Below are 56,336 nucleotides of genomic sequence, written 5' to 3'. Positions count from 1 at the left end.
CGTCGACCGCCTCGTCGAGCGCCGCAACATAGGTATCGAGCCCCCAGTCGCGATGTGCCGCCGTCGGGTTGCGCCAGCTCACCGCAAAGACCTGGAAGCCGCTCTCGAGCAGGAAGCGGACCATGCTCTTGTCCGGCGACAGATCGAGCGCGTAATACTTGTTGATCTGCGGCGGCGTGATCAAAAGCGGCCGCTTCCTGACTTTCGGCGTCGTCGGGGTGTACTGGATCAGCTCGATCAGCTCGTTGCGGAAGATCACCGCGCCCGGCGTGGTCGCGAGGTTCTCACCGACCTTGAACGCGCTCATGTCCACCATCGACGGCATGCCGCGATTCTGCGTCAGATCGCCGATATAGTTCTTCAGGCCGCTCCACAGGCTCTGCCCGCCGGTGTCGATGAACTTGCGGACCGCCGCCGGGTTGGTGAGCATGGTGTTGGTCGGCGCGACCGCATCGATCAGGATATCCGTGATCAGATGCGCGCGCTGCTTGTCGATGTCGCTGAGGCTGGTCTTGTCGACCAGACCGTTGACCGCCTCGCCCCACGCCAGATAGGCCTTAAGCAGGCCGGAGTGCAGCGAGCTCTCTTTCCAGGTCGGATCGGCAAACCGCTTGTCGCCGGCCTTCGGCGCGCGCTCGGACTTGCCGGCGGCGATCGAGCCGAGCTCACCGACGAAGGACAGCCACTGCTCGGTCGCGACCTTCGGCTCGTTGATGACGGCCTTGAACAGGATGCCGGCGCCCTCGATGAGGTCCTGGCCCTGAATGCCGACCAGTGGATTGAGCGCCAGCGTATTCCTGGACGCCGCCTCGGACATGTCGGACGCCGAGGAATCCGGAGTGCGATTTTCCGTGCTCATGGCTTTGCTCCCGCCGCGGGGATCAGAAGGGCCAGCGTTTCGGCGATCAGCGCCGGCTTTTCGGAGCCCTCGACCTCCAGCGTGTTCAGGGTTTTCATGATCACCTGGCCGCCGTCCCTCGGCTCGATGCCGGACAGCACGACCCGCAGCCGCACCCGCGCGCCTGATGGCACCGGCGCCAGGAAGCGCACCTTGTCGACCCCGTAGTTCAGCCCGGCGGCGGCATCGCGCGGGATGATGCCGACCTGCATCGCCAGCGGCGCCACCATCGCGAGCGTCAGATAGCCATGCGCGATCGGACCGCGGAACGGGCTCTCCCGTTTCGCGCGTTCGACGTCGACATGAATCCATTGGTGATCGCCGGTGCAGGCCGCAAAATTGTCGATGCGCTGCTGATCGATCATGACCCAGTCGGAAAGTCCGAGCTCCTTGCCAACATGTTCGCCGAGGCCGGCCAAAGTGAGGTTGCTCATGATGTCGTGCTCCTCGATCCGCTCTTGGCTGTGTTGAGCCGTCACATGTCGCCGTACTGCTCGCGCAGCTCCTTCTTGTTGATCTTGCCGACGCTGGTCTTGGGAATGCTGTCGATGAACAGGATCTTGCCGGGGATGCCGTATTTCGAGATGACGCCCTTGTCGGCGAACACCTTGAGATGGTCCTTGATGGCTTCGTCGCTGAGGCCGTCGGCACCGGACGGCTTCTTGACCACCAGCGCGAGCGGCCGCTCGCCCCATTTCTCGTCCTTGACGCCGATCACCGCGGCCTCGGCCACGCCGGCGCATTGCGAGATCAGATCCTCGATCTGCAGCGAGGACACCCATTCGCCGCCGGTCTTGATCACATCCTTGATCCGGTCGGTGATCTGGACATAGCCGCCCGGGCTGACCACGGCGATATCGCTGGTGTGCAGATAGCCGCCTTCCCAGAGCTGCTCCGAGCCTTCGGGATTGTTGAAGTAGCCCTGCGTGAGCCACGGCGCCCGCAGCACGATCTCTCCGGCGGACTTGCCGTCATGCGGCACGTCCTTCATGTCGGGATCGACGATGCGCAGATCGACCAGCGGGCCGGCCATGCCGGCGCGGGTGCGAAATTCGACCTCGCCGTCGGGATCGCCGCTGAGATCCCTGGATTGGACATGGGAGACCGCGGCAAGCGGACCGGTCTCCGACATGCCGTAACCGGCGAAGATGTCGATGCCGGCCTCCATCGCCTGCTTGGCCAGCGCCTTCGGCAACGCGGAGCCGCCGATCACCATCTTGAGGCCGTTGAGATCGACCTTGGCGGCAGCGGCTGCGTTGAGCAGCATCTGCAGGATGGTCGGCACGCCGTGGGTGAAGGTGACGCCCTCGCTCTTGATCAACTTGACCAGCATCGCCGGCTCGTAGCGGCCGGGATAGACCTGCTTGGTGCCGGCCAAAGTCGCCGACCACGGGAAGCCCCAGGCATGAACGTGGAACATCGGCGTGATCGGCATGTAGACGTCGTCGCGCGAGAAGCGCCCCTGCGACCCGGCCATGCCGAACAGCGCAAGCCCGGCGATCGTGTGCAGCACGAGCTGGCGGTGGCTGTAATAGACCCCCTTGGGCAGACCGGTGGTGCCGGTCGTGTAGAAGGTGGTGGCCTGGGTGTTCTCGTCGAAATCGGGAAAGTCGTAGTCCGGCGAGGCGGCCGCAAGCAGGCCCTCATACTCGCCGATGAAGGACAGGCTGCCGGTCTGCGGCGACGGCTTGTCCGAGATCACGATCATCCGCTTGACCTTGGGCAATTGCGCCTTGATGCCTTCAAGCAGTCCGACGAACTCGTCATTGACCAGCAGTGTCGACGCGCCGGCGTGATCGATCGTGTAGGCGATCTGCTCCGGCGACAGGCGGACGTTCACCGTCTGCAGCACGGCCCCCATCATTGGGATCGCGAAGAAGGCTTCGAGGAAGCGATGGCTGTCCCATTCGAGCACGCCGACGGTGTCGCCGGGCTCGACGCCGGCCTTGCTGAGCGCCGAGGCGAGGCGGCCGATCCGCTCTCTGGTCTGTCGATAGGTCTGACGCTTGAGATCGCGATAGACGATCTCCTGGTCCGGCGCCTGCACGCTCGGCGTATGCCATAGCTGCTTGAAGATGAGCGGATAGTGATAGGCGGATTGGGCAGTCTGAATCAGCCTTCCGACCATGGAAGCCTCCCTCGACCTGGCATGTCCTCCGACCGTTGCGTCCGCAGTTCTAAGCGAGCGGATCGCGTGGCCTGCCGTCCTATGTCGCAACGGCCTGACCGTGTGACATTAGGACGAAGCCTCGCGTGATGCCCGAGGTTTGTGAAGGTCCGAAACGGACATCGGCCGGGTCTCAACCGGACAGGATGCTCTCATCAATGGCGGCGGTCTTGTTGCTGCGCAGCAAGAAGGACCCATTGATAAGTCTCGATAACTCTTGGGTTATGACGCGAACCGGCTATGTTCCAGGAGCTCGCGAACGGCAATCCACTCGGGCCAGGTTTGCGGCGCACTGCTTTCCGACCGAAGGAAAGGCTGGTTCACTTTGCAACCAACCACGCGACTGAGGAGGCCTGTGGGCTCCCGCAACGATATCCTGACCGTCGGCACCAGCGACAAGGTCTATGAGACGACCAAGCTTGGCGCGGTCTTCGACATGCTGGCCGGCGCCGGCGTCCCGGCCGACGCCATCCTGCGCGACACCCGCATTCCGCTGGCCGACGTCCACTCACCGCAGGCGCGGATTTCGCTGACGCAGCTGATGACGGTCTGTCAAAACGCGCTGCGCCTGTCGACCGACCGTCACCTGCCCTATCGCATCGGCGCATCGATCCACATCTCGACCTACGGGATGTATGGCTATGCGTTGCTGTGCTGCCCGGACTTTCGCAAGGCAATGGAATTTGCGATGCGCTACCACGCACTCGCCGCGCCGCTGGCGACGATCGAATTCAGCGAGGACAAGGCCTGTGCGAAATGGACCATCGAGCCCAATCTGCACGCACTTGCCGATTCCGCGCTTTACCGGTTCGTCGCCGAGATGCAGATCGGCATCCACATTTCGCTGATGCGCGACATCATGGGGCCGGGCTTCGCTCCCCATGAAATCACGCTCGCCTATCCGCAGGCAGAGGACTTCGAGCTTCCGCTCGATCATGTCGGGTGCCCGGTGCGCTTCGATCAGCCGGCCAACCAGATCGTCTTCAAGGCGCAATTGCTGGACCGGAGAGCGGATCTCGGCAACAAGACGACGTATCCGACCATCGTCGCCCTCTGCGACGACTTGCTTGGTGACTTGAGATTGCGGACCGGCGTGGCCGGAAAGATCCGCGCCATCCTGCTTCGCGACATCGCCAATCCCCCGACTTTCGAAGCCATCGCGAAGCTGCTCGGCGTGAACGATCGATCGCTGCGGCGCCAGCTTCGTCAGCAGGGCTTTTCCTTTCGGGGGCTGCACGACGAGCTGCGGACCCAGATCGCGCTGAAATATCTCCGCAACACGACGCTGGCCAATGACGACATCGCATTGGCGCTCGGCTTCAGCGATGCGGCAAACTTCAGGCGCGCGTTCCACCGCTGGACCAACAAGGCCCCGAGCGATATCCGCGGCGAATGATCGCGGGCCACAATCGCTTATCGCCTCGCTCGTGCGGACGCCCGCGCTAATACGCGTAGGACGTCTTGCCCGGCTGCACGGTCAGCCGAAAAGCGACATCAGTCGAACCGTCCATCAGCTCGATCAACTGGTCACACACCAGACATCGAAACTCACCGGCGATGCCGCCCTTCGACGTCAATTCGATCCGGCGATAGCCGGCCTGGCAATGGGGGCACGTCACGTCAGATTTTCGCATGGAATCAGCAAACCGTTGCTCTCTCTATTTTCCATATGCCCATCGTCAGAAATGTGACGGCGTCACGATCTGTGCGAAACAGAGGTCACTTCGCGTACATTATCGATGACTGTAAACGGGCGCTGGTGGGCGATAGGGAAACGCCGAGACCCCGAAGTTGCGGCCATATTGCTGCTGCACCGCCGGGACGTTGACCACGCCCACCTTGAGATCCTGCGATTTCGCATCGATCGGCGGCGTGTTGGTTACGGGCGGATTGACCTGATCGACCTGCTTTTTCAACCGCTCATTGATACAGCCAAGCGAGGCCGCATCGCCGCAGCCGCCGCTGCCTCTTGCCGCAGCCCGGCCGGTGCCGCCACCGGTATCGCGGTTGAGGTTGAGCGTCGGCGGCGGTGTGCCGCCACTGGTGTCGCGGTTGAGGTTGAGCGCCGGCGGCGGTGTGCCGACGACAATTTCCGGCAGCGGCGTGCGCTGCTGCGTCTGCGCCTCCGCCTGCATCGCCGACAATCCGGCAACGGCGACCGCCAACATGATCACTTTCATCGGCACTGCTCCTTGCAGAACCAGAATTGTTTCAAACGATAGGAAGCCAGAGGAGGATATCAAGGCAACGATATGAATTAGGGCGGCGCGGCTCTTACTATTTCCCTCCCCGGGCCTGGATCACAAGCGCATTGAGCCGCGTGTTGAGTGCGACGAGATCGACGCGACCGATGCGTCCGCCGCCGCCGAGGCATTTGCGGCCGCATCCACCGCCGCCACCGCCGGCACGGCCCGGTTCGCCGAAGGTCGCGACCGGCACGGTTCCCGTCACCCGAAAGCCGCGGGCAAACAGCCGGCTGCGCACCGCCACGCAATAATTCACCGACAGATAGGAGAAACGGGTCTCGCCGTGGCCTGCGCGGTACTTCATGACTGCGGTGCACAGGTCGCCACCGGCAAGGCGCCACGCCTGCGCAAGATACATGACGCCGAAGTGAATGTTGTTTTCGGGAATCGCGAGCTCGGCAAGCGAGCCGGAGAAGCCGAGCATGCGTGCGGTCGACGGCAGCAGCTGCATCAGCCCGATTTCGCCGACGCCGCCGATCACGTCGGGATTGTAGCCGCTCTCCACGCCCATCACCGCCTCGGCGATCTCGGGCGCGAGCCCGCTTCCCGCCGCCTCCTTCTCGATCAGCGCGCGATAGCGCATGCGCGCGTCCGACACCGCGGGCTGGCTTGCGGGCGGAAGCGGGAGCGTTTTCCCGCCACCGTCCTTCGGCGCATCCTTCACCGCATCTTTGGCCGGCGCGGCCGGCTTCGTCGTCGCCTCGGCCGGCGGCTTTGCCGTGGCGTCGGCTGAAGGGTCTGCCGACTCGACGGCGGCAAAGCGCGTGCTGAATGACGATGCCGGCGTCGCCTGCTCCGCGTGAGCGGGCTGCGCAAGACAAAACGCGAGCACAAGACCGCCGGCTGCGATGCGGCTGCCCCGGCGACGAGCAGGATCAAGCAGCTTCCGCCATCGGCTGAAGCTGCCCGCCTTCGTCGTTGAGGCACCGTCATTCATGGATCGGTTGCGGTCCTGATGTTCGCCCGTGCGCGCGGGCTACTGGATGGTGGGAACCGATCCCGCTTCCGCGGCGTGCTCATGCGCCGGCTGCTGGGCCGGCGCACTCGGCTGCGGGGCAGCCGCCGCGCCATTCCGGGCCACGATCTTCGGCAGCTCCTCGCGCAGATAGGCGATCAGCTCCTGAACCAGGCGGTCCCAGACCTCGATCTGCGCCCGCACGAAGTTCGGCGCCACGCCGCCGGCCACGGAGACATCGAGGCAGAACAGCAGGAACGGTTGGCTGAACTGCAGCCGCCCGAACCGCCGCGTCGTATTCCAGCGATTGACGAGGTCGAGCGGCAGCTCGCCCTGCACCTGGAGCGTGGTGACCAGCGTGGCGTCGACAAAACTCTGCTCCTCGCCGACGAGCTGGTTTCCCGGCCGGATCTCGAACCCGAGCCCCGCCGTCGCCGAGCGCAGATAGGTCGTATTGGCGACCGGATCGGTCAGCGTTTCGACGCGATAGCCGACATTCTGGAAGCTGTCGCGCAATCCTTCGATGGTGAGCTTGGTGATGATCTCGGGCATCTTTATCTCCGTATTACTTCTTCGACGCGTCGAGCAGGCTCGACAGTGCAAGCTCATTGAGGACGGGCGGATGCTGCTTCAGCAGCTCGGCGAGATACGCCCGCCGCATCATGTTCGACCGCTCGGAGCGGATCTGCAGCACCAGCTGGTCGCGCACTTCGGGCAAGGTGCGGGTATAGGACGCCTTGGTGTCGATCAGCTTGATGATGTGCCAGCCGTCGTCGAGCTTGATCGGCTCGGACACGCTGTTCTTGGCGAGCCCCAACACCTGGTTGCGGATCTCCGGACGGATCTGGTTCTCGGCTACCCAGCCGAGGTCGCCGGCATCCTTGGCGGCGTTGTTGTCGCCGCGCGCGATCGCCGCGAAGTCGGCTCCCGGCGCCTTCAGCTTGCGCTGCACGTCGTCGAGCTCCTGCTTCGCCTTGTCCTCGGCGGCCTTGTCGCCTTCCTTCGGAGCGGCGACGAAGATCTGCGAGAGCTGGAATTGCCGCGGCATCAGGAATGCGGCGCGATTGGCCTCATAGACCTTCTGCAAATCGTCTTCGCTCGGAAAGTTCGCCGGCGGCGTCGACACCGATTGCAGGTAGAGCTCGACCACCGCGCCCTCGCGCGCCCGGTCGAGCTGCGCGGCGACGCTGGGTTGCTGATCCCACTTCTTCGCCACCGCTTCCTGCAGCACGAGGCGGTTGGCGAGCAGCAGCCGGACCGCCTGGCTCAGCATGGCCGGATCCTTGGCCAGCGCAGCCTGTTCGCGCGGGGCAAGGGCTGCGACATAGCTGCGAAGATCATCGGCGGAGATGTTGGTGTCGCCGACCCGCGCGATGACGTTCTCGGGCGCGGTGACGGGCTTCGGCGCCGCCGCGACCGGGGCCGGCGCCGGCGTGGCGGCGGCTTGCGCCTGCGCCGCGGGCTGTGGCTGCGGCTTCCTGACCGGGGCCTGCACCGTCCGTGGCGCGGGAGCCTGTGTCTGAGCCTGCGCCGAGGCATCGAGCGGCGCAACGAAAGCCGCGACGGCGGCGGCGAGACCGATCGACCGGAGCGGCTTCACGATAGTGGCGGTCGTCATGGATTCACCTTCTGATCGAGGAACTTGTCCTGGCTTTCCTGCAGCTGATTCTGGATTTCGACGCGGCGCTGCTGAATCATCGGCTCTCGCGAGACCACGATCTCGCCGATGGTCAGGTCCTTGTAGCGCTGCACCATCTCCTTGCCGGCCTTGATCAGCTGGGTGTTCTTGGCGACGCAGCTCTTGGTGCTGGCCTTGTAGGCGGTGGCCTCACCTTCGAACTTGGCGCGCTCGGCGTCCTTTGTGCGGGCAACGGTGGCCGCCTCCTCATAGGCCGACTTCCACTTCTCCAGCGTCTCGTCACGTTCGGCGAGCCGTTGATTGAACTCGTCGACAGCGTCGCGATGTTCCTTGTCGGCCTTCTTCAGCTGTGCCTTGAGGTCGTCGACCTCCTTCTTGGCCGCCGCCTTTTCGCGATCGGCGTCGGCGACTTTGGCCTGCAACGCCGTGCGCTGGTCTTCCAGCGCACGGGTCTGTGCCGTCGCGCTACGCAAGGCGTCGCGCAGGCGGTCGGTCTCGGACTGGGCGAATGCGGTGCCGGAGCTCAACGCTCCGACCACCATCATCAGGACAAAGAGTGCGATGCGCATGGTCAGAACTTCGCGTTGAGGTCGACTTGCAGCACGTCGACGGCATAGGGATTGCCGGCGATGCTGTTGGCGCTCATCCAGCGCAAGGTCGCCCAGACATTCTCGCCGAGACCGATATTGCCGCCGACGAAATAGCCCTTGAGGTTGGTGCCGCCGAGACCGAAGTCGGAATCTGCGAAGGCATCGATGGTGGCGTCGGATTCCAGGTACTTGTAGCCGGCGTGGACGTTCCAATCCCAGAGATGCTTGATCTCCCTGTCGCCGACAGTGACGCGGCCGAGCCAACCCTGATTGCCGCCGTTGAACGGGCCGGGCGTGTTGCCACCGTCCGGGCTCGGCCCGCGATTGTTCATGTTGACGCCGTAGATTGCCGCGGCCGCATTCATGAGGGAGCGGCTGAAGGCGGTGTTGTTGACGTACTCGCCGTCGAGCACGATGTGGGTCGGATGGAAATGTCCGAGATCGAGCTGTCCGCTGACCACGACCGGGCGGTACTGGCTGACCAGTCCGAAATACTGGTACTGAAAGGCTGTACCGTTATTGTTACCGAAGCCGGGGGCATCGGGAATGATGTTGCGCAGCGGGAAGTAGGTGTTTCCTTTCTGCGCAAAGGACGGCCGGGTGATGTCGGTATTGCAAACGTCGGACGCCAGCTCGACGATGCATCGGCTGGAGCGCTGGCCCTGCACATTGTCGAAGTCGTAGTAGGCGACGCCGAACCGGAACGCATATTCCGGACTGAAGCGGGCGTTGAAGCCGACCTGGCCTCCGAACAGCCACTTGTCGTGGCTGGCGAACTTGGTTGGCGCCCCGGTGGCCGGATCCGCCAGATTGATTCCGGCGTTGAAGTCGGTGTTGTAGATCGGGAATGCGCCGGCCACGGCGAATGGCGTGAATCCTTCCCATACCTCGTGCTTGGCCTGAACGGCGAAGCCGTCGAAGCCGAGTTCCTTGTACCAGACGAGATCGGTCGGCGACCAGAACGGGTTGTCGAAACGGCCCGCAGACAGGCTCAAATCGCCGTTCCAACCCTGCCAGTTGATGTAACCGCGATCCAGCCAGAGCGAATATTTAGAGAAGTTGCCTCCGCTCGCACCAAACGTCTGGTTGGTCGACACCGGCGAGTTATTTTCGCCGGTCGCGATGCGCAGACCGGCCGTGAACCCGTAGAGCAGGTCCGCTTCCATCCCGAGCCGGCCGCGAAGCCGGAACTGGTTGCGGTCCTGTGTGGCGTTATAGGTTGGCCCAAAGTACGGGTTCGAGTTCGATACGTCGAACGGCGATCCGGTATTGATCGCATTAAAGTTGGCGGCGCCGGCCTGGTCGTTGCCGGCCGGGAAGTAATTGCCCTGATAGCGCACGCGCGCATCGCCGTAGAAACGGATGCGTTGCGCCCATTCCGGGTAGGTTCCGGGCGACGCCCAGTTTTCTTTCTGCGCCTTGGCCATCACCTCCTGCTTAATCTCTTCCCGTAACTGTCTCTTGACGACTTCGGGAACGTAGGTGACGTGCCGCGTGCCGGGCGGCTGTGCCGCCGCGGCGGCAGCCGTTGCCGCCTTGGTGGCGTCGTCGGCCTTGGTCGTGGCGTCCTTGGCGGCCTGCCGGGAGACATAGGCCTCGTCCTCGGCCTGCTTGATCAGCGCCTGGGCCTGCTCTTCCTTGAGAACGCCCTGCTGCACCAGCAGATTGACGAGGTTGACGGTGGCGTTGGACGATGTCGGCTTGGTGCTCGACACCTTCGGCTTCTTGGCATCGGTCCGCTTCGCCGCGGCGGCGGGACCCTGCTCGGCAGCCTGGTCCGCGGTCTGGCCCACGGCCGGCGTTGCGCAGGCGAGCGCGCTCAGCGACACCGCAAGCGGCAACGCGCGCCATTCTGCGTGAGCTCGTTTCTTAAACATCAGTCCCCCAGTTCTCACTCGCACATTGAATTCGAAGGTTGGTCGTTCGTCAGTCGTCTCGTCAGCTCGGCCGTCGCGCGGTGACGCGCGTGACCACAGGCATCGGCATGTCCTTGGGCGGTGGCTCGCGCAGCGTCAGGCTGCCGATCACCTCGTTGCGAAGCGCCGCATCGATCTCCGGATTGCCGGAGGACGGCGTCAGGACGACGCGGGTGACGTGGCCGGAGCCATCCACCCACAGCCGCACCTGGATCTGCGTCGCCATGTTGCGGGTCTTCGGATTGGCGCGGATTGCCGCCTCGACCTGCGAGGTGATGATCGTGGTGTACCAACCCCAGCGGCTGCCACCGCCGCCGCCTCCGCCATACGGGTTGCCGCCGGGCTTGCCGCCGAGATTGAACAGATCACCGGGTCCGGTCGGCTTGGCATCGAGCGACAGCGGACCGGGCGGCTCGTCGTTCTTGGCGTCCTTGGCCGGCTCGTCCTTCGGCTTGTCGACCGGCTTCTCTTCCTTGAACTCGGGCTCCGCCATCTTGGGCTGCTCGATCATCTTCTGTTCGGGCTGCGGCTGTGGCGGCGGAGGCGGAGGTGGCGGCGGCAGCGTCACATTGACAATGGTGAGATCGCGCACCTGACGCGGCGGCGGCAGATCGTCGTGACCGAGAAAGAAGTAGACGATCCCGCCAAGGAACAGCGCGACCACCGCCACCACAGCACCGTAACGCAGCACTGCACTGCGCTCGGCCTTCCGAGCGGCCGTGTTGCGGGCGGCCGTCGGCGGCGCCGCGGCCGTTGCGGGCGCGACGGCAACATCGTGATCGTCGGCTGACGGCGCGGCACGCGCGTTCTGGTCTCGCATCGGCGCGTTCATGGCGCGGCCTCCACCGAGGCGCGATCGAGCAGCCTGTCATTGACATATTGCATGACGAAGCTGGCGAGCGCGTCGAAGTCCGTGGTCTTCAGGATGACCTTGGTGTCGGGGCCTGCTTCGATCGCTGCGTGAAAGGTCTCAACCTCGCTCAAAAAGTCGACATAGGCCATCGCGTCGATCGACAGGCGGGCCCACGGACATCGCGAGATCGTCAGCCGCAGCGGGTTGTCAGCGGGCTCGCGGCCTGCGACGTGCCGGCGCAGCACATCCGCGAGCTTGACCAGCAGGGCCTCGCCATGAACGGGAAATGCCACCACCTCGCCGCGCGGCTCTTCGCGCCCCACCGGGGCGACCGGCAACGCGGGGAGCTCCGCGCCAATACCGGCGCGGATCGACACCTGCGACAGGGTGTCGGCGCGCGTGACGTCCGCGGCACCGCAGCCGTGATCGAATGATCGCATCATGCCGCTCAGCCATGACCGCAGCGTCCTGCGCTCGGTATGTGGGAAAGGTGCTGGCTGCGTGATCATGGCGTCGCTTCCCGGCTGGCTCACTTCACGAGCGGCTTGGTGGCGAGCCCGACCTGGCTCAGGCCGATACGGCTGAGCAGATCGAACACGTCCATCACGCTCTGGTACTGCGCCTGCGCATCGCCGCGCAGCACCACGGGAAATTCCGGCGTCAGCGCCTTCTGCTGGATCAACCGCTGCTCGAGCTCGGCCAGGGTCACCGGAATCGTGTCGAGGAAGATCTTGCCGTCATTGGCGACAGTGATCGCTTTGGTGGTCTGGGTCGCAAGGCTCGGCGCCGCCGAGGCCTTCGGCAGATTGACCTTCTGACCCTGCACGGTCGCCGTCGTCATGATGATGAAGATCACCAGCAGCACGTAGGCGAGGTCCAACATCGGCGTGATGTTGATGTCGTCATAGGGCTTGGAGTCGGCCTGGATCTGCATCGCAATTACTCCGCGGCGATGCGGCGTTCGATCGGGTCCGGCCGGTCGGCGGAATAGAATTCCGCCATCTTGGTCACGAACTCGTCGACGAAGACCTGAATGTCGTTGGTCAGGTCCTTGATCCGGGAGATCAGGTAGTTGTAGCCGAACAACGCCGGGATCGCGACGCCGAGACCGGCGACGGTTGCGACCAGCGCCGCAGCGATGCCGGGCGCGATCGCGTTGACGTTGACGTCACCGCTCGCCGCGATCGCCGCAAAGGTGATCATGACGCCGACCACGGTGCCGAGCAGGCCGAGGAACGGTCCGCCGGAGATCGCGATGGTCAGCACCACCATCAGGCGGTTGAGGCGCTGCATCTCCTTGACGACGCCGCTATCGAGCGCGGCGCGGATCGCCGCGATCGAGACCGCCGACAGCACCGGAGCGCGCTGCGAGTTGTTGAAGCGGTGGCGGATTTCCGCAGCGCCGATGTGGTAGATGCGGTAGAGCGAGGACGAGCGCATCATCTTGGCGTCGGCTTCGGTGAGGCGTCCGCCCAGCGTCGAGATATCGTCCGCATCGCCGCGATCCAGCATGGTGAGATCGGCCGCGATCTCGCGGAACCCCTTCATGAACTGGGCATTCGCCTTGGCCTGCTTGCTGAGATACGAGGCTCTGTCGAACATCACCACCCAGCTGATCGCGGCCATGATCAGCAGAATGCCGATCACCACCCAGCCGTCGAGCGTCACCGACTTCAGGATCACCGCGAAGTAGCCGGACAGCCAGCTTGCGGTCTCCTCATCAACGCTGAATGCCATCAACTTGGCCTGGTCGGGACCCTGCCCGATCGCCATCACCTTGATGAGTCCGGCGGGGCGCGCGACCTTGCTGATCTGCAGCTCGTCAATGTCGCCGACGAAGCCGGCCATCGCGGCGGCTACAGGCGCAGGCGCGGGTGCCGGCGTTGCCGCCGCATCCGGCGTCGCCGCGGGCGCGGCGCCACCGTCCGCAGCCGACGCATCAGGGGGCACTGATGGTGTTGCTGCGGACGGGGCCGTCGCAGGCGCGATCGGAGACGCACTGGAGGTCGACGAGTCTCCTCCGATCAGGCCAACGGTGTTGAGGGCCGGCAGGCTCGCGCTGAGCGCGGCGTAGGATACGCCGTCGAGATAGAGCGTGACCTGTCCGTTTCCGGCAACGACGGCGACATGATGCCAGCTGCCGGCCGCCACCGGTGCTCCGGCACTCGAGCGCTGCACGGAGCCCGCATTGGTGACTTCGACGAACGGGCTGCCATTGTCGACACCGACCACCAGTGCGTTGGCGCCGTCACGCCGGCTGAACAGCGCAGCGTTGGGCTGCAAGGCGGCCGGTTTGATCCAGGCCGACCACGTCAGCGCGGCACCATCCGGCGATGCCAGCGACGGCGAGGCCGGCACGGTTACCGGCGTGCGGCCGTCGAGCCGCAAGCCGGTCCCGATCAGCGAACCGTCCGCCGGCTGGCCGACGCTTTGGGCGTTGTTGGCCCACACCGAGGAATCGATCGCCGGCGTGCCGCGCTCGTTGAAGTGATAGACCGTCAACGTATCCGGATCGTAGGTGCCCTTGGGATCGTTGGTCGCGAGCGCTTTCTTGTTGCCGTAATAGAGCCAGATATCGGTCCGCGCGCCCGGTGCGATATTCGGCACTGCGACCCAGACCAGGCCTTCGCCGAGCAGCGAATCGAACTTCTCGATGTGATGCTTCAGCGGCGTCTTGTCGTCACCGGCGACGAACCGCAGATCGCTGCCGTCGTCCTTCGCCGCGCTGAAGCGGAAGTTGCCGACATGCAGCCGCACCAGCACCGCCGTTGCACCGATCGGATCGGTGACGTTGGCACCCGACGCGCTGACGTCGACCGTGATCTTCTTGCGCAGCGACCATTCGTCGTTCCACCACGCATTGGCCGGCGCGAGCGTCGTCAGCAGGGCGACGAGCCCGAACAACAATGCCGTCGCGATGTTCGCAACGCCTCGGCGCAGCGCCGGCCGGCGCGTGCGACGCTCGAGAGTAAGACCCATCCCCATCAGAATTCACCCCAGATTCGGAAGTTCACGCGCGGACTGTTTGCGTGCGTGTATGCTTGAGTAACCCCCGGCACGGAGAACGCGACCATGCCGTTGAAGTAATCGAAGGTTTTGAATCGCGTGCCGACGCCGTAGCTCCATGCGACGAATGACGACTCCTGGCCGGGCAGCGGCTGCTGAATGGCCGTGTATCCGCCATCGAAGAACGTGAAGAAGCGCCAATCGTTGAAAGTGACGAAGCGCGGCTTGCCGTCGCCGGTTTCGCTCTTGAGCTCGCCTTGCAGCATGCCGCCGACATTGGGCGTGCGCAGCTCGAGATTGGCGACCGCGCCGTTGTCGCCGAGCACCTCGGACTCGAGGTAGCCGCGAACGGTATCGAGACCGCCGAGGCTGAACTGCTCGCTCGAGACCAGCGGGCCGTCGGCAATCTGCCCCTGCACCTTGCCGTAGAGCTGGAAGCCTTCCGGCAGCTCCTGGGTATGCGAGACGTCGAGGTTGAGGTGGGTGAAGCTCGGCGAAGCCTTGAAGCGCTTCGCGTCGAACTCGTCCCACGGGCTGCTCAGCGTCCGGATGTTGTAGGTGACGCCGGCATTGAACTGCGTCGTGAACTTCTCTTCCTGGAACGTCGCCCCATAGGTCGCGACAACGGGATAATAAGTGACAGGCGACGAGAACCCGTCGGTGCCGAGCTTCACGGTCTGGTCGAAATGCTTGTAGTCCATGCCGACCGACAGCGTGTGGAACAGGCCCTCGCGCGTCGGCAGCGTGATCACGGCGCGCTCGCCGATGATCGTGCCGGGACCGACCACGTTGGTGCCGCCGATCGTCGCGACATTGCTGTTCGACTTGACGCTGTAGAACAGCAAATTGAGCCAATCGGCGTTCGGTATCCGCGCCATATACGAGCCGGAGAACACCTCGGCATCGCTCGGGCGCTCCGGCGCGACCTGATAGGTGAAGCTCAGGGAATGGCCGAGCTGCCACAGATTGTCGTAATGCACGGTGGCGGAGACGCGGCTCGCCGTGGTGGACGGCGACTGCCGGTTGTTGGCTTCGAGGCTGGCGTGGAACGGCGCCTTGTCCTCGACATTGAGATCGACGTCGACGGTGCCCGGCGCCACGCCGGCGCGCAGCGCCGGAGTCACACGGCGATCCGGCCACTGATTGAGCGACACGATGTCCTTGGTGACGTCACCGAAATTGGGAACGGTGCCTTCCTTCAGCGAAGGCGCGCTGTCCTTGATCCGGTCGAGATCGAAATAACGCGAGTTCTTCACCCGCAGCCGCCCGACCTTCAGCTCGGTCACCTTGAGGGTGACCACGCCGCCCGTCACGTTCTGCTGCGGGACCGCGACGCTGACGGTCTGGAAGCCCTTGTCGTGATACGTCTTCTCCAGCGCGGCGCGCGCCTTCTCGACATCCTCCGAGGTCTTGTTCGGACCAAGGAAGGGATAGATCGCCTCCTCGATCTCGACCTGAGGCAGCCTGTCGGCACCCTGCACGGCAAAGTCGTCGATGTCGAAGCGCTGCAGCGGCGCCGACGGCTTTTGCGCCGGCGCATTCGCCTGCTGCTTGTCCGCCGCCGGCGCTGCGGCCGCAGCCGCATCTTTCGCTGCTTCCTTCGCCGCGCGCGCCGGAACGATGGCTGCTACGGAGCCAACCACGGTGAGTGCCGCAGCTGACACGCGCAACCCGATCCGGCATCGCTGACGATGCCCAATAGCCCAATGATCTCTTCGACTACGCACAGACGTCCCACTTACTTCGCGCAGACGCGCGCCATCGCGACAGGAAGCCCGCGATGACGACGCCTTACTCAGAAGACGTCTGGGCGGATGCAAACCCGCAAAAGAATCTGCGGCAGCGCAAAAGAAATTTTTGGTTTGTTAGGAAATCGAGCGCGCGGCGTCGATTCGTTCGATGAGAGCCCCCGCTACGATCGAAGCGGAACGGGGCTCCAGATCTTTTTGACGCGTTTCCTTCACGCGAACCGGTATCCATCCCGCATCAAGTGCGGGACAGGCTTCGCGCGAAAACGCTCCAGGTCAGCTCATCAGCACCACGCCGCCAGGCAACGACGTGATCCGCGCGCCGAACAGTTGCTCGACCTGGGCGACGAAATTGTCGAGCTTGTCGACCTGGAATGTGCCGTTGACGAGCCGGCGTTTCAGTTCCGCGTTGGTAATGATGATCTTTCCGGCGCGATACCGGTTCACTTCGTCGACGACGCTCGCCAGCGGCCGGTCGCGGAAGATCAACAATCCGGTCTGCCACGCCGCAACCTGCCTGGCGTCGACCGGAAGCGATGCCTGCAGGCCCGCGGGCGAGTAGGTGACCTGCTCCGCCTTGCGAAGCTGCACGGAACGGCCGTCCTGCTCGACGGTGACGATGCCGTCGAGGCATGTCACCGAGACGACGCCATCGAGGCAGCGCGCGTTGAAATCGGCCTGCAGCGCGCTGATGCGCCCATCGCGCGCCAGCATCACCAGCGGCGTCGACGACGACCTGCGGGCGATCACCGAGGCCTCGCCCGAAATCAACTCGACCCGAGTTTCGTTCGGGGTGGGCCGCAGCGCCAGGCTGGTCTGGGTGTTCAATTCAACCGAGATGTCGGGCGCCAGCATCACCTTGCGCTGCTCGCCCTTTCCGGTTCGGTAGTCGGCCGAGAGCTCTTCGATCGACGGCCACATGTCGAGTGGCGGGCGGATCATCACGTAGCCGGCCGCGGCTGCGATCGCACCGCCGAGCACGATGCGACGCGTCAAGAGGCGTGATGGCCGGGGCGGCAACACCACCACGGAGGCCGTTGCCGCCTGCTCATCGGCGAGTTCCTTTGCCGCAGCGCTGGCGCTGCGGAGCAGCCGGGCAGCCGCCCTGAAGGCATCCTCGTGGTCGGGACTTTGCGCGCGCCAGCGTTGCAATGCGTCGACGTCGGCGCGCGTCGGCGCGCCGGCTTTCAGCCGAACAACCCAGTCAAGCGCCTCATCCAGCAACGGATCGGGCCCGGAAGTGCGGGTCGGCTCGGTCACGACAGATTGCTCATCACCCTGCTCGCCAAACCTCAACCTCCCGATCGCGTCGAGCACATAGCGAAGGTCGCTATATAGACGATTCCGACGGCAGCAGGGCACCGCAATCGGCCGTTGCGCACAACGCAAGCAGAAACATCCGGCAACCGCAGCTTGCGCCGCATCGCACGCCGGAAGGCGGCGCGATGATCGCATGCCGGGCCGATCAGGTCTGAACGTGTTTTCAAGCTGCTCAACACTTCCAGCGAACCTTTCCCAGGCACCCAAACGGTCCTTATGAGATCGCTCTCTACCCTATAGACGACGGAAAGCCCGCTATCCCGCAGAACAGAGGTTGAAAATCCTGCAGCTTGTGCCCCCTTATTTCAGGTCAAGCGCCTGCAGTTGTTGGAAATAATTCCTGCAACAAATTTCGACGGCCCGCTGCGCGTGACGGCGCGCGTCGCGGCCACGGCGAATTCGATCACGAACGGGGACGAGGACCGCCGAGACGACGGATCAGAGTATAATCGAGGCAATCGGCACAATGGCTCAGAGCCAACTTCAAATCGCTTTCCACCGTTCGCACGCTGACACCGAGGCGGGTCGCCACATCGCTCGGCGTCCGTCCCTCGATCGTAATGCTATAAAGAACATCGCGCGGCCGCTGCGGCAATTCGGCCAAGGCACGCTTGAAAGCATCGATATCGGAGCGCGCCTCGACGATTCGCGCCGGGCTCGGTCCGTCGTCGCTGACGTCGAGCAATGAATCGATTTCGGCCGCGCTGACGCGGAGATTCTGCGCCTTCTGGCGATCCCTGGCGATGTTGATCGCGATACGAAAGATATAGTCGGCGGGGCTGCGGATCGGCACCGCGTCAGTGACCCGCTCCAGCCGCAGGAACGTCTCGTGCAGGGCTTCGTAGGCGAAGTCCGACGATCCCAGACGGCGGGTCAATTTCTTGACGAGGCCGTCGTAATTATCTGCAAGCTGGCCCCGCAGCCGCACTCGATTGATTTCAGCCACGTTCCGCGGCCTCCCAGACACCAGCCCGATATCCAGATTGAATTGTTCTTGAAGCTGCCCATCTCGTAACGGCCACGCACAACACATTTATGACGGCAACAAGTCGACACCGAACGACACGGAAGCTGGTGCATCGCGGTCACATCCAAGCAATGAACTGCCGCTCGCGCCTGCGAAGCCGAACGGGACCACGCATCGGAATCAGGCTGGGTCGAAGACCAGGGTGATCTGAATATTGAGCCGGTCGGGCAGCGCCGACGGGATCGACGGCAGCGGCTGCGCCCGCCGGATCGCGTCCACCGCAGCCTTGTCGAGCACGGCCTGCCCGGAGCTGGTCTTGACCCAGACCTCGAGCAGGGTGCCGTCCCGCTGCATGGAGAACAGCGTCTCGACCGCCCCGTGCAGCCGACCGAGCCGCGCCGCGTTCGGATAGCGCTGGTAGCGTGCCACATGACGAAGCAGCGCCTGCTGAAATTTCACGGCGGCACTGTTGGGCGGCGCATCGGCGGGCGACGGCGTCGGACGCAAGCTCGGCACGGCCGGCTCCGCCGGCATCGGCTCCCGCGCCGCGGCCGCGGTCAGATTGTCGAGCGGCGGTTCGGAGTTCTCCGGTGACACGTCGGTCCGGCTGGCGACGGTCGCGGTTTGCGGCTGCGACACCGGCGCAACCGGAATCGGCGCAGGCGACGGGCTCGGCAGCAACCGAACCTGGACGATCGAGCTCTGCTCCCGGCTTGCCGGTCCAGCCGGCGGCTGCAGCCGGATCCAGTAGATTCCCCCGACGAACAACAGGGCTGCGATCGCCGGCACCAGGAGCAGACGCAGCACCTCGCCCGAGGTCCACGCGCCCGGATCCTCGGGATGAAACAGCAGCGTCATCGGACTTGCGTCGCGCACCCCATCCGCTCCGCTGGTGTCGTTGGCACTCATTGGAACGACTTCACCCGGATCGCGATCCGCACCGGCTGCGACGCATTCGCGGGCGTCGTTCGGCTGACGGTCAATCCTTGCAGCGCCGCGGTGACGGCGGCATCGCGCTTCTGATCGCCGGTCGAGCGCAACAGCTGGGTTCGCTGGATCGTGCGCGAGGGGTCGATCCACAGATCGACAATGAGCTGATAGCTGCCGCCGCGAGACCCGATATTCTTCTGCAGCGCCTTTTGAAGGTCGAGTTGCAGGCTTTCGCTGTAGTCGCGCAGCGCGCCGGTGTCGTTGCCGTCACTGCTCGCCCGCACCTGCAACGTGCCGAGCGACAGATCCGCGGTCGCAAGCGGGCTCGCCGGCGGATGGTCGGCGCGCACGGCGCGCGAAGCAAGCGTGATGGCATCCGGACGAATGTACTGGACCTTCAGGTCGGTTCCCGTCAGCAGCAGATTCAATGCATCCTCGGGCGTGAGGCTGCCTTCGACCGACGTCGACTTCCGTCCCGTCGCAGAATTGCTCTCATAGAGCACCTGAACGCCGGTTCGTTCGCCATAAGCCTGCAGTGCGCTCGCAAGCTGCTGGGCCGGGATGTTGAATTCGATCGCTGCGGATGCCGCGACGGTGTCGCGCTGCTGCGCGGCAACCGCGCAGATGCTGCCGATCAGGAGCGCAGCACAAATCCCGAACAGATACCGCAACGTTGCGGAGGCTCCCGGAGCGTCAGCGCCGATCGCAGCGCCCGCGCGTGCACCATGTGATCCAACTGCCGTCATAACCTTGCTTCGGCCCAAAGTGACCGTGGGTGAAATTCGGCCAGCATGTCTATGTCTGTGCGGGTTGGCCTTCCAGCCAGCGAGCCTGCGTTCTTATATCTGGAATGTGACGGCCGTCTAACCGGCAACCTGGTCGGCCGGAGTGCCCGGAATTTGTGCTGACCTTTCAGCGCGAAAAGTTCCCGAACCGCGCCGGAGCGGCACCGGGCGCAGGGCAAGCAGAACGGCGCGGGTCAAAAAACGAGCGAGCGCTCTCTCAGAAAAATTGATCATCCCCCTTTTCCGAACGGCAGTTCGTGGGCTAGGAATTAAGCAAGGGCGCAAAGCCCGGCCCGGACCGGCAACCAGATGAAGCGGTCCGGGGACATAGCCAGGGAGGCAACGTGGGTCTCGCGCGTCAGCGGCCGGGGACGAATGCGTTCGCGATGGACGTGCTTTGCGCACGCATCCTCGAACGTCATCGGGATTCCGTCCGGGTCCAGAAGCCGCATCTCGCCGTTCCGAACCTCACGCGCATCATCGGCGCCACGCTCACGCTTTCCAACAAGCACGGCTTTCACGCCACCACACTACGCCAGCTCGCGGAGGCCTCCGGCCTCAGCATGGGCGGCCTCTATACCTATTTCGACAGCAAGCCGACGCTGCTCTCGATGATCCTCGGCGAGGTCGCCGAAACGGCCGCCGAGGTCCTCACCGCTCCGCCCGCCAGCGTGAAGCAGGATGCGCGCAAGCACCTGCACTGGATCATCGCCACCCATGTTCGCATGAGCGAGGCGATGCAGCCCTGGTTCGTATTCTCCTTCATGGAAGCAAAATCGTTTCCGCCCGCGGAGCGCCAGCGCGCCATCGAGATGGAGGTGATGACCGAGAAGATCATCGCCGACGTCCTGAAGCAGGGCGTCGCCAGCGGGGTGTTCGCCATCGACCAGGTCACGCTGACGGCCTCGCTGATCAAGCCGCTGCTGCAGGACTGGTACGTCAAGCGCGCGAAGTACCGCCGACGCGGCACCTCGATCGAGGCCTACATCAACGCCGTCGGCGCCTTCGTCGACGCCGCGGTCGCCGGCAGGACGCGGCCCGGCCGCGTCGCGACCGGCTCGCGCACGAGATCCAGGCCGGCGGCGCAGCCATAGAAGCAGGAAGGACGAGGCAATGAAGCGATTGCGGTTTAATCAACAGGAGATCGTCTTCGCCGTATTCGCCGTGCTGTTCCTGGCGTTCTCGATTTTCCTGCGCGGCTTTCTGACGCCGGAGAACATGCTGACGCTGCTGCAGAACGTGGCGGTGCTCGGCATCCTCGGGCTTGCCATGGCGCTGGTCGTGATCGGCCGCGGCATCGACATCTCGCTGATCGCAGCCCTCGCGGTGCCTCCGGGGCTCGTGCTGCAAATGGTGCAGAACGGCCATTCGCTGCCGGCCTCGCTGCTGACGGCCGTGCTGCTCACGATCGCGTTCGGCCTGGTCAATGGCTGGCTGATCGCCTACGCCGAGGTGCCGTCGCTGTTTGCGACGCTGGCGACCGGCCTGCTGCTCGCCGGCCTCGGACAGGCCGCGCTGTTTCAACTCGACGTCGTGCAGTGGAGCGACGGCATGAAGGGATTCGAGCGGCTCGGACAAGGCACCATCGCCGGTATCCCGACATCGATCGTGATGTTCGCGATCGCCTGCGTGATGGTCGCCTTCCTGCTGCGCCAGACACGCTGGGGTGCCTATATCTACGCGATCGGCGACAATCCCTATGCGGCCCGCGTCACCGGCATCCCCTCGCGGCCGATCATCGTGCTGCAATATGTCGTCGCGGCCCTGATCGGCTGCTTCGCAGGCCTGGTGATGGCGGCGTCGGTCAACTCGATGCCGACCCGGGTCTTCAATTCGACCTTGATCTACGACGTCATTCTCGTCGTCGTGCTCGGCGGCATCGGGCTGTCGGGCGGTCGCGGCGGCGTGCTCAACGTCATCATCGGAACGCTGCTGATCGGCACCATGCTGAACGGTATGACCATCATGGACATCTCCTACGCCGGACAAAACCTCGTCAAGGGCGTCGTCCTGCTGCTCGCCGTCATCACGGATTCATTCCTGAATCCGCGCAACGAAGAAACGGCACAGCAGGGCGACATCTGAACCAAATCGAAGAACGATCAATCACGACCAAGGAGGAAGCAATGAAGTACGCTGTCAGGACTGCAAAGGTAATCGCCGCAGCACTCGGGCTCGCGGCCACCGCCGCCCCGGCTCTGGCCCAGCAGGGCCTGGACGAGCCGTTCCAGAAGCCGTTCAAGGAGGCGCTCGCCGGCAAGACGGTGGCCTACGTTCCGGTCGCCATGAACTTCGACCTCACCGAGGGTTGGTACGCCGGCATGAAGAAGGAGCTCGAGCCCCTCGGCGTCAAGTTCGAGATCCGCGATCCCAACTGGAACACCAATGCCGGCGCGCAGGCGGTGACCTCGCTGATCTCGGAGAAGCCGGCCGTGATGGTGATCCACAATCCGGACGTGCAGACCTACGCCAAGCTGCTGCAGCGCGCCGAGAACGAGGGCATCTACGTCATCCAGATCAACATGGGATCGGCCTATCGCTCTTCGGCCTTCGTCGGCGCCAACTGGATCGAGATCGGCGAGAAGGACACTGAAGCCGTGGTCAAGGCCTGCCAGGGCAAGTCGAACAAAATCGCCATCGTGCAGGGCGCGCTGTCGGCCGCCGCCAGCGCCTACACGCTCAAGGGCGTCGAGAACGTGCTCGCCAAGCATCCGGAGATCAAGGTGGTCTCGAGCCAGGCCGCCGACTGGGATGCGGCGAAGGCCAAGGCGATCACCCAGACGGTGCTGAAGCAGAATCCCGATCTCTGCGGCATCGTCGGCTTCTGGGACGGCATGGACATCGGCACCGCGGCGGCGGTGAAGGAAGCCGGTCTGACCGGCAAGGTGTTCGTCGCAACCTCCGGCGGCGGCGAGCGCAAGGGCGCCTGCGAGCTCGTGAAGTCCGGCGCCTTCGACCTCAACCTGAGCTACGACGTGCCGACCCAGGCCGCGCAGATGGCAGGCACCATCAAATGGCTGCTGTCGTCGGGCGCCAAGGCTGGTTCGATCAAGGGTTCGGAATACACGACGCTGATTCCGATCACCAAGGAGAACGCGGACAGCCAGACCGCGTGCTGGAATCTCAGTGACCTGAAGAAATAGCCCGGCCATTTCCCGCTGAACGTCCCGGGTGCATCCCGCCCGGGACGTTCATCTCCCGAAATCGAACGCCTTGCTGGAATGCCGATGCGCGATACCCTGACGAGCCTGCGTTACCGCTATTGGCCGGATCATCTCCTCGGCGAGATCCTGTCGAAGCGTTGGACCGAGACCGCTATTCCGGTGATCCTGCTGTTGATCGTCGGCTTCGCGCTCAGCCGCTCCATCGATCACTTCCTGTCGCCGGCGAGCCTTGCCGACACCGCGCGGCAGGCCGGCGAGATCGGCTTCATCGGGCTCGGCATGGCGCTGGTCGTCATCGTCGGCGGCATCGATCTGTCGGTCGGCTCGATCTTCGCGCTGACGGATTTCTGCGCGCTCTATCTGCTCGACGTGCTGAACTGGCCGGTACCTGCGGTGGTGATCGCCACCCTCGCCTGCGGCGCATTGCTCGGCGCCGTCAACGGCGTCCTGATCGGATACTTGAGGCTACGCGCCTTCATCACTACGCTGATCACCCTGATCATCTACCGCTCGGCGTTCGACCTCCTGATCCAGCGCTACTCCAATTCGATCGCCGCGGCCTTTCCCGACATCCCGTCCTGGAATTTCATCGGCGGCGGCGACGTGTTCGGCGTTCCGAGCGTCGCGCTGGTCTATATCGCGATCGCGATCTTCGGCCATATCTTCATGACGCGGCTGCGCCCAGGCTGGCACATCACCGCGATCGGCGGCTCGCGCCGGTCGGCCTACAATTCCGGGATTCCGGTTCGCCGCACCATCGCGCTCTGTTACGTCGCGAGCGGCGTGCTGACCAGCATCGCCGCGCTGTTCTTCGCAGCCAGGCTCGGCACCGTCGGCGGCGACATCGGCGTCGGCCTCGAGGTGATCGTGCTGACCGCGACCGTGCTCGGCGGCATCACGCTCGGCGGCGGCAAGGGCTCGGTCGCCAAATCGCTGGTCGGCGTGCTGATCGTGCTCCTGATTACCAACGGCCTGACCACGCTCAATGCGCGCGGCGGCATCAACCGCATGGCGCTCGCAGGCATCCTGCTGATCGCCGCGATGGTCGACATCCGCTGGCAGAAGAACCGCACCCGCATCATCAGCAAGGTCTATGTCGCGCCGACCTATCACGCGCTGCCGCCGCCCCCGGCCACCGAGATCGGCCAGGGCGGCCCGTTCGAGCAGAACGACAAGCTGCGCGACGTCGAACTGATCGGCCTCGGCCGCATCGAGGCGCCGGAGGACGTGATCCTCGACCGCAACAACAATCTCTACGCCGGCTCGCGCCACGGCGACATCATGCGCTTCTTCGCGCCCGACTATCAGCGCATGGAGGTGTTCGCTCATATCGGCGGTCAGCCGCTCGGCATGGCGTTCGACCGGCAAGACAATCTCTATGTCTGCATCGGCGGCATGGGCCTGTACCGGATCACGCCCGACGGCACCGTGGAGAAGGCGACCGACGAGACCAATCGCAGCATGCATTCGGTGAATGACGACAGCCGTTTGCGGCTCGCCGACGACCTCGACATCACCGACGACGGCCTGATCTTCTTCTCGGAAGCCACGGTGCGCTACGAGATGGACGAATGGCCGATCGACGGCCTCGAGGCGCGCGGCAATGGCCGCATCATCTGCTACGACACCAAGACCGGTGCCACGCATACGGCGCTGCGCGGCCTCAAATTCCCCAACGGCATCTGCGTCGCCAGCGACGGCCAGTCGATCCTGTTCGCCGAAACCTTCGGCTGCTCGATCAAGCGGCTGTGGTTCGCAGGGCCGAAGAAAGGCCAGGTCGAGGTGGTGATGGACAATCTGCCGGGCTACCCTGATAACATCAACCTCGCCTCCGACGGCAATTACTGGCTGGCGCTGGTCGGCATGCGCAGCCCCTCGCTCGACCTCGCCTGGAAGATGCCGGGCTTCCGCCGCCGCATGGCGAAGCGCGTCCCGGTCGACGAATGGCTGTTCCCGAACATCAACACCGGCTGCGTCGTCAAGTTCAACGAGCAGGGCAAGATCCTCGAATCGTTCTGGGACCTGCGCGGCGAGAACCACCCGATGATCACCTCGATGCGCGAGCATCGCGGCTATCTCTATCTCGGCGGCATCATGAACAACCGGATCGGCCGGTACAGACTGGAGAACGCGGATCCGAACTTCGTGCAGTATGACAAGCGCTGGGGGAAAGCGTCGTGATCGCGGCCGTCAGGGAATTCGCCAACCGCTTCCTCGGCCGCGGCGAGGCCACCATCACCGTGCCGTCGTTCGACGGCGCGCTCAAGCCGAACCAGAAGCTGGAGGCCGCGACCACCCTGCTGGAATGCGAGGCGCCCGAGGATCTCGCAACCGATGGCCGCAACCTCTATGTCGCCGACGGACGGCGCCTGCTGCGGCTCGACGGCAGTACCGCGACCGAGCTGCGCAGCTTCGAGCAGCCGATCTCGGCGCTCTGCATGCTCACCGACGGCGGCATCGCAGTCGCACTCGGCGGCCGCGAGGTGCGCCTCTACGCCAATCCCTCATCGGGCGAGCCAAGCGTGACGTTCAGCGACGCCGCCTTCAATGCGATCAACGCACTATCGCCGGCGGACGATGGAGGCTTGATCGCGACCGACGGCTCGACAACATGCGGCGTCGACGATTGGGCGCGCGACCTGATGGAGCTCAACCGGAGCGGCCGCGTGTTCCGGCTCGATCCCAGGACCCGCTCGGTGAAGCCGCTGGCATCAAAACTCGGCTACGCGTTCGGCGTCTGCGCGCGCGGCGATGGAATCCTGGTCAGCGAGAGCTGGCGGCATCGTCTCGTCCTCATCGCAGACGGCAGGGCGCCGCAGATCATGCTCGGCCACCTGCCCGTGTATCCGTCGCGGCTGTCGAAGGCCGCGGGCGGCGGCTATTGGCTCACCGCGTTCACCGCGCGTACCCAGCTGATCGAGTTCGTGCTGCGCGAGCCGGCCTACCGGCGCCGCATGATGGCCGAAATCGACCCGGCCTATTGGGTGGCGCCGCGGCTGCGCTCGGGCTTCTCGTTCAAGGAGCCGATGCAGGGCGCGCACATCAAGACGATGGGCGTCATCAAGCCGTGGGCGCCGCCGCGCTCCTACGGCCTCGTGATCCGGCTCGGCGAAGACGGCAAGCCGCTCTATTCGCTGCATAGCCGGGTCGACGGCGTCAATCACGGCGTCGTCGCAGCGCTCGAGCTGGGCAGCGACCTTGTGCTGATCGCCAAGGGACCGGGCCGCGTGCTGAAACTGCCCCTCGCCGGGCTTGCCGAGGAGACAGGCTCATGAGCGACACCGTGCTGTCCCTGCGCAAGGCCACCAAGCTCTACGCCGGCGTGCCCGCCATCGAGGGCGTCGACTTCGACCTGCGCCGCGGCGAGATCCACGCGCTGGTCGGCGAGAACGGCGCCGGCAAGTCGACGCTGACCAAGGTGATGGCCGGCGTCGTGACATTGACGTCGGGTAGCATGACGGTCGACGGCTCCGACGTCGCGCCGCGCACGCCGCTCGAGGCCCGCAATCTCGGCATCGCCATGGTGTTCCAGGAGAACAGCCTAGTGCCGACCATGACCGTGGCGCAGAACCTGTTTCTCGGGCAGGAAAAGTTCTACAACCGGCTGCGCGGCATCTACATCGCCGCCCAGCAATTCCTGCAGTCGCTCAATTTCGACGTGACGCCGACCGCGACCGTGGGCGGGCTCGGCGCGGCCAAGAAGCAAATGGTGGAGATCGCGCGCGCGGTCCTGCACAAGGCCAAGGTCATCATCTTCGACGAGCCGACCGCGTCACTGACGCCGGAAGAGAAGAAGTATTTCTTCGACCTCGTCCGTGACCTCAAGAAGCGCGGCGTCTCGATCATCTTCATCTCGCACGCGCTGGAAGAGGCCCTGCTGCTTGCCGATCGGATCACCGTGCTGCGCGACGGCAGGCACGTCGTCACCGACGATGCGGCGAAATTCGACCGCGCCGCGATCGTGCAGGCGATGGTCGGACGCGACCTCTCCAACACGCTCTACGGCGCCAGGAAGTCCAGCGTCCGGCCCGCCGGCGCGCGTGTGCTCACGGTGCAGAATCTCAAAATGGCGCCGATGGTGAAGAACAATTCGCTGTCGGTGTTTGCCGGGCAGATCACCGGCGTGTTCGGCCTGGTCGGCGCGGGCCGCACCGAAACTTTCAAGATCGTATCCGGCGTATTGAAGCGCGACTTCTTCCATGGCGGCGAGATCCTGCTGCATGACAAGCCGGTGCGCTACCGGGTTCCGGCGCCGGCGGTCAAAGCCGGCATCGCCTATGTGACCGAGGATCGCAAGGTCGAGGGCTTCTTCGAGACCGCCTCGATCGCCCGCAACATCTATCTCGGCCTGCTCTCGAAGTTTCCCGCCGGCCGGATGATGCTGTCGCGGCGCGAGACCAACACGGTGGGCAAGACCTGGACGCAGCGGCTCAAGGTCCGCGCCATCGGCGACGAAGCCAAGGTGGTCGAGCTCTCGGGCGGCAATCAGCAGAAGGTGGTGATCGCCAAGTCGCTGGTGCAGGAGCCCGAGTTGATCATCTTCGACGAGCCGACGCGCGGCGTCGACGTCGGCGCCATTGTCGAGATCCACGAGCTGATCAACCAGCTCGCCGATGAGGGCAAGGCGGTGGTGGTGATCTCATCCTATCTGCCCGAGATCATGGCCCTCTCCGACCGCATCCTGGTCTCGCGCCAGGGCAAGGTGGTCGAGGAATTCTCCGCGATCGAAGCCACCGAGGAGAAGATCATGTATGCGGCGATCCATTGAGGCCTCAACGCCCATGCGTCGCGGCCGGCTCGCCGATCGCTGTCATGCAGCATCCGCTGCGATCCCGGTCACGTGCTACTTTGGAGCGATGGTCCCGGTTACCTTCAGTCTCGCCGACCTCACCCAACCCGACACGTCGTTGCCCGTCCCCGGATTGAGATACATCACCGACGACCAGCCATCATCGGTTTGGGCATAGGCGACGAGCTCGTCATTCGGAATGACGAACACGCCGCCGATCGGGCAGTGAAGATTCGGCGCCGAGTAGAATTGCAGCCGTCCCTTGCCCGTCACCACATTGGCGAGCGGCGGCGACAGCATCGGGACGCGGCTGGTGCCCGCCCGCGGCTCCTTGCAGCTCGATGGCGTCTGCGCATGCACGGTCGCACCCAGGGGCCCCAGGATCAGGGCACTACCGACGATGCAGGCGAGCACGGTCCTGTCCGACATCACTCGATCTCCCAACCGCTGGACGCGATCATCCGTCATTCCAGAGTGTTTGTCGCCGGACAGGGCGGCCAGGTTCTGCGAGCGAGAGCGTTTTCGAGCGAAGTGGACGCCGGTTCGCGTGAAGAAAACGCGTCAAGACAAGAATCCAGAGCTTCGGTTCCGATTCAATCAGAACCGAAGCTGCTCTAGGACGAAAGTTTGCGCGCCCGCAACACCAGCATGGCCGCAGGCACGGTGGCCAGCCCGACGACAATATCGCTCAGATGGTGACCGCCGGCGGTCAGCGCCGATACGATGATGAGAACGTTGAGCGGGAGAAAGACGACGAACAGGAAAGTGCCCCGGCTCGACAGGATGAGGATCAGTGCAAGCGCTGCATGGAACGAAGGAAATTGAATGATGCCGTTGATCCTGGACAGATCGATGACTCTCATGGATCCGTCGCGGATCGCATAGAAGTCAGCCAGGTAATAGGCGCTCGTCAAATGTGACACACCGTAATGTGCCCAGGCTCCCTCTGCGGGCAGCACCATCGACAACGGAAGGATCATCAGCAGCGTGATCACAAAGAGCCAGGCGAGCTCTCTTGCCCTTTCGAGCTTTCCGACCGTGTTCAGCACAACAAGCAGGACGCCGAATTGAATGAAGAGCGTATCGTAGATGATATCGAGCGCCCAACCGATGTTAGGATGCCCCAGTTTCACCCAGTTGAAGAATGCGAGCCAATCGAAGCCGATCGCGGAATCGGCCGCCGCGAGCGCGTTGTCGACCAGCGGAAATGCGGCGGAGGCAGCAAGATAGCTGAGAACCGTTCCGACATTGGTGAACGCAACCAGTTGCGCGCAGGTGAGGGCAAATGACGCGATGCGTCTGTTGGGCCTGATCCTGGTGTAGACCAGATTGAGGCCGACCAATGCCAGGAAGCCGACGACGATCACAGGGTTGAATGAGACCCGAAGTCCCGACAGAACGAGCCCGGCGGCGGCAACTCCGGTGAGCGCCGCGATGATGATCCAGAGGCTCCTGGCCTCTGCGGCTTCAGAGTATTGGTGAGGGAAAGCGCGCGCGGCCAGTGCCGAAACCGGGCCGGGCGGACAAGGTTGTACCCCCTCAATATCACCCATGGAAAAACTCTTATCGTTCTAAAATACCCGAACTCATGTCCCGCGCCGCGCGCGGTTCTGTTTCATCGTGCTTGCAGCAACATGCGCCGGACGACAGAAGAGCTTCGCCGGTTCCGGCAATGAGACGAAGCGGCCGGCTCAGTTCGTACCCGCGATGATGACAAGATTATTCAGGACAGGCGTACAGCAGAAGGCGACGACGAGAGCGATGTTGTAGACGTTGTTGCTGCGCCAAAGCAGCCACGTGATGAGGAACGTCAAACCGAGCTTGGGGACCAGCCACCATACGCCGAACCATGTCTGAGCCAGATGCATGAACGGGTTCAACTCGCCCAGTCCGAGAGTCAAAATCAGATTCGTCGACACGAGGTCGGCGTAGCCCAGCAGCAAGGCGAAGAACAGCAGGATACCTTTAACCCAGTTCATTCTTTGACTCCCCATGCCGAAGATGCCGGATCGGCCAGATCACGCTGTTGATGATGTCCACCCGTTCGGCAGGCACAAGTCCTGTCGCAGGATACTCGTCCGGCTTCGGCACCCACGCCGTGCCGAACAGAATGTCCAGCAGCGGAAAGAACGCAGCAAAATTCTTGTCCCGGTGCTCGGGATGGACCGAGTGATGGATCCGGTGCCATTGCGGGTTGTTGACCCATGTCACGAAACGGCCGAGCGGGATGCGGACGTTGAGATGCGCACACGCATCGGGGACGAAGAAGATAAATCCCGCGGCAACCGCCATATCCGGCGGGACCCGAAACAGGATCGCCAGAATTGGAAGAAAGGCGTCAGACAGCACTCTCTCCAGCCAGAAATGTCGGCCGGCGGTAATGAACGTCAGGGCATTCGCGCTGTGATGGAACGAGTGCATCGCCCAAAGGAACGGGATCGCGTGCTGAAGACGATGGAACGTGTACTTGTAGAGATCGAGTGCCACCACGACGAACGCGAGAGAGGCGTACCACCAGTAACCCTCGGTCGGTAACTTGATCCAGCCAAGCCCGGTATAGCTCGCGATGATGCCCACGCTGATGGCCGCGATCGGAGCGAGCAGGTTCTCCAATCCGATGCTCACGATGACAGCTAACCAATCATCACGAAACTCGGAGCCGGGAACGTCTGCAATCGGCCACCACGTCTCGAGGATGCGTGTACTGTAAACGACACCCAGATACACCGCCGCCAGGAAAATGGCGTCTGAGATCTCACTCGACATGAGAGATGACCCGCCGGTTCAAATGGACGGACAAAATGAATAAAACGTTCTGTCGCCTATAGCCTAAAAGGCCTTATTTTTTCTCAACGGTCGGACGAGCGCAAGCAGGGTTTCTACGGGATGGCCCTCGCCATCACCTGCGTCGATAGCGTTCGTAAGTCGACAATATCGAGGCCTTGCGGCTGTCCAAGCGTGCGAGCGAGGGCGGAGGCAGCCGTTGCACACCTCACATATGAGAAAGCCCGCGACGTGGTCGCGGGCTTTCTGGAGTTGGACCAGCCGTGCCAGTCAGTGCAACGCGCGGTCCGTCCGGACAGAAGCCCGCGCGGTCGTGATCTTGCTTCGCGGTGTCAGAACACTGAGCTGATGCGGAGTTGCCGACGTCGCGGCTATCGGCGCCTGCTCGTGGACATTGGCGGCGCCAAGCACACCGGCCTGCACCGGCGAGATCGGCAGGCCCGCGGCTTCGAAAGTCGGACGTTCCGCAGCGGATGCGACGGTCGCGCTCGCGATCGCGAGGGTGGCGGCTACGATGGATAGAGAAATCTTGGTCACTTGAAGGCTCCTCGATAGGACTCGAGCAGCACACGTAGCCCCATTTTGTTGCAATGCAATAAAATCATACTGCGTCGCACAAGTATTTGATCGTCGCGCCAAGCCGGGCGCCGGCGGTCAACGGCGTCGCTCCCGCTCCGGCCAGAAGCGAGCGCGACACGCAACGCGAAACTTCAATGAAAACAAAGCCGAATGGCGCGCCCGGAACGATTCGAACGTCCGACCCTCAGATTCGTAGTCTGATGCTCTATCCAGCTGAGCTACGGGCGCATTTTCGCAGGTGGGCCTAAAGCCCGCACGGCTCCGGGAGCCCCGGAACGTCGCGAAAGAGCGCTCTAGCTACAGGCTCCCGGTCCGGTTGGCAAGGTCTGCAAGCGCCAATTTCGGCCGCGGTTTTAGCCGCCCTGGGTTACCGGAATGGCCTCACGCCCTCGCCCGCTCGCTGCGAACCGACAGCAGTTCCACCGGGCGATCCGGGATCGAGATCTGGAACGTGGCGCCGATGGTGCCCTCGACCAGATGGATATGGCCGCCATGGGCACGGATCAGCTCGGCGGCGATCGCAAGGCCCAGCCCGCTGCCGCCGGGGCGGCCGGAGGTCTGGAACGCCTCGAACAGGTGCTCGCGCGCCTTGGCCGGAACGCCGGGGCCGGTGTCGGAGACCTCGATGATCGCAACCGTCCCCTCGCGGCGGCCGGTGATGCGGATCTGCTGGGCACCGCCATCGCTGTCCTGCCGGCTCTCCAGGGCCTGGGTCGCGTTGCGCACCAGGTTGAGCAGCACGCGGAACAGCTGGTCCGGGTCGGCGTCGATGGTGAGGCCGCGCTCAATCGCACTGATCCAGGTGATCGAGACATCGGTCGCAAGTCCGGCCGATTCCCGCACCTCGGCAACCGCAGGCTCCACCATGATCACGCGGCGGTCGGGCGCCGCCTCCTGCGCGCGTCCATAGGACAAGGTCGACTGGCAGAAGGCGATGGCGCGCTCCAGCGAGCGCAGCAGTTTCGGCGCGAAGCGCTGCACCCGCGGATCGGGCACGCTGGCGAGCTGGTCCGACAGCAGTTGCGAGGACGCCAGCAAATTGCGCAGGTCGTGATTGATCTTGGAGACGGCGAGCCCGAGCGCGGCAAGCCGGCTCTTCTGATGCAGCATCGAGACGAGGTCGCGCTGCATGTCCGACAGCTCGCGCTCGGCAACGCCGATCTCGTCGCCGCGCTGGCTGGGCACGATGATTCGCGCCGAACTCTCCGGATTCTCGTGGAAGCCGACCAGGCTCGCGGTCAGCCGCCGCATCGGACGGACGAACAGATAATGCAGCGCCAGATAGACCAGGCCGGCGGTCAGGCCGGCGATCAGGAGCGCGACCACCAGGACGTTGCGCGAGAAGCGGTACATCGCCTGCCGCAACGGCTTCTCGTCGATCACGACCTCGATGAATTGCGCCTGGCCCGGCGCGGGTCCGACCACGCGGATGGTCTGGTCACCGTGTTCGAGCATGATCTCGAAGGCATCGACGATCGCCGACCACACCGTCATGGCCCGCATGTCGACATCATGGTCGATCGCGGCCGGCAGGTCGGCGCTGGCGAGCAGGCGGCGCTGCTGCCCGAGCTTGATGGCGACGGCGCGGGCGCCGATGCTGGTCAGGATCTGCCGCGCCAGCGAATCCGGCACCAGGCCGGAGGGGGCGGCATCGAGCACCAGCGCCGCGGTGTTGGCGGCCGCCAGGCGGTCATTGAGCCGGTTCATCCGGAAGTTGGCGATGGCCGGCACGTAGATCAGGAGCCCGGCGATCATCACCAGGGGGATCGTCAGCAGCAAAAGCTTGCCCGACAGCCCGAGCCGAAGGGGCGGCTTGGGCCGCTGCTTCTGTGCGGTCGCCTGATCGTCAGTTAGAGCCACAAGATAAGGCCTTGTTTGGCTTAGGGGTCGGAAGATGCGGCCCGGCCCCCAAGCCGGTCAAATTACGGATCGCTAATGTCGGCGGTTCCCCAAACGCCCCAAAGCGCTCCTCACCGTCAAAAACCCCGCGAAAACAGTTATATTCGCCCCAATTGCGACGTTTCAAAGAAGCCTCTTTGCGACGCCCTGTGACATTGACGAAAACAGGGCGCTCCCTTATAAGCCGCGCCAACTGTCCGCGATGGCCCGGTTCTTGACCGGGGGCGGCTCATTTGGGGCCGTAAACGGCTCGCTTGGGCCCGCCAGCATCATCGGACTCCATCTCAATACAACGGCAAATTGCCCGGTCAGCGGAGAATTACCCGTGAAGCGGACTTATCAACCCAGCAAACTGGTGCGCAAGCGCCGTCACGGCTTCCGCGCCCGTCTCGCCACGGCCGGCGGCCGCAAGGTCCTCGCTGCGCGCCGCGCGCGTGGCCGCAAGCGCCTGAGCGCCTGAGCCCGGACGTCTCCTCTCCGGAGATACCCATTATGGATCGGCTAAGGCAGCGGGCGGATTTCCTCGCCGTTGCCAATGGCGCACGGGCGAATACCGCAGCTTTTGTGCTGCAGGGCCGCCGCCGCGACGATCAGGGCCCGATCCGCGTCGGCTATACCGTCACCAAGAAGAACGGCACCGCGACCGAGCGTAACCGCATCCGCCGCCGGCTTCGCGAAGTGATAAGACGGGTCGATGCCGTATTCATGCGGCCGCACCATGATTATGTGCTAGTCGGCCGTCGTGACGCGCTGACCCGCGACTTTGCGACCATGATTGACGACCTGCGGTCGGCGCTGCGCCGCCTCGACCGGCCTGCGCCCAAGAATGGTACCAACAAGACGGGTACCAACAAGGCAGGTAACAAAAGCGCGCCCAATCCGAATGGAATGACGAGACCCTAAGAGATGTCCGACAACCGCAACACGATCATCGCCGTCATTCTGTCGGGCCTCGTCCTGATCGCCTGGCAATATTTCTATAACGTGCCGCAGATGGAGAAGCAGCGCGAGGCGCAGCGCCAGGCCGAGCTGTTGAAGCCGGCGCCGCAGGCGACCCCTGGTGCCGCTGCTGGCGCCGCTCCGGGAAGCGCAACGACGCCCTCCCCGGCACCGGGCAGGCCTGCTGCCGACGCTCCGGTGGCGAGCCGCGAGACGGCGCTCGCGGCCGGCCCGCGCATCAAGATCGAGAGCCCGCGCATCATCGGCAGCATTGCGCTGAAGGGCGCCCGGATCGACGATCTTTCGCTGGTCCAGTTCCGCGAGACGGTCGACCCGACATCGCCGGCCATCGTGCTGCTGTCGCCGTCGGGCACCGCGGAGCCTTATTATGCCGAGTTCCTGTGGCTGACCGCCAGCGGCTCGTCGGTGAAGACGCCTGACGCCGAAACCGTCTGGCAGCAGGAGGGGTCGAACAGCCTGTCGCCGAGCACGCCGGTGGTTCTGAAATATGAGAACGGCCAGGGCCTGACCTTCCGCCGCACCATCTCGATCGACGATCGCTACCTCTTCAGCATCAAGGACGAGGTCATCAATCAAGGCAGCGCGCCGGTGACGCTGTATCCGTTCGGGCTGATCTCGCGCGGCGGCAAGCCGCCGGTCTCCGGTTACGCGATCCTGCACGAAGGCCTGATCGGCTATCTCGGCGAACAGGGCCTGCAGGAATACACCTACAAGAATATCGACGACAGCAAGATCCCGACCGGCGAAGACTCGCGTGGCGTCAAGTTTGACAACGTGACCAACGCCTGGTTGGGCATTACCGACAAATACTGGGCGACAGCCCTTCTGCCGGACACCAACGCCACCCTGCAAACGGCCCGTCTTACCAACGACCAGGCATCCGATCCGCGCGCCAAGCGCTATCGGGCCGACTACATGCTCGGCGCGCAGACCATCCCGATCGGCGGCACCGGCGTTGCCAACGCGCGGCTGTTCGCCGGCGCGAAGGAGGCCGCCACGGTCGGCCTCAACTTCCCGCTGGTCGGCTTCGGCGGCTACAACAAGCAGCTCGGCCTCAACCATTTCGATCTGCTGATCGACTGGGGTCACTTCTACTTCATCACCAAGCCGATGTTCCTGGCACTCGACTGGTTCTATCGCCTGGTCGGCAATTTCGGCATCGCGATCCTCTTGGTGACCGTGATCGTGAAGCTGTTGTTCTTCCCGCTCGCCAACAAGTCCTACGCCTCGATGGCGAAGATGAAGTCGGTGCAGCCGCAGCTGCAGGCGCTGAAGGAGCGCTATCCTGACGACCGCGTGAAGCAGCAGCAGGAGATGATGGAGATCTACAAGAAGGAGAAGATCAACCCGATCGCCGGTTGTCTTCCCGTCGCCTTGCAGATTCCGGTGTTCTTCTCGCTCTACAAGGTGCTGTTCATCACCATCGAAATGCGGCACGCGCCGTTCTTCGGCTGGATCAAGGACCTCTCCGCGCCCGATCCGACCAATCTGTTCACGCTGTTCGGGCTGATTCCGTTCGACCCGATCGCGCTGCTCGGACCGCATTTCGGCGCCTATCTGGTGATGGGCATCTGGCCGATCATCATGGGCATCACGATGTGGGTGCAGATGAAGCTCAACCCGGCGCCGCCGGATCCGACCCAGAAGATGATCTTCGACTGGATGCCGCTGATCTTCACCTTCATGCTGGCCGGCTTCCCGGCGGGTCTCGTGATCTACTGGGCCTGGAACAACACGCTCTCCGTGCTGCAGCAGAGCTTCATCATGCGCAAGAACGGCGTGAAGGTGGAGTTATTCGACAATCTGAAGTCGACCTTCGCCAAGAAGCCGACGTAGCTTCCTGCGCCCGCTCTATCACTGCGTCATGCCCGGCCTCGTGCCGGGCATCGACATATTGGAGACCAGCAAAACGTTGACGCGGATGGGCGGGTCGTCTTACGCCAAGGCTGCGCTTCGGGCTTTCGCCTGGCCACGATGAAATGGGATCCTTCGCATGACCGCCGAACCTGATGCGGAGCTGATCGAGCAGGGGCGAAAGCTGTTCGCCGGCGACTGGCGCTTCATCTGGGCCTCGCCCTCGATCGAGACGCTGCCGCCGATGACCGGCCTCGAGGTCGCCTTTGCCGGCCGCTCCAATGTCGGCAAGTCGAGCCTGATCAACGCGCTGACCGGCCGCAATGCGCTCGCTCGCACCTCGCACACGCCCGGCCGCACCCAGGAACTGATCTTCTTTGAGGGCCCGGAAAACGCGGACATTCGTCTCGTCGACATGCCGGGCTACGGCTACGCCTCGGCGCCGAAGACCAAGGTGGCGTCGTGGACGGCGCTGATCCACAAATTCCTGCTCGGGCGCGCGACGCTGGCGCGGGTCTATGTGCTGATCGACGCCCGTCACGGCATCAAGGACGTCGATCTCGACGTGCTGAAGACGCTGGACAAGTCCGCGGTCAGTTACCAGGTCGTGCTGACCAAGGCCGACCAGGTCAAGGCCGGCGAACTCAAGACCGTCACCGCCGAAACCATCGCGACGCTCGCAAAACATCCCGCCGCGTTCCCCGAAGTGCTGGTGACCTCGTCGCGCACCGGCGACGGCATGCCGGAGCTCCGCGCCGCCATGGTACGCCTGATCGAGGAGCGGCGCCGATGAACGGCGCATCCCGTCTCCTGATCGGCCTTGCCGCCGTGATGGGCGCCTGCGGCGTGATGCTGGCGGCGGCCGCGGCCCATTTGCCGGATGCCACGCGGCTGGCGTCGGCGTCCTCAATGCTGCTGTTCCATGCCACCGGCGCCATCGCAGCCATTGCGGTCGCGGAGCGCGCGATCGTTCATCTGAAGCTCGGCATCGTGGCGGCGGCAGGCTTCGTCATCGCGGCGTCATTGTTCGCGGGCGATCTCACGCTACGCCAATATGGCGGCCATGGCCTGTTTCCGATGGCGGCTCCGACCGGCGGAACGCTGCTGATCCTGAGCTGGCTGGTGCTGGCGGTTTCGGCCATGTGGCCGAAGCGGTGATCACTGCCTTCCTTCTCCCCTTGTGGGAGAGGTTTGAAGACAGCTTTGCGCCCTGCCCGGCAATCAGATAGAAACGCGCCCGTCCCTCCGCTGACGTGAGACCAGCCCCATGACCGACCAGCACATCAGCCCGCTCGATCAGGCCCGCATCCTGTCCGAGGCGCTGCCGCACATGCAGGAGTATGACGAGGAAACCATCGTCATTAAATATGGCGGCCATGCCATGGGCGCCGAGGACACCGCCAAGGCGTTCGCGCGCGACATCGTGCTGCTCGAGCAGACCGCGATCAATCCGGTGGTCGTACATGGCGGCGGGCCGCAGATCGCGACCATGCTGAAACGCCTCGGCATCCAGTCGGAATTCGCCGCGGGGCTGCGCATCACCGATGCCGCGACCATCGAGATCGTCGAGATGGTGCTGGCGGGCTCGGTCAACAAGCAGATCGTCGGCTACATCAACGAGGCCGGCGGCAAGGCCGTGGGCCTCTCCGGCAAGGACGGCAACATGGTGAAGGCGTCGAAGACGACGCGCACCATGGTCGATCCCGATTCCAACATCGAGAAGGCGGTCGATCTCGGCTTCGTCGGCGACCCCGAGAAGGTCGACCTCACGCTGCTCAATCAGCTGATCGGCTATGAGCTGATCCCGGTGCTGGCGCCGCTGGCGACCTCGCAGGACGGCCAGACGCTGAACATCAACGCCGACACCTTTGCCGGCGCGATCGCGGGCGCATTGAAGGCCAAGCGCCTGCTGTTGCTGACCGACGTGCCCGGCGTGCTCGACAAGTCCAAGAAGCTGATTCCGGACCTGTCGATCAAGGAAGCCCGCAAGCTGATCGCCGACGGCACGATTTCCGGCGGCATGATCCCGAAGGTCGAGACCTGCATCTACGCGCTCGAACAGGGCGTGCAGGGTGTCGTCATCATCGACGGCAAGACCCAGCACGCGGTGCTGCTCGAGCTCTTCACCAACCAGGGCACCGGCACGCTGATCCATAAGTAATGGCAAGGACGGCGACGCGCATATGGGCCGTCATGGCCGGGCTTGTCCCGGCCATCCACGTCTTGTTTGCCGGCCGAGAGAAAGACGTGGGTGCCCGGGACAAGCCCGGGCATGACGACCAGAGGACGCCGCGACGTCACCGCTCTGCAGTGACACGCATTCTGATGCCGCTGCCTGCTACTGTGGCTTCGTTCCTGTTCTCGGCGGCGCCGGCGCATGCCGATCTCAAGCTCTGCAACCGCATGAGCTATGTGATCGAGGCCGCGATCGGCATCGACGACAAGGCCGCGACAGCGACGCGCGGCTGGTTCCGGATCGATCCCGCCACCTGCCGCGTCGTGGTGCAGGGTGCGCTCACCGCGGACCGCGTGCTGCTCAATGCGCGCGCCCTCGGCGTCTACGGCGCGTCGCCGATCCCGCAGAACGGCACCGACACACTCTGCGTCGCGCAGGACAATTTCGTGATCGCCGCCGCGCGGCAATGCCGCTCCGGCCAGACACCGGCGCAGTTCACCCAGATTACGCCGACGCAGACCGATGACGGCAATCTTGTCGCCTATCTCGCCGAAGACAGCGAGTATGACGACGAGCAGGCGCGGCTCGCCGGCATCCAGCGCCTCTTGGTGATCGCAGGCTATGACGCGGCGCCGATCGACGGCGTCGACGGGCCGAAGACCCAGAGCGCGCTCTCCGCATTCCTCAAGAGCCGCGGGCTTGCCAGCGACATCGTGCAGTCGCCGAACTTCTTCACCACCATGGTCGATGCCGTGCAGAAGCCCTCGCCGTCGGGACTGACCTGGTGCAACGACACGCCGCACAAGGTGATGGCCGCGGTTGCGACCGACGACGGCAAGATGGTGACCAGCCGCGGCTGGTATCGGATCGACCCCGGCAAATGCCTGCACCCCGACGTGTCGGGCACGCCGAAGCAGATCTATTCCTTCGCGGAAGCCGTCGACGGCGACAACCGCGCCATCCGCATCAAGGACAAGCCGCTGAACTGGGGCGGCGCGGTGCTGCTCTGCACCCGCGAAAGCAAGTTCGAGGTCAACGAGCAGGGCGACTGCGCGACCCGCGGCCTCATCGCGCTCGGCTTCACCACCGTCGACATGACCAGCGGCGGCAAGACGCTGCGCTTTGCGATGCCGTGACTGCTTCTTTCGTCGTCCCTGCGAAAGCAGGGACCCATAACCACAGACCTACGTTTTGCAGTTGTCTATGTCCCCAAGCGAAGGTTACTCCCATCTTGCTCAATAATGACCGGCACGGCGTATGGGTCCCTGCTTTCGCAGGGACGACACGCGGAGAAAGCCATGACTAAAACTCCCCGCAGCTTCGGCCATGTCGAGACCTGGGTGTTCGACCTCGACAACACGCTGTACCCGCATCACGTCAATCTGTGGCAGCAGGTCGATGCGCGGATCGGCGAGTTCGTCGGCAACTGGCTGAAGATCTCGCCCGAGGAAGCACGGCGGCTGCAGAAGGACTATTACCTGCGCTACGGCACCACGATGCGCGGCATGATGACCGAGCACGGCGTGCAGGCCGACGACTATCTCGCCTATGTGCACAAGATCGACCATTCGCCGTTGCAGCCGAATCCGACAATGGGCGCTGCGATCGCCAAGCTGCCGGGGCGCAAGCTGATTCTGACCAACGGCTCGGTCGATCATGTCGACGCGGTGCTGGGCCGGCTCGGCATCTCCAACCATTTCGACGGCGTGTTCGACATCATCGCCGCCGACCTCGAGCCGAAACCGGCGCCGCAGACCTACCAGAAGTTCCTCAGGCTCCACGACGTCGATCCGTCGAAGGCTGCGATGTTCGAGGACCTCGCGCGCAATCTGGTGGTGCCGCATGAGCTCGGCATGACCACCGTGCTGGTGGTGCCCGACGGCAGCCAGGAGGTGGTGCGCGAGACCTGGGAGCTCGAAGGCCGCGACGCCGCCTATGTCGACCACGTCACGGACGATCTCACCGGGTTCTTGCAGCGGCTGAAGCCCTGATCTCTCCCCACGTCGTCCGGGCCTGCGCCAGGACGACGTGGGAGTTTGCCTTGACTCCGCAGCCCCAAATTCCGAAAAAGCCCTGCAAAATTCCCGTCATATCCCCGATACGCCCAAGGATTGTCCCGATGTCGCTGTCCGCCCTCGAAACCACCGTCAACACCGCGTTCGACGCCCGCGAAGGCATTTCGACCTCGACCAAGGGTGAGGTCCGCGAGGCCGTCGACCATGCGCTGGAGCTGCTCGACAAGGGCGAAGCCCGCGTCGCCGAGCGCGAGGCCGGCGGCAAGTGGAAGGTCAATCAGTGGCTGAAGAAGGCGGTGCTGCTCTCGTTCCGCCTCAACGACATGGGCCAGATCGCGGGCGGCCCGGGCAAGGCCTCGTGGTGGGACAAGGTGCCCTCGAAGTTCGAGGGCTGGGGCGAGAACCGCTTCCGCGACGCCGGCTTCCGCGCCGTGCCGGGCGCGATCGTGCGCCGCTCGGCCTTCATCGCCCGCAACGTCGTGCTGATGCCCTCCTTCGTCAATCTCGGCGCCTATGTCGATGAGGCCACCATGATCGACACCTGGTCGACGGTCGGCTCCTGCGCCCAGATCGGCAAGCGCGTGCACATCTCCGGCGGCGTCGGCATCGGCGGCGTGCTCGAGCCGCTGCAGGCCGAGCCCGTGATCGTCGAGGACGACTGCTTCATCGGCGCGCGTAGCGAGGTCGCCGAGGGCGTGATCGTGCGCAAGGGCGCGGTGCTGTCGATGGGCGTGTTCCTGGGCGCCTCGACCAAGATCGTCGACCGCGAGACCGGCGAGATCTTCGTCGGCGAGGTCCCGGAATATGCCGTCGTGGTGCCGGGCACCCTGCCGGCCAAGCCGCTGAAGAACGGCCAGCCAGGACCTGCCACCGCCTGCGCCGTGATCGTCAAGCGCGTCGACGAGCGCACCCGCGCCAAGACCAGCATCAACGAGCTGCTGCGGGACTGATCGAACCAATTTCGATCTGACGCCGACAAAACTCCGGGCCGCGAAACATTGCTGCTGTCCGGAGTTTTTCATGGACTGGGCCAATTACCTGTTCGGCTTCAAGGGCCGCGTCAACCGGGCCAAGTTCTGGCTCGCAGCGCTGATCATCGTGTGCTGGATGATATTCCTGGCCGCGCTGGTGATCTCGGCAGGGCTCGGCGGCAAGGACGGGTTTGGCTTCAATGTCGACGACATCTTCCGGGTGTTCGACCCGGACAGCTACAGATCGCTGACCCTTGCCCGATTGCCCACGCTGCTGGTCAAGGCCAGCGGGACAGTGCTGTTCGTCTGGGTCTATATCGCGGTCTCGATCAAGCGCCTGCACGACCGCGACAGAAGCGGCTGGTGGATGGTCCCGTTCTTCGCGATCCCGGGCCTCATGAGCCAATTCTCGGACCGGCTTCCCGATGATTCCTACTGGGTGATGGCCGCGGGCGCGATCGTCTTCGTGCTCTATATCTGGGGCTTCATCGAGCTCGCCTTTCTGCCCGGCACCTCGTACCCCAATCGCTATGGCCCCAATCCGCTTGGAAAAACCCATGTGAGCCGAGGCGGCGACCGCGGCAACGGGTCGCGCTCCAGGCAGGGCTGGGATCAGCAGAGCGAGCTCGAATGATGCCGCACAAAGCTGGTCCACCCGCGGTGTGACGTGTTAAGCGAGGCGCATGAGTGATGCCGTCTCGATTACCCGCGATCTGGTTCGCTGCCCCTCCGTCACCCCGGCCGACGCCGGCGCGCTTGGCGTTCTTGAAAATTTGCTGAAAAACGCGGGCTTCCACGTCCACCGCGTGACGTTCTCCGAGCCCGGCACGGCCGATGTCGACAATCTCTATGCCCGCATCGGCAGCACGGCACCGCATATCACCTTTGCCGGCCATACCGACGTGGTGCCGCCGGGCGATGAAGCGGCGTGGACGCTCGGCGCGTTCTCCGGCGAGGTCAAGGACGGCTATCTCTACGGCCGCGGCGCCGTCGACATGAAGGGCGGCATCGCCTGCAGCGTCGCCGCCGTGCTGCAGTATCTGCAGGATCATGCCGGCAAGGCAAACGGCTCGATCTCCTTCCTGATCACCGGCGATGAGGAAGACGTCTCGATCAACGGCACCGTCAAGCTGTTGAAATGGTGCGCCGACCGCGGCGAGAAGTTCGACCATTGCGTGCTTGGCGAGCCCTCGAATGTCGAGGTGCTCGGCGACATGATCAAGATCGGCCGGCGCGGCTCGCAGTCCGGCACGCTCATTGTCGATGGCGTGCAGGGCCACGTCGCCTATCCTCACCGCGCCTCGAACCCGGTGCCGGATATCTCGCGGCTGATCGTGGCGCTGAGCGACGAGCCGCTCGATCACGGCAGTGCGCAATTCCAGGCCAGCAACCTCGAATTCACCACGGTCGATGTCGGCAACACCGCAAGCAATGTGATCCCCGGCCAGGCGCGGGCGAAGTTCAACATCCGCTACAACGACAACCACACCCAGGAAAGCCTGCGGCAGCTGGTCGACGAGCGGCTGGCCAAAGCCTGCGGCAACCGCATCCGCGCCCATATCGACTGGATGCCGTCGAACTCGAACGTGTTCGTGACCCAGCCCGGCCCGTTCACCGATCTTGCGGTCGCCGCGATCGAGGAGATCACCGGCCGCAAGCCGGAGCTGTCCACCTCGGGCGGCACCTCGGACGCGCGCTTCATCTCCAGCTATTGCCCGGTGATCGAATTCGGCCTGGTCGGCCAGACCATGCACCAGATCGACGAGCGCACGCCGGTGGCCGATCTGGAGAAGCTGACGAAGATCTATCGCGGCGTGCTGGACAGGTATTTTGCGTAATCCAGCCGCTCGGCTGGACAAAAACATCGAAAACAACCCCATGCACAGTAGGGATTGGGGTCACCTGTAATTCACCCGCACCAGATACAGCGTGCTAGTCCGTAGGATGGGTAGAGCGCAGCGAAACCCATCATGTGCACCACGGATTCGAGGTGATGGGTTTCGCTTCGCTCTACCCATCCTACCAGATCATTCACACCGCCTAATAATCCACCCGCATCAGATAGAGCCCGTCCGGCGGCGCGACGGGGCCGCAGGCGGCGCGGTTGCGGGCGGCGAGCGCGCCAAAGAGATCGTCCGCGCTCCAGCGGCCCTCACCGACCCAGACCAGCGAGCCCACCATCGAGCGCACCTGGCTGTGCAGGAACGAGCGCGCCGACGTCACGATGTTGATGGCGTCGCCCTCGCGCATGACGTCGAGCTGATCGAGCGTCTTCTCCGGCGACTTGGCCTGGCACTCGGTGTCGCGGAAGGTGGTGAAATCGTGCTTGCCAAGCAGTCGCTGCGCGGCCTCGTGCATCGCGTCAGCATCGAGCGCGCGCGGCACGCGCCAGACGCGGCCGATGTCGAGCGCGAGGTTCGCGCGAGTGTTGGTGATGCGATAGAGATAGTGCCGCTTGATCGCCGAGAACCGCGCCTCGAATTCGTCGGGCACGATATCGGCCGCGAGCACGCCGATCGGATTCGGCCGCAGATGCGCGTTCAGCCCGTCGCGGAAGCGGCCGGGCGGGAAATGCTTGGCGATGTCGCAATGCGCGACCTGGCCGCGCGCATGCACGCCGGCATCGGTACGCCCTGCGCCGTGGACGCGCACGTCCTCGCCGCAGATCGCCTTGACCGCCGTCTCCAGCGCGCCCTGCACGGTCGGCGCGGTGTCCTGGATCTGCCAGCCGGAGAACGGCGTGCCGTCATATTCGATGGTGAGCTTGTAGCGGGGCATCAGGCGAGCCGCGCGGGCGGCTTCAGCGGCGTGCCGCGCAGGAAGTCCGCCGCCTTCATCGGCGCCTTGCCGGCGCGCTGCAGTTCGAGGATCCGGACCGCGCCATCACCGCAGGCGATCGCAAAATTGTCGTCGAGCACATCGCCCGGTTCGCCCGCGCCTTTCGCCAATTCGCAGCGCAGGATTTTCAGCCGCACCGGCTCACCCTCGCCCAAAAGCTCGCACCAGGCGCCGGGAAACGGCGACAGCCCGTGAATGTGCCGCAGCACCGCATGCGCCGGCTGCCTCCAGTCGATCCGCGCCTCGGCCTTCTCGATCTTGGCGGCATAGGTGACGCCGTCCGCGCTCTGCTTGGTCAGCTGCAACCCGCCGCGCTGCAGCCCACCCATCGCGCGCACCATCAGATCGGCGCCGAGCGGCGCCAGCGCGTCGTGCAGGTCGGATGCCGTCATGCCGTCCGAGATCGGCAGCCGCTCGGCCATCGCGACGTCGCCGGTGTCAAGGCCGACATCCATCTTCATCACCATCACGCCGCTTTCGGCATCGCCCGCCATGATGGCGCGGTTGATCGGCGCGGCGCCGCGCCAGCGCGGCAACAGCGAAGCATGCAGGTTGAAGCAGCCGAGCTTCGGCGCATCGAGGATCGCTTGTGGCAGGATCATGCCATAGGCGACGACCACGGCGGCATCCGCGTCATGCGCGCGAAACTCGTCGAGCGCTTCCGATGTCTTCAGCGTTTTCGGCGTCAGCACGGGAATGCCGAGGCGGCGTGCCTCCTGCTCGACCGGCGTCGGCTGCAACTGCAAGCCGCGCCGGCCGCCCGGCTTCGGCGCGCGGGTGTAAACCGCCACGACCTCGTGGCCATGGGCCACCAGCTCCAGCAGCGTCGGCACCGCGAAATCGGGCGTGCCCATGAAGATCAGACGGAGAGGCATGCGGTCAGATTCTTCCGGGAGGATCCAATCTTCGTCATGGCCGGGCTTGTCCCGGCCATCCACGTCTTTGGTCTCCCAGAAGGAAGACGTGGATGCCCGGGTCAAGCCCGGGCATGACGGCGGAGTGCGCGCCGTTACTCCGCCGCGCGCTTGGCGGCCTTCTCGAATTTCTTGAAGACGCGGTCGCGCTTGAGCTTCGACAGATAGTCCACGAACAGCACGCCGTTGAGATGGTCGATCTCGTGCTGGATGCAGGTGGCGTAAAGCCCTTCCGCATCCTCCTCATGCAGCTTGCCGTCGAGGTCGGTGAAGCGCAGGCGCACCCGCGCCGGGCGCTCGACTTCCTCGTAATATTCAGGGATCGACAGGCAGCCCTCTTCGTAGACCGACAGCTCTTCCGAGTGCGAGATGATCTCCGGATTGATGAACACCCGCGGCTGCGGCGTGGTCTCGCCGTTCTCATCGCGCTTGGCGAGGTCCATAGTGATCAGCCGCAGCGGCTGCGCGACCTGGATCGCCGCCAGCCCAATGCCGGGCGCGTCATACATGGTCTCGAGCATGTCGTCGGCGAGCTTGCGGATCTCCGGCGTCACCTTCTCGATCGGTTTCGACACCAGACGCAACTGCTTGTCCGGCAGGATGATGATTTCTCGTAATGCCATGGCGGCGATTTAAGCTGCTGACTTCATGGGGTCAATGCGCTCAGGAACCGGTTAAGGCGGCCTTAACCACGTTTCTTTACGCAAGATTAACCAAGGAATTTAAGGGAGTGTTTACCATAAATGTTCCCTTTTCGTTCGGTGACGTCTCCGAATCGGCTACAACGGCCCCCATGAATGAGATTCTGCTCACGATTGGCGACTTCCCGGTCCGTGTCTCCGACGCCTTGATCGGCCTTGGCGCGCTGGCGCTGATCCTGCTGTTCGCCATCGCCGTGGTGATCGCGCGCGCCAGCCGGCGCGGCGCGGAACTCGCGATGGCCCAGGCCATTCGCGCCGACGAGCTGGAGGAGCGGCTTGCCGACATGCTGCGGGCCCAGAGCGAGGCCTCAGGACGGGTCGACGCGATGGGGCAGGCACTGGCCGGCCGCCAGGCCGAGATGGCCCGCGCCGTCAACGAGCGGCTCGATTCGGTGACCCACCGGGTCGGCCAATCGATGGAACAGACCACCCGCAACACGATGGATTCGCTGCGCGTGCTGCACGAGCGGCTCGGCATCATCGATCACGCGCACAAGAACCTCAACGAGCTCACCACCCAGGTCACGACGTTGCGCGACGTGCTCGCCAACAAGCAATCGCGCGGCGCATTCGGCCAGGCACGGATGGAAGCGATCGTCCAGGACGGCATGCCGAAGGGCTCGTTCGAGTTCCAGTACACGCTGACGTCAGGCAAGCGGCCGGACTGCGTGGTGTTCCTGCCCGACCAGCGCCCGCTCTGCATCGACGCGAAATTCCCGCTGGAAGCCATGACCGCGCTGCACGACGCGCGCAGCGACGAGGAACGCAAATTCGCCAGCCAGCGGCTGCGCGCCGACGTGCTGAAGCATGTCAGCGACATCGCGGAGAAGTACCTGATCCCGGGCGAGACCCAGGACACCGCGCTGATGTTCGTGCCCTCGGAATCGGTCTATGCCGAAATCCATGACGGCTTCGACGACGTGATCCAGAAGGCCTATCGCGCGCGCGTCGTGCTGGTGTCGCCCTCGCTGCTGATGCTGGCGATCCAGGTGATGCAGCAGATCCTGAAGGACGCCCGCATCCGCGACGCAGCCGACCAGATCCGCAACGAGGTGATGCATCTCGGCGACGACCTCGGCCGGCTGCGCGAGCGCGTGCTCAAGCTGCAGACCCATTTCGGCCAGGTCAACGAGGACGTCAGGCAGATCCTGATCTCCGCCGACAAGATCGAGAAGCGCGCCGGCCGCATCGAAGAGCTCGACTTCAGCAAGTCCGAGACCCCGATCGAGGTCCCCCGCTTCGTCAAGCCTGCCGCCACCGACCTGTTCCCCGCCCCGCGCAAGCTGCAGGCGGGGGAGTGATGGTGCTTTACAAGTTGCTTGGCGCGCTCGCGCCACCCAATCGGTGTCATCGCCCGGCTTTATCCCGAAATAGCCGCAGGTGGCGGATAGGCCTCTGGGATACTGGATCGCCCGGTCGAGCCGGGCGATGACAGTCTTTTTGCGGCTGAATCTGGTAACACCGACCCTATGACCGCACCTAGTGATGTTGGATGACCGCAGATCGTGCGGCATGATCAGCTGTCATCGCCCGGCTTGACCGGGCGATCCAGTATCCCAGAGGCGGCAGTTTGGGGGCACGCAGCTACTACGTCTATATCCTCGCCAGCCGCACCGGCGGCACGCTCTACATTGGTGTGACAAATGATCTCATTCGCCGTGTGGGCGAGCACAAGTTGAAGTCGATCGAGAGTTTCACTGAGAAATATGACGTGGCGAAGCTCGTCTATTTCGAGCAATTCGATGATCCGGAGAACGCGATCAAGCGCGAGAAGCGACTGAAAAAATGGCCGCGCGCATGGAAAATCTCCCTAATTGAGAAGGACAATCCGGACTGGATCGATCTTTACCCGGAGATTGCCGCAGGTGGCGGATAGGCCTCTGGGATACTGGATCGCCCGGTCGGGCCGGGCGATGATAGTCTTTTTGCGGCCGAATCTGCTACCAACTGCCCTATGACCGCGCCCGAAGCGACCGCGACAAAGCCGGAAACGACCGTCCCTCCAGCCACCTCCTGGCGCGACAGCTTCGCGGTGTACTTGCAGCCGCGGGTGCTGATCGTGTTGCTGCTCGGCTTCTCGTCCGGCTTGCCGCTGGCGCTGTCGGGCTCGACGCTGCAGGTGTGGATGAAGGAGGCTGGGGTCGATCTCGGCACCATCGGGCTGCTCGCACTGATCGGCACGCCCTACACGCTGAAGTTCCTCTGGGCGCCGCTGGTCGATGCGCTGCACGTGCCGCTGTTCACGCAGATCTTCGGTCGCCGCCGCGGCTGGCTGCTGCTCTCGCAGCTGTTGCTGATCGCGACGATCCTGGTGCTGGCGCTGGCCGATCCGGCGCGATCGCCGTGGTTCGCGGCCTTTGCCGCGCTGCTGGTCGCAACCGCCTCGTCGACGCAGGACATCGTGGTCGACGCCTTCCGTGTCGAAAGCCTGCCCGAGAGCGAGCAGGCCGCCGGCATGGCGTCCTATGTGGCGGCCTATCGCGTCGGCATGCTGGTCTCGACCGCGGGCGCGCTGTTCATCGTCAGCGGCTTCGAGTCCGCCGGCCTGGCGCGCCCATCGGCGTGGATGTGGGGCTATGTGGTGATGGCCGCGCTGGTCGTGATCGGTATCGTCACCGCGCTTGCTGCGACCGAGCCTGTCCAATCGAAAGGCGCAGAGGCCGCCACGCATGCGCAGACCGCAGCGGAACGCGTCCTGCACGCGGCGCTCGGCGCGTTCTCCGAGTTCCTCAGCCGCAAGGACGCATTGGCGGCGCTCGCCTTTGTGGTGCTGTTCAAGTTCACCGACGCATTCTCGGGCACCATGACCGCGCCGTTCGTGATCGACATCGGCTTTTCCAAGGTCGATTACGCCGCGATCGTGAAGGGGGTCGGCCTCGCCGCAACCCTGATCGGCGGATTTGCCGGCGGCTTCGTGGCGCGGCGCTATTCGCTCGCGACCAGCCTGTGGATCGGCGGCGTGCTGCAGGCGGTCGCCAACCTCTCGTTCTCCTGGCTCGCGCATGTCGGCGTCGATCAATGGGCGCTCGCGCTTGCGATCACGGCGGAGAATTTCACCAGCGCGATCGGCACCGTGATCTTCGTCGCCTATCTGTCGGCGCTATGCCGCAATCCGCTGCACACCGCGACCCAGTATGCGCTGCTCACGGCGCTCGCGGCGGTCGGCCGCACCTATCTGTCATCGGGTGCGGGCTATGTCGCCAAGGCCGTCGGCTGGCAAATGTTCTTCGTGATCTGCGTGCTGGTCGCGATCCCCAGCCTGATCCTGCTCGCCTGGCTGCAACGGCGCGGGCATTTCGATGAGCTGGGGCCGGTGAGGGTTTAGCCCCCTGTCATCACCCGGCTCGACCGGGTGATCCAGTATTCCAGAGGCGTTCGTTGTTTGACGGAGAAGCCGCGGCACCACTCTCTCCGCGCGTCGTCCTGGCGAAGGCCAGGACCCATTACCCCAAATGCGAATTGTTGCGCGATGTCGGGGCCACGATCCATCCGACAAGCAAGGCCGGTGGTTATGGGTCCTGGCCTTCGCCAGGACGACGATGAGGATGGGTCGCAACTCAAGAAACAGCGCGGTGTCATTACCCGCGCAGCCGGGCGATGACACCGAAATTGAGGCGCTTACTTCGCGACCACGCTCCACTTGGTGACGATGGCTTCGCTCATCTCGCCGGCGTCCTGCGCGCAGGCGATCTCGTCGACCTTCACCGAGATGGCCTTGCCGGAAAGGCTCTTGAGCTGCGCGGCCTGGGCGTCGTTGGTCGGAATCAGCTGAAAAGTTTCCGGCCCGGTTTCGAGGTTGCAGAGACCGTTCGGCGGCGGCAGGCGGCGCGGCTCGCTGGTGATCTGGTAGGTCGCGACGCGCTTGCCGCGGTTCTTGGTGTCGCGCACCTTCATGACGCCGAGTTCCCCCGACAGCACGTCGCCGGCCCGAATCATCTTGCCGGGCTTCTGCGGCGCATCACTTTGCTGCGCGATCGCGCCGGACGCGGCGAACGTCACCGCCAGAAGCGCAAAGCCCAAGCATACGCCGAATCGGTGTGTCGTCATTTGCAGTGGTTCCGTATTTGATTCGTCAGAGCGTGAATGACCGTCCCCGAATCGTCATCCACCCTATCATTTTGTTTCAGTGCGATCTTTTCGACCTGTGACGGATCGCCTGGCGAACTCCGCTGCGTCCCGTTGCTGGATCGCTTGCTAGAACAGCGTCCGCTGTCGCATGGCAGCCGATAGCGTACCTTCATCGAGGTAATCAAGCTCTCCGCCGACCGGCACGCCATGCGCCAGCCGCGTCACTCGCACATTGGCCTCCGACAAGAGGTCGGTGATGTAATGCGCGGTGGTCTGCCCATCGACGGTCGCATTCAAGGCTATAATGATCTCGCTGACCTCCGCCGCATGCGCGCGCGCCACCAGCTGATCGATGGTGAGATCCTGCGGGCCGACGCCGTCGAGCGGCGACAGCGTTGCGCCGAGCACGTGATAGCGGCCATTGGTCGCATTGGCGCGTTCCAGCGCCCAGAGATCGGCGACATCGGCCACCACGACGATGATCGAGGGATCGCGGCGCGGATCGGTGCACACCGTGCAGGGGTTTTGTGTATCGATGTTTCCGCAGGTCTTGCAGACCTGGATCTTGTCGATCGCGACCTGCAGCGCAGCGGTGAGCGGCGTCATCAGGGCTTCGCGCTTCTTGATCAGATGCAGCGCCGCGCGCCGCGCCGAACGCGGCCCGAGCCCGGGCAGCCGCGCCAGCAGCTGGATCAGGCGTTCAATCTCGGGGCCGGCAACGCTTGCAGCCATTAGAGCATGATCCGGAAAAGTGTGGAGCGGTTTTCCGAAAAGATCATGCTCCAACAAAGAGCCAAGGCACGATGCTTCATCTTGATCTCGCCGCGCTTTAAGTCGGACCAAATCCCGGCGGCAGGCCGAGCCCGCCGGTGAGAGCCATCATCTTCTCCTGCATCGCCGTCTCGGCCTTGCGGCGCGCGTCGCCAAGTGCGGTGACGAGCAGATCCTCGAGCACCTCGCGCTCCTCCGGCTTCATCAGCGACGGATCGATCTTGATGCCCTTCACTTCCATCTTCGCGGTCATGCGCACGGCAACCAGGCCGCCGCCGGAAATGCCCTCGACCTCGACATTGCCGAGCTCTTCCTGCATCGCCTGCATCTTGGATTGCAGCTGCGCTGCCTGTTTCATCATGCCGAGAAAATCAGCCATGCGTGCGTTCCTATCGCCAGATCAATCGTCGTCACTGTCGGAAGTTTCAATCGGGTCTTCGCCGGTGGCATCCGCCACCGGAACCTCGGCGGCAAGGCGGCGGACCTCGACCACCTTGGTGCCGGGAAAGCGCGCCAGCACCTCCTGCACGCGCGGATCGGCCTCGGCAGCACGCTGATGCTCGCTGCGCGCCAATTCGTTCTGCGAACGCACCGTCGGCTGGCCGGCCGCGTTGGAGATGATCACGGTCCAGCGCCGCCCGGTCCACAGTTCGAGCTTGCGCGACAGATCGGTGACGAGCGCGCGCTGCGCCTTCGGCTCGAGTGCGATCTCGAGCTGGCCGTCCTCGATGCGCACCAGCCGCACATCGGCCTCCAGCGCGCTCTTGGTCATGATATCGCGCTTCTCGCCGGCGAGCGCGATCAGTTGCGGAAAGCTTGATATCCGCAGCGCCGGCGCGGCATCGGCGACTGGGGCTGCCATCTGCGGGCGCGTGGCGAGATCGGCGCGCGGCGAGGCCTGCGGCGCACGCACCGGCGCCGACGGCATTGCAGACATCGCCGAGGCCGGCGCGCCGCGCGGCGGTGACGACGCGGCGGAGCCTGCCGTCGCGAGGGCCGCGCCGCCGCCATTCTGCTCGATCATCCGGATCGCTTCATCCGGCGTCGGCAGGTCGGCGACATAGGCGATCCGCACCAGCACCATCTCGGCGGCAGCCGCCGGACGCGTCGCGGTCTGCACCTCGGCGATACCCTTGAGCAGCATCTGCCACATCCGCGACAGCACCCGCGTCGACAGCTTTGCGGCGAATTCACGCGCGCGCACCCGCTCGGTCTCGCCGAATGCGACATTGTCGGCCGTTCCCGGCACGAACTTCACGCGGGTGACGAAATTGACGAACTCGGCAAGGTCGGACAGCACCACCACCGGATCGGCGCCGACATCATACTGCGCGCGGAACTCGGCGAAGGCGCTGGCGAGATCGCCGCGCGCCAGCGAATCGAACAGATCGATCACGCGGGTGCGGTCGGCGAGGCCGAGCATCTGCCTGACCGCATCGGCCTTCACGAGGCCTGCGGCATGTGCGATCGCCTGGTCGAACAGCGACAGCGAATCGCGCACCGAACCCTCGGCCGCGCGCGCGATGATGCCGAGCGCCTCGGGCTCGACCTCGACGCCTTCCTTGGTCGCGATGTTGCCGAGATGCTTCATCAGCACGTCGGCCTCGACGCGGCGCAGGTCGAAGCGCTGGCAGCGCGACAGCACCGTGATCGGAACCTTGCGGATTTCGGTGGTGGCGAACACGAACTTGGCGTGCTCCGGCGGCTCCTCCAGCGTCTTCAGGAAGGCGTTGAAGGCCGCCGTCGACAGCATGTGGACTTCGTCGATGATGTAGACCTTGTAGCGCGCGCTGGCCGGCGCATAGCGCACGCTGTCATTGATCTGGCGGACATCGTCGACGCCGGTGTGGGAGGCAGCGTCCATCTCCAGCACGTCCATGTGCCGGCTTTCCATGATCGCCTGGCAGTGCACGCCGAGGTCGGGCATGTGGATGGTCGGCCCCTTCACCGAGCCGTCCGGCTTCGCGTAATTCAACGCGCGGGCGAGGATGCGGGCGGTGGTGGTCTTGCCGACCCCGCGGACGCCGGTGAGGATCCAGGCCTGCGGAATCCGCCCGGTCTCGAACGCGTTCGAGACGGTGCGGACCATGGCCTCCTGGCCGATCAGATCCTCGAAGCTGGAGGGGCGGTATTTGCGGGCGAGAACGCGGTACGGCTTGGCCGTATCCGGCGCGCCACCCAAATCAAAGCCGCCGTCAAGGCTTGCTTTGCCTGCGCCGTCGGACGGTTGGGAGGGGTCGCCAGCGTCATTCATGCATCGATCCGCAACTTGGGAATTGTCTCTTCGGCCGGCGTGCGGATAGGAGCCAAAATCGAGCGCCGGGCGCGGAGACCGCCATTCCAGCGCGATTCGCTCGGAAAAACAGGTAGGAGACTGACGAGCGACCCGATCCGGACCTCGTTAGGGCTGCTTCCTTCCGGACCTGACCCGGTTGGCGAGTGGCTCGTCCACCGCCAATCTCCCGGTCCCTATTTGGGGCCAAAACCGCCGGAAAGCAAGCGGCCTGACCCGGCTTTGTAAGGCTGGCTTTGTGGGGCTTGTCTGGGAACACGGAAAGGCATTACTTGCCCCTCATGCCCGCCTCCAATTGGTCGCTGCATTCGCAGCTCAAGAAAGACACCATCGACATCGGCGACTTGCCGCTGTGCAAGGTGCTCGTCATCAAGGATGCGCATTATCCCTGGCTGCTGCTGGTGCCGCGGCGCGACGGCGCGGTCGAGATCATCGACCTCGACGAGGTCGAGCAGGCGCAGCTGATGACCGAGATCACCCGCGTGTCGCGGGCCCTGAAAGAGGTCACCAAGTGCGACAAGCTGAATGTCGCAGCCCTCGGCAACCTCGTCCCGCAGCTTCACGTCCATGTCATCGCGCGCCGCACCAGCGACGCTGCATGGCCGCGTCCCGTTTGGGGCGTAATGCCGCCGCTGGCGCATGACGCCGAGGAAGTGCAAAATTTCATCAGCGCGCTTCGCCGCAAGATCTGGTTGGGTTGAAATTCAATGTCTGCATCCGATTCATTTCCGCTCGGCCAGCCGGCCTTCGTCACCCATGTGCTGGACCGCGCCGCGCACCTGCGCAGCAATGACGAGAAGCTGTTCGCGCTGGAAGGCCACCGCGAGGCTAGAGCCTACGTGATCTATCGCGACTCGCTGGTCGTGAAGCAGGAGGAAGGCGGGGCCCGCGCCTTGCTCTCGCTGGAGGAGGCCCGCGGCTTTGGCGCCAATCCCGGCACGATCTTCTTAGGGCTCCGCGATGCGGCGCCGATCTTCGGCATGGGGATCGCGCCGCAGGCGGCCGAGAAGCTGGTCGGGCGTCCTGATGTTGCGATCACCGAATTGCGCGGCATGGCGATGCAGGGCGTGGTGCCGCCGGAGCAGCTCTCGGCCATCGCGATGGCGAAATCGATGGTGACCTGGCATCAGCGCCACGGCTTCTGCGCGAACTGCGGCACCCGCACGGCTATGAAGGACGGCGGCTGGAAGCGCGAATGCCCGAGCTGCAAGGCCGAGCACTTTCCGCGCACCGATCCGGTCGTGATCATGCTGGTCACCTCGGGCGACAAGGTGCTGCTCGGCCGGCAGAAGCAGTTCATGCCCGGGATGTATTCCTGCCTCGCCGGATTCGTCGAGGCCGCCGAGACCATCGAGGATGCGGTCAGGCGCGAGATTTTCGAGGAGTCCGGCATCCGCTGCACCGACGTCAATTATTACATGACGCAGCCCTGGCCCTATCCGTCGTCGCTGATGATCGGCTGCACCGCGCGCGCGACCAACGAGGACATCGTGGTCGACCGCACCGAGCTCGAGGATGCGCGCTGGTTCGACCATGCGGAGGCGACGCTGATGCTCAAGCGCCAGCATCCCGACGGCCTTGCCGGCCCGCACCCGTTCGCGATTGCCCATCATTTGCTCGGCCGCTGGGTGCACCACCGAAATCCGTTGGACCAATAGCGGGAACCGGACATCGTTCTGCCGATTACATCTGCACACAGGTTGTGGCAGTTGGAGCATGATCCGGAAAAGTGCGAAGCGGTTTTCCGAAAAGATCATGCTCAAACAATGAGCTAAAGCGCGATGATGATCAGCCTGATCTCATCGCGCGAGCGGAACCATTGCGACGGACCCCTGCATGAACTTTCAAGACGGCGCCCCGAAAGTCCCGCCCCGCATCCTCTGCATCGGCCTGCCGGTGCGCGACCTGACCTTCCGCGTCAATGTTCCGGCGCGCGGCTCCAAGGAGAATGCGACCCATTTCGACGAGATCTGCGGCGGCAACGCGCTGAACGCCGCCATCGGCATCGTCCGGCTCGGCGGCCGCGCTTCGATCTGCGGGCCGATGGGCGATTCGCAGGAGACCTCGAGCCGCTACATCTTCGACAAGATGGCCCAGGAGGGCATCGAGACCAACCATCTGATCCACATGCCGGACCTGGTCACCCCGATCTCGGCGATCATGATCGACGACACCGGCGAGCGGACCATCGTCACCTTCCGCGATCCCGAGCTCTGGAAGGTCAAGCTGCCGCCGACCGAGCTGCTGCTGGAGGATTGCGCGGCGATCCTGACCGAAAGCCGCTGCGCGCCGTTCTGCACCGAGCTGTGCGCCGAGGCGGTCAAGCGCGGCATTCCCGTGGTGGTCGACGTCGACCGCGCGATGTCGATGCGGGAAGGACTGCTCACGGCCTCGTCCCATCTGGTGTTTTCCAGCGAGCCGCTGCAGCAGACCGCCGATGTCACCGACGACGGCCAGGCGCTGCAAAAGCTCGCCAAGCTCACCCCCTCCTTCCTGGCCGGCACGCGCGGCCCTCAGGGCACGATCTGGCTCAATGAGAAGGGCGGGCTCGAGGAGACGGCGGCCTTCCCGGTCCATACCGTCGACACGCTCGGAGCGGGCGACGTCTTCCACGGGGCGTTTGCCCTGGCGATCACCGAGAAGCAGGAGTTGCGGCAGGCGCTCCGCTTTGCCTCGGCCGCCGCAGCGCTGAAATGCACCCGGTTCGGGGGCGCTTATGCCGCACCGCAACGTACTGAAGTTGAAGCGTTTTTGGGCGAACACGCCGACGCGCGGCCGGCCTGACCGGCCACGACCCGCTTGATTTGGAAGATTTTTCTCTATATGAGGGAGTTTGAACCTTCATGTGGAACTTTCTTCTATGACCGATGTCGCCATTCAGCTTCACGACAACAATCGCCGCCTCGACGCCATCGATCGCAAGATCCTGACCGTGTTGCAGGAGGATGCCTCGCTTTCCGTCGCCGAAATCGGTGACCGGGTCGGGCTGTCGTCGACGCCGTGCTGGAAGCGCATCCAGCGGCTCGAGGCCGACGGCGTGATCTTGCGCCGCGTCGCGCTGGTCGATCAGAACAAGATCGGGCTCGGGATTTCGGTGTTCGTCTCGGTCGAGAGCGCCGACCATTCGGAAGCCTGGCTGCGCAAATTCGCCGACGCCGTCAGCGCCATGCCCGAGGTGATGGAGTTCTACCGGATGGCCGGCGATGTCGACTACATGCTGCGCGTCGTGGTCGCCGACATGCAGGCCTACGACGTCTTCTACAAGAAGCTGATCTCGGCGGTGCCGCTGAAGAACGTCACCTCGCGCTTCGCGATGGAAAAGATCAAGTCGGTGACGGCGCTGCCGGTGCCCGCGGCGTAAGTGGCACCCTCAGGCGTAGCGGCACACTCAACTGTCATCGCCCGGCTCGACCGGGCGATCCAGTACGCCGCGGCTTCTCGACTCAATCACAACCGTCTCTGGAATACTGGATCGCCCGGTCAAGTGTTCAGCCCGGGGACATGACCGACGGGTGTTCGGGGACATAGCCGACACTTTTT

The 56,336-nt window shown here is 64.3% G+C and carries 58 protein-coding genes, 1 tRNA gene and 1 other RNA gene (1 of these 60 running past the window's edge); 26 read left to right on the top strand and 34 right to left on the bottom strand.

The features are described from left to right. The 3 genes in view from Q0030_RS14950 to Q0030_RS14940 are tightly spaced (at most 41 nt apart) and all read right to left on the bottom strand, a layout consistent with a single transcriptional unit that may run on beyond the window. Window positions 1–859, bottom strand: the 5' portion of a protein-coding gene (locus Q0030_RS14950; protein ID WP_298368240.1) for an alpha/beta fold hydrolase. Its footprint begins 845 nt before the window's first position; only the first 859 of its 1,704 coding nucleotides appear in the window; its start codon is at window positions 857–859; its stop codon lies off the left edge, out of view. Next, entirely contained in the window at window positions 856–1,332 is a 477-nt protein-coding gene (locus tag Q0030_RS14945) for a MaoC family dehydratase (protein WP_298368237.1), read from the bottom strand. The genes Q0030_RS14950 and Q0030_RS14945 overlap by 4 nt, the downstream gene beginning before the upstream one ends. 41 nt (window positions 1,333–1,373) lie before the next feature. Beyond that, window positions 1,374–3,026, bottom strand: a complete 1,653-nt coding sequence (locus tag Q0030_RS14940; RefSeq protein WP_298368234.1) for a fatty acid--CoA ligase — start codon at window positions 3,024–3,026, stop codon at window positions 1,374–1,376. Window positions 3,027–3,420: 394 nt separating this feature from the next. On the opposite strand from Q0030_RS14940, the gene Q0030_RS14935 reads away from it, so the two are divergent. Further along, entirely contained in the window at window positions 3,421–4,461 is a 1,041-nt protein-coding gene (locus tag Q0030_RS14935; protein WP_298368231.1) for an AraC family transcriptional regulator, read from the top strand. Window positions 4,462–4,507: 46 nt separating this feature from the next. Here the strand turns inward: Q0030_RS14935 and Q0030_RS14930 are convergent, their stop codons facing one another. The 3 genes from Q0030_RS14930 to Q0030_RS14920 all read right to left on the bottom strand — a co-directional run bounded on the left by Q0030_RS14930 (window position 4,508) and on the right by Q0030_RS14920 (window position 5,975). Beyond that, complete coding sequence (locus Q0030_RS14930; RefSeq protein ID WP_224924689.1) at window positions 4,508–4,684, bottom strand: hypothetical protein; 177 nt, start codon at window positions 4,682–4,684, stop codon at window positions 4,508–4,510. 114 nt (window positions 4,685–4,798) lie between these two features. Continuing rightward, complete coding sequence (locus tag Q0030_RS14925) at window positions 4,799–5,245, bottom strand: hypothetical protein (RefSeq protein WP_298368227.1); 447 nt, start codon at window positions 5,243–5,245, stop codon at window positions 4,799–4,801. A gap of 97 nt (window positions 5,246–5,342) precedes the next feature. Next, window positions 5,343–5,975: a transglycosylase SLT domain-containing protein gene (locus Q0030_RS14920; protein WP_298368791.1), complete on the bottom strand. Its 633-nt coding sequence runs from the start codon at window positions 5,973–5,975 to the stop codon at window positions 5,343–5,345. On the opposite strand from Q0030_RS14920, the gene Q0030_RS14915 reads away from it, so the two are divergent. Continuing rightward, entirely contained in the window at window positions 5,893–6,114 is a 222-nt protein-coding gene (locus Q0030_RS14915) for a hypothetical protein (protein ID WP_298368829.1), read from the top strand. The two genes, Q0030_RS14920 and Q0030_RS14915, sit on opposite strands and share 83 nt — an antisense overlap. Window positions 6,115–6,287: 173 nt before the next feature. Here the strand turns inward: Q0030_RS14915 and Q0030_RS14910 are convergent, their stop codons facing one another. The 13 genes from Q0030_RS14910 to Q0030_RS14850 form a co-directional block, all read right to left on the bottom strand. Continuing rightward, window positions 6,288–6,818, bottom strand: a complete 531-nt coding sequence (locus tag Q0030_RS14910) for a YbjN domain-containing protein (RefSeq protein ID WP_298368224.1) — start codon at window positions 6,816–6,818, stop codon at window positions 6,288–6,290. 13 nt (window positions 6,819–6,831) lie between these two features. Next, window positions 6,832–7,884, bottom strand: coding sequence for a peptidylprolyl isomerase (locus tag Q0030_RS14905; protein WP_298368222.1), 1,053 nt, complete (start codon window positions 7,882–7,884; stop codon window positions 6,832–6,834). Next, on the bottom strand, window positions 7,881–8,474 hold the full coding sequence (locus Q0030_RS14900) for a hypothetical protein (RefSeq protein ID WP_298368219.1): 594 nt from the start codon (window positions 8,472–8,474) through the stop codon (window positions 7,881–7,883). Before Q0030_RS14900 ends, Q0030_RS14905 begins: the two co-directional genes overlap by 4 nt. A gap of 2 nt (window positions 8,475–8,476) precedes the next feature. Beyond that, window positions 8,477–10,372, bottom strand: a complete 1,896-nt coding sequence (locus Q0030_RS14895; protein ID WP_298368216.1) for a putative porin — start codon at window positions 10,370–10,372, stop codon at window positions 8,477–8,479. 61 nt (window positions 10,373–10,433) lie between these two features. Next, the gene (locus tag Q0030_RS14890; protein WP_298368214.1) at window positions 10,434–11,243 is read right to left on the bottom strand and encodes a TonB C-terminal domain-containing protein; all 810 of its coding nucleotides are present in this window, start codon (window positions 11,241–11,243) and stop codon (window positions 10,434–10,436) included. Continuing rightward, on the bottom strand, window positions 11,240–11,773 hold the full coding sequence (locus tag Q0030_RS14885) for a hypothetical protein (protein ID WP_298368212.1): 534 nt from the start codon (window positions 11,771–11,773) through the stop codon (window positions 11,240–11,242). The genes Q0030_RS14890 and Q0030_RS14885 overlap by 4 nt, the downstream gene beginning before the upstream one ends. Before the next feature lie 20 nt (window positions 11,774–11,793). Then, complete coding sequence (locus Q0030_RS14880; RefSeq protein ID WP_092122695.1) at window positions 11,794–12,198, bottom strand: biopolymer transporter ExbD; 405 nt, start codon at window positions 12,196–12,198, stop codon at window positions 11,794–11,796. 5 nt (window positions 12,199–12,203) lie between these two features. After that, the gene (locus Q0030_RS14875; RefSeq protein ID WP_298368209.1) at window positions 12,204–14,249 is read right to left on the bottom strand and encodes a DUF2341 domain-containing protein; all 2,046 of its coding nucleotides are present in this window, start codon (window positions 14,247–14,249) and stop codon (window positions 12,204–12,206) included. Next, the gene (locus Q0030_RS14870; protein WP_298368206.1) at window positions 14,249–15,934 is read right to left on the bottom strand and encodes a ShlB/FhaC/HecB family hemolysin secretion/activation protein; all 1,686 of its coding nucleotides are present in this window, start codon (window positions 15,932–15,934) and stop codon (window positions 14,249–14,251) included. Before Q0030_RS14870 ends, Q0030_RS14875 begins: the two co-directional genes overlap by 1 nt. 360 nt (window positions 15,935–16,294) lie before the next feature. Next, complete coding sequence (locus tag Q0030_RS14865; RefSeq protein WP_298368203.1) at window positions 16,295–17,278, bottom strand: FecR domain-containing protein; 984 nt, start codon at window positions 17,276–17,278, stop codon at window positions 16,295–16,297. Between the two features lie 463 nt (window positions 17,279–17,741). Next, window positions 17,742–18,371 carry an RNA polymerase sigma factor gene (locus Q0030_RS14860; RefSeq protein WP_298368200.1) on the bottom strand — a complete coding sequence of 210 codons (630 nt, stop codon included), beginning with the start codon at window positions 18,369–18,371 and terminating at the stop codon, window positions 17,742–17,744. Window positions 18,372–18,485: 114 nt separating this feature from the next. Next, window positions 18,486–19,163, bottom strand: a complete 678-nt coding sequence (locus Q0030_RS14855; RefSeq protein WP_298368198.1) for an energy transducer TonB — start codon at window positions 19,161–19,163, stop codon at window positions 18,486–18,488. A gap of 47 nt (window positions 19,164–19,210) precedes the next feature. Beyond that, window positions 19,211–19,906, bottom strand: a complete 696-nt coding sequence (locus tag Q0030_RS14850) for an STN domain-containing protein (RefSeq protein ID WP_298368196.1) — start codon at window positions 19,904–19,906, stop codon at window positions 19,211–19,213. A 500-nt stretch (window positions 19,907–20,406) separates the two neighbouring features. Here Q0030_RS14850 and Q0030_RS14845 point away from each other — a divergent pair, with 500 nt between their 5' ends. From Q0030_RS14845 to Q0030_RS14820, 6 genes are all read left to right on the top strand, one after another. Then, window positions 20,407–21,114, top strand: a complete 708-nt coding sequence (locus Q0030_RS14845; RefSeq protein ID WP_298368789.1) for a TetR/AcrR family transcriptional regulator — start codon at window positions 20,407–20,409, stop codon at window positions 21,112–21,114. A 19-nt stretch (window positions 21,115–21,133) separates the two neighbouring features. Continuing rightward, window positions 21,134–22,105, top strand: coding sequence for an ABC transporter permease (locus Q0030_RS14840; RefSeq protein ID WP_298368193.1), 972 nt, complete (start codon window positions 21,134–21,136; stop codon window positions 22,103–22,105). Between the two features lie 41 nt (window positions 22,106–22,146). After that, on the top strand, window positions 22,147–23,163 hold the full coding sequence (locus Q0030_RS14835) for a sugar ABC transporter substrate-binding protein (RefSeq protein ID WP_298368191.1): 1,017 nt from the start codon (window positions 22,147–22,149) through the stop codon (window positions 23,161–23,163). Window positions 23,164–23,241: 78 nt separating this feature from the next. After that, window positions 23,242–25,365, top strand: coding sequence for an SMP-30/gluconolactonase/LRE family protein (locus Q0030_RS14830; protein ID WP_298368189.1), 2,124 nt, complete (start codon window positions 23,242–23,244; stop codon window positions 25,363–25,365). Beyond that, window positions 25,362–26,459: a hypothetical protein gene (locus tag Q0030_RS14825; RefSeq protein ID WP_298368187.1), complete on the top strand. Its 1,098-nt coding sequence runs from the start codon at window positions 25,362–25,364 to the stop codon at window positions 26,457–26,459. Before Q0030_RS14830 ends, Q0030_RS14825 begins: the two co-directional genes overlap by 4 nt. Next, window positions 26,456–27,952, top strand: coding sequence for a sugar ABC transporter ATP-binding protein (locus tag Q0030_RS14820; RefSeq protein ID WP_298368184.1), 1,497 nt, complete (start codon window positions 26,456–26,458; stop codon window positions 27,950–27,952). Before Q0030_RS14825 ends, Q0030_RS14820 begins: the two co-directional genes overlap by 4 nt. A gap of 75 nt (window positions 27,953–28,027) precedes the next feature. Here Q0030_RS14820 and Q0030_RS14815 read toward each other — a convergent pair whose 3' ends face one another. The 7 genes from Q0030_RS14815 to Q0030_RS14785 all read right to left on the bottom strand — a co-directional run bounded on the left by Q0030_RS14815 (window position 28,028) and on the right by Q0030_RS14785 (window position 33,196). Continuing rightward, on the bottom strand, window positions 28,028–28,402 hold the full coding sequence (locus Q0030_RS14815; RefSeq protein WP_298368182.1) for a hypothetical protein: 375 nt from the start codon (window positions 28,400–28,402) through the stop codon (window positions 28,028–28,030). A gap of 185 nt (window positions 28,403–28,587) precedes the next feature. Beyond that, window positions 28,588–29,526, bottom strand: coding sequence for a phosphatase PAP2 family protein (locus Q0030_RS14810; RefSeq protein WP_298368180.1), 939 nt, complete (start codon window positions 29,524–29,526; stop codon window positions 28,588–28,590). A gap of 138 nt (window positions 29,527–29,664) precedes the next feature. Next, window positions 29,665–29,952 carry a DUF5658 family protein gene (locus Q0030_RS14805; RefSeq protein ID WP_298368177.1) on the bottom strand — a complete coding sequence of 96 codons (288 nt, stop codon included), beginning with the start codon at window positions 29,950–29,952 and terminating at the stop codon, window positions 29,665–29,667. Next, a complete protein-coding gene (locus Q0030_RS14800; protein WP_298368173.1) occupies window positions 29,939–30,739 on the bottom strand; it encodes a sterol desaturase family protein in 801 nt (266 codons plus the stop codon). The genes Q0030_RS14805 and Q0030_RS14800 overlap by 14 nt, the downstream gene beginning before the upstream one ends. Before the next feature lie 288 nt (window positions 30,740–31,027). Beyond that, complete coding sequence (locus tag Q0030_RS14795; RefSeq protein WP_298368169.1) at window positions 31,028–31,294, bottom strand: hypothetical protein; 267 nt, start codon at window positions 31,292–31,294, stop codon at window positions 31,028–31,030. A 193-nt stretch (window positions 31,295–31,487) separates the two neighbouring features. Then, window positions 31,488–31,564, bottom strand: a tRNA-Arg gene (locus tag Q0030_RS14790). A 153-nt stretch (window positions 31,565–31,717) separates the two neighbouring features. Then, entirely contained in the window at window positions 31,718–33,196 is a 1,479-nt protein-coding gene (locus Q0030_RS14785; protein ID WP_176534089.1) for a HAMP domain-containing sensor histidine kinase, read from the bottom strand. 364 nt (window positions 33,197–33,560) lie between these two features. Here Q0030_RS14785 and rpmH point away from each other — a divergent pair, with 364 nt between their 5' ends. The 11 genes from rpmH (at window position 33,561) to dapE (ending at window position 43,049) form a co-directional block, all read left to right on the top strand. Continuing rightward, window positions 33,561–33,695, top strand: coding sequence for a 50S ribosomal protein L34 (gene rpmH / locus Q0030_RS14780; protein ID WP_008542748.1), 135 nt, complete (start codon window positions 33,561–33,563; stop codon window positions 33,693–33,695). Between the two features lie 32 nt (window positions 33,696–33,727). Continuing rightward, window positions 33,728–34,138, top strand: a complete 411-nt coding sequence (rnpA, locus tag Q0030_RS14775; protein WP_298368127.1) for a ribonuclease P protein component — start codon at window positions 33,728–33,730, stop codon at window positions 34,136–34,138. Between the two features lie 3 nt (window positions 34,139–34,141). Next, window positions 34,142–36,031, top strand: a complete 1,890-nt coding sequence (yidC, locus tag Q0030_RS14770; protein ID WP_298368124.1) for a membrane protein insertase YidC — start codon at window positions 34,142–34,144, stop codon at window positions 36,029–36,031. Between the two features lie 157 nt (window positions 36,032–36,188). Beyond that, window positions 36,189–36,842, top strand: a complete 654-nt coding sequence (gene yihA / locus Q0030_RS14765; protein WP_298368121.1) for a ribosome biogenesis GTP-binding protein YihA/YsxC — start codon at window positions 36,189–36,191, stop codon at window positions 36,840–36,842. Then, window positions 36,839–37,207: a DUF423 domain-containing protein gene (locus Q0030_RS14760; RefSeq protein WP_298368118.1), complete on the top strand. Its 369-nt coding sequence runs from the start codon at window positions 36,839–36,841 to the stop codon at window positions 37,205–37,207. Before yihA ends, Q0030_RS14760 begins: the two co-directional genes overlap by 4 nt. Before the next feature lie 109 nt (window positions 37,208–37,316). Then, window positions 37,317–38,210: an acetylglutamate kinase gene (argB, locus tag Q0030_RS14755; protein WP_029083632.1), complete on the top strand. Its 894-nt coding sequence runs from the start codon at window positions 37,317–37,319 to the stop codon at window positions 38,208–38,210. Window positions 38,211–38,374: 164 nt separating this feature from the next. Then, window positions 38,375–39,361 (top strand): DUF1036 domain-containing protein, encoded by a 987-nt coding sequence (locus Q0030_RS14750; RefSeq protein ID WP_298368113.1) that lies wholly within the window; start codon window positions 38,375–38,377, stop codon window positions 39,359–39,361. Between the two features lie 162 nt (window positions 39,362–39,523). Further along, window positions 39,524–40,216: a pyrimidine 5'-nucleotidase gene (locus Q0030_RS14745; RefSeq protein ID WP_298368110.1), complete on the top strand. Its 693-nt coding sequence runs from the start codon at window positions 39,524–39,526 to the stop codon at window positions 40,214–40,216. A gap of 128 nt (window positions 40,217–40,344) precedes the next feature. Further along, window positions 40,345–41,190, top strand: coding sequence for a 2,3,4,5-tetrahydropyridine-2,6-dicarboxylate N-succinyltransferase (gene dapD / locus Q0030_RS14740; RefSeq protein ID WP_298368107.1), 846 nt, complete (start codon window positions 40,345–40,347; stop codon window positions 41,188–41,190). A gap of 70 nt (window positions 41,191–41,260) precedes the next feature. Further along, a complete protein-coding gene (locus Q0030_RS14735; RefSeq protein ID WP_298368105.1) occupies window positions 41,261–41,845 on the top strand; it encodes a DUF805 domain-containing protein in 585 nt (194 codons plus the stop codon). Window positions 41,846–41,894: 49 nt separating this feature from the next. Continuing rightward, the gene (gene dapE / locus Q0030_RS14730) at window positions 41,895–43,049 is read left to right on the top strand and encodes a succinyl-diaminopimelate desuccinylase (protein WP_298368103.1); all 1,155 of its coding nucleotides are present in this window, start codon (window positions 41,895–41,897) and stop codon (window positions 43,047–43,049) included. Between the two features lie 202 nt (window positions 43,050–43,251). Here the strand turns inward: dapE and truA are convergent, their stop codons facing one another. From truA to def, 3 genes are all read right to left on the bottom strand, one after another. Continuing rightward, entirely contained in the window at window positions 43,252–43,989 is a 738-nt protein-coding gene (truA, locus tag Q0030_RS14725) for a tRNA pseudouridine(38-40) synthase TruA (RefSeq protein ID WP_298368100.1), read from the bottom strand. After that, on the bottom strand, window positions 43,989–44,924 hold the full coding sequence (fmt, locus tag Q0030_RS14720) for a methionyl-tRNA formyltransferase (protein ID WP_298368097.1): 936 nt from the start codon (window positions 44,922–44,924) through the stop codon (window positions 43,989–43,991). Before fmt ends, truA begins: the two co-directional genes overlap by 1 nt. Window positions 44,925–45,058: 134 nt before the next feature. After that, window positions 45,059–45,586 carry a peptide deformylase gene (def, locus tag Q0030_RS14715; protein ID WP_076864526.1) on the bottom strand — a complete coding sequence of 176 codons (528 nt, stop codon included), beginning with the start codon at window positions 45,584–45,586 and terminating at the stop codon, window positions 45,059–45,061. Between the two features lie 170 nt (window positions 45,587–45,756). Between def and rmuC the strand changes: the two genes are divergently transcribed. The 3 genes from rmuC to Q0030_RS14700 all read left to right on the top strand — a co-directional run bounded on the left by rmuC (window position 45,757) and on the right by Q0030_RS14700 (window position 48,989). After that, complete coding sequence (gene rmuC / locus Q0030_RS14710; protein WP_298368091.1) at window positions 45,757–46,965, top strand: DNA recombination protein RmuC; 1,209 nt, start codon at window positions 45,757–45,759, stop codon at window positions 46,963–46,965. A gap of 269 nt (window positions 46,966–47,234) precedes the next feature. Next, window positions 47,235–47,540 carry a GIY-YIG nuclease family protein gene (locus Q0030_RS14705; RefSeq protein WP_298368088.1) on the top strand — a complete coding sequence of 102 codons (306 nt, stop codon included), beginning with the start codon at window positions 47,235–47,237 and terminating at the stop codon, window positions 47,538–47,540. Window positions 47,541–47,618: 78 nt separating this feature from the next. Beyond that, window positions 47,619–48,989 (top strand): AmpG family muropeptide MFS transporter, encoded by a 1,371-nt coding sequence (locus Q0030_RS14700; protein ID WP_298368086.1) that lies wholly within the window; start codon window positions 47,619–47,621, stop codon window positions 48,987–48,989. A gap of 293 nt (window positions 48,990–49,282) precedes the next feature. On the opposite strand, the gene Q0030_RS14695 is transcribed toward Q0030_RS14700, so the two are convergent. The 5 genes from Q0030_RS14695 to ffs all read right to left on the bottom strand — a co-directional run bounded on the left by Q0030_RS14695 (window position 49,283) and on the right by ffs (window position 52,966). Further along, on the bottom strand, window positions 49,283–49,711 hold the full coding sequence (locus tag Q0030_RS14695; protein WP_298368083.1) for a hypothetical protein: 429 nt from the start codon (window positions 49,709–49,711) through the stop codon (window positions 49,283–49,285). Window positions 49,712–49,858: 147 nt separating this feature from the next. Then, a complete protein-coding gene (gene recR, locus Q0030_RS14690; RefSeq protein WP_298368081.1) occupies window positions 49,859–50,464 on the bottom strand; it encodes a recombination mediator RecR in 606 nt (201 codons plus the stop codon). A gap of 97 nt (window positions 50,465–50,561) precedes the next feature. Further along, entirely contained in the window at window positions 50,562–50,882 is a 321-nt protein-coding gene (locus Q0030_RS14685; RefSeq protein ID WP_176534103.1) for a YbaB/EbfC family nucleoid-associated protein, read from the bottom strand. 21 nt (window positions 50,883–50,903) lie between these two features. Beyond that, window positions 50,904–52,757, bottom strand: coding sequence for a DNA polymerase III subunit gamma/tau (locus Q0030_RS14680; protein WP_298368076.1), 1,854 nt, complete (start codon window positions 52,755–52,757; stop codon window positions 50,904–50,906). A gap of 112 nt (window positions 52,758–52,869) precedes the next feature. Beyond that, window positions 52,870–52,966, bottom strand: an RNA gene (ffs, locus tag Q0030_RS14675) — signal recognition particle sRNA small type. Window positions 52,967–53,077: 111 nt separating this feature from the next. Between ffs and Q0030_RS14670 the strand changes: the two genes are divergently transcribed. From Q0030_RS14670 to Q0030_RS14655, 4 genes are all read left to right on the top strand, one after another. After that, a complete protein-coding gene (locus tag Q0030_RS14670) occupies window positions 53,078–53,497 on the top strand; it encodes an HIT family protein (RefSeq protein ID WP_028335945.1) in 420 nt (139 codons plus the stop codon). A 6-nt stretch (window positions 53,498–53,503) separates the two neighbouring features. Further along, window positions 53,504–54,454, top strand: coding sequence for an NAD(+) diphosphatase (nudC, locus tag Q0030_RS14665; RefSeq protein ID WP_298368074.1), 951 nt, complete (start codon window positions 53,504–53,506; stop codon window positions 54,452–54,454). 178 nt (window positions 54,455–54,632) lie between these two features. Further along, on the top strand, window positions 54,633–55,580 hold the full coding sequence (locus Q0030_RS14660; protein WP_298368071.1) for a sugar kinase: 948 nt from the start codon (window positions 54,633–54,635) through the stop codon (window positions 55,578–55,580). Between the two features lie 76 nt (window positions 55,581–55,656). Further along, entirely contained in the window at window positions 55,657–56,157 is a 501-nt protein-coding gene (locus tag Q0030_RS14655; RefSeq protein WP_024578797.1) for an Lrp/AsnC family transcriptional regulator, read from the top strand. Window positions 56,158–56,336: the final 179 nt, after the last annotated feature.

This window comes from uncultured Bradyrhizobium sp., assembly GCF_947648125.1.
GTDB lineage: Bacteria > Pseudomonadota > Alphaproteobacteria > Rhizobiales > Xanthobacteraceae > Bradyrhizobium.
The sequence above is the reverse complement of the archived record's forward strand: the minus strand, read 5'-3'. Positions and strand labels throughout refer to the sequence as shown.

Bases quoted from the DNA above. Each gene is read 5' to 3' on its own strand.
- argB (WP_029083632.1), top strand. From the start codon at position 37,317: ATGACCGACCAGCACATCAGCCCGCTCGATCAGGCCCGCATCCTGTCC.
- fmt (WP_298368097.1), bottom strand. From the start codon at position 44,924: ATGCCTCTCCGTCTGATCTTCATGGGCACGCCCGATTTCGCGGTGCCG.
- Q0030_RS14700 (WP_298368086.1), top strand. From the start codon at position 47,619: ATGACCGCGCCCGAAGCGACCGCGACAAAGCCGGAAACGACCGTCCCT.
- Q0030_RS14945 (WP_298368237.1), bottom strand. From the start codon at position 1,332: ATGAGCAACCTCACTTTGGCCGGCCTCGGCGAACATGTTGGCAAGGAG.
- def (WP_076864526.1), bottom strand. From the start codon at position 45,586: ATGGCATTACGAGAAATCATCATCCTGCCGGACAAGCAGTTGCGTCTG.
- Q0030_RS14750 (WP_298368113.1), top strand. From the start codon at position 38,375: ATGCCGCTGCCTGCTACTGTGGCTTCGTTCCTGTTCTCGGCGGCGCCG.
- Q0030_RS14655 (WP_024578797.1), top strand. From the start codon at position 55,657: ATGACCGATGTCGCCATTCAGCTTCACGACAACAATCGCCGCCTCGAC.
- Q0030_RS14890 (WP_298368214.1), bottom strand. From the start codon at position 11,243: ATGAACGCGCCGATGCGAGACCAGAACGCGCGTGCCGCGCCGTCAGCC.
- Q0030_RS14735 (WP_298368105.1), top strand. From the start codon at position 41,261: ATGGACTGGGCCAATTACCTGTTCGGCTTCAAGGGCCGCGTCAACCGG.
- Q0030_RS14875 (WP_298368209.1), bottom strand. From the start codon at position 14,249: ATGGGGATGGGTCTTACTCTCGAGCGTCGCACGCGCCGGCCGGCGCTG.
- truA (WP_298368100.1), bottom strand. From the start codon at position 43,989: ATGCCCCGCTACAAGCTCACCATCGAATATGACGGCACGCCGTTCTCC.
- nudC (WP_298368074.1), top strand. From the start codon at position 53,504: ATGTCTGCATCCGATTCATTTCCGCTCGGCCAGCCGGCCTTCGTCACC.
- rmuC (WP_298368091.1), top strand. From the start codon at position 45,757: ATGAATGAGATTCTGCTCACGATTGGCGACTTCCCGGTCCGTGTCTCC.
- Q0030_RS14815 (WP_298368182.1), bottom strand. From the start codon at position 28,402: ATGTCGGACAGGACCGTGCTCGCCTGCATCGTCGGTAGTGCCCTGATC.
- Q0030_RS14805 (WP_298368177.1), bottom strand. From the start codon at position 29,952: ATGAACTGGGTTAAAGGTATCCTGCTGTTCTTCGCCTTGCTGCTGGGC.
- recR (WP_298368081.1), bottom strand. From the start codon at position 50,464: ATGGCTGCAAGCGTTGCCGGCCCCGAGATTGAACGCCTGATCCAGCTG.
- Q0030_RS14680 (WP_298368076.1), bottom strand. From the start codon at position 52,757: ATGAATGACGCTGGCGACCCCTCCCAACCGTCCGACGGCGCAGGCAAA.
- Q0030_RS14855 (WP_298368198.1), bottom strand. From the start codon at position 19,163: ATGACGCTGCTGTTTCATCCCGAGGATCCGGGCGCGTGGACCTCGGGC.
- Q0030_RS14895 (WP_298368216.1), bottom strand. From the start codon at position 10,372: ATGTTTAAGAAACGAGCTCACGCAGAATGGCGCGCGTTGCCGCTTGCG.
- Q0030_RS14660 (WP_298368071.1), top strand. From the start codon at position 54,633: ATGAACTTTCAAGACGGCGCCCCGAAAGTCCCGCCCCGCATCCTCTGC.
- Q0030_RS14695 (WP_298368083.1), bottom strand. From the start codon at position 49,711: ATGACGACACACCGATTCGGCGTATGCTTGGGCTTTGCGCTTCTGGCG.
- Q0030_RS14900 (WP_298368219.1), bottom strand. From the start codon at position 8,474: ATGCGCATCGCACTCTTTGTCCTGATGATGGTGGTCGGAGCGTTGAGC.
- Q0030_RS14840 (WP_298368193.1), top strand. From the start codon at position 21,134: ATGAAGCGATTGCGGTTTAATCAACAGGAGATCGTCTTCGCCGTATTC.
- Q0030_RS14685 (WP_176534103.1), bottom strand. From the start codon at position 50,882: ATGGCTGATTTTCTCGGCATGATGAAACAGGCAGCGCAGCTGCAATCC.
- Q0030_RS14835 (WP_298368191.1), top strand. From the start codon at position 22,147: ATGAAGTACGCTGTCAGGACTGCAAAGGTAATCGCCGCAGCACTCGGG.
- Q0030_RS14800 (WP_298368173.1), bottom strand. From the start codon at position 30,739: ATGTCGAGTGAGATCTCAGACGCCATTTTCCTGGCGGCGGTGTATCTG.
- Q0030_RS14830 (WP_298368189.1), top strand. From the start codon at position 23,242: ATGCCGATGCGCGATACCCTGACGAGCCTGCGTTACCGCTATTGGCCG.
- dapE (WP_298368103.1), top strand. From the start codon at position 41,895: ATGAGTGATGCCGTCTCGATTACCCGCGATCTGGTTCGCTGCCCCTCC.
- Q0030_RS14925 (WP_298368227.1), bottom strand. From the start codon at position 5,245: ATGAAAGTGATCATGTTGGCGGTCGCCGTTGCCGGATTGTCGGCGATG.
- Q0030_RS14880 (WP_092122695.1), bottom strand. From the start codon at position 12,198: ATGCAGATCCAGGCCGACTCCAAGCCCTATGACGACATCAACATCACG.
- Q0030_RS14885 (WP_298368212.1), bottom strand. From the start codon at position 11,773: ATGATCACGCAGCCAGCACCTTTCCCACATACCGAGCGCAGGACGCTG.
- Q0030_RS14860 (WP_298368200.1), bottom strand. From the start codon at position 18,371: ATGTGTTGTGCGTGGCCGTTACGAGATGGGCAGCTTCAAGAACAATTC.
- dapD (WP_298368107.1), top strand. From the start codon at position 40,345: ATGTCGCTGTCCGCCCTCGAAACCACCGTCAACACCGCGTTCGACGCC.
- Q0030_RS14915 (WP_298368829.1), top strand. From the start codon at position 5,893: ATGCGCGCGTCCGACACCGCGGGCTGGCTTGCGGGCGGAAGCGGGAGC.
- Q0030_RS14760 (WP_298368118.1), top strand. From the start codon at position 36,839: ATGAACGGCGCATCCCGTCTCCTGATCGGCCTTGCCGCCGTGATGGGC.
- Q0030_RS14845 (WP_298368789.1), top strand. From the start codon at position 20,407: ATGGACGTGCTTTGCGCACGCATCCTCGAACGTCATCGGGATTCCGTC.
- Q0030_RS14820 (WP_298368184.1), top strand. From the start codon at position 26,456: ATGAGCGACACCGTGCTGTCCCTGCGCAAGGCCACCAAGCTCTACGCC.
- rnpA (WP_298368127.1), top strand. From the start codon at position 33,728: ATGGATCGGCTAAGGCAGCGGGCGGATTTCCTCGCCGTTGCCAATGGC.
- Q0030_RS14940 (WP_298368234.1), bottom strand. From the start codon at position 3,026: ATGGTCGGAAGGCTGATTCAGACTGCCCAATCCGCCTATCACTATCCG.
- Q0030_RS14810 (WP_298368180.1), bottom strand. From the start codon at position 29,526: ATGGGTGATATTGAGGGGGTACAACCTTGTCCGCCCGGCCCGGTTTCG.
- Q0030_RS14670 (WP_028335945.1), top strand. From the start codon at position 53,078: ATGCCCGCCTCCAATTGGTCGCTGCATTCGCAGCTCAAGAAAGACACC.
- yidC (WP_298368124.1), top strand. From the start codon at position 34,142: ATGTCCGACAACCGCAACACGATCATCGCCGTCATTCTGTCGGGCCTC.
- Q0030_RS14910 (WP_298368224.1), bottom strand. From the start codon at position 6,818: ATGCCCGAGATCATCACCAAGCTCACCATCGAAGGATTGCGCGACAGC.
- Q0030_RS14905 (WP_298368222.1), bottom strand. From the start codon at position 7,884: ATGACGACCGCCACTATCGTGAAGCCGCTCCGGTCGATCGGTCTCGCC.
- Q0030_RS14745 (WP_298368110.1), top strand. From the start codon at position 39,524: ATGACTAAAACTCCCCGCAGCTTCGGCCATGTCGAGACCTGGGTGTTC.
- yihA (WP_298368121.1), top strand. From the start codon at position 36,189: ATGACCGCCGAACCTGATGCGGAGCTGATCGAGCAGGGGCGAAAGCTG.